Annotated in this window: 43 protein-coding genes (1 of these 43 running past the window's edge); 23 read left to right on the top strand and 20 right to left on the bottom strand. The window is 72.1% G+C overall.

The annotated features are described in order from the left end of the window. From IEY93_RS01410 to IEY93_RS01370, 9 genes are all read left to right on the top strand, one after another. Positions 1-733: the final stretch of a xanthine dehydrogenase family protein molybdopterin-binding subunit gene (locus IEY93_RS01410; RefSeq protein WP_189161063.1), read on the top strand. It extends 1,664 nt beyond the left edge of the window; only the last 733 of its 2,397 coding nucleotides appear in the window; its start codon lies beyond the left edge, outside the window; its stop codon occupies positions 731-733. Next, positions 730-1,572 carry an FAD binding domain-containing protein gene (locus IEY93_RS01405; protein ID WP_189161062.1) on the top strand — a complete coding sequence of 281 codons (843 nt, stop codon included), beginning with the start codon at positions 730-732 and terminating at the stop codon, positions 1,570-1,572. Before IEY93_RS01410 ends, IEY93_RS01405 begins: the two co-directional genes overlap by 4 nt. A 109-nt stretch (positions 1,573-1,681) precedes the next feature. Then, complete coding sequence (locus tag IEY93_RS01400; RefSeq protein ID WP_189161061.1) at positions 1,682-3,817, top strand: alpha-1,4-glucan--maltose-1-phosphate maltosyltransferase; 2,136 nt, start codon at positions 1,682-1,684, stop codon at positions 3,815-3,817. Continuing rightward, the gene (glgB, locus tag IEY93_RS01395; RefSeq protein ID WP_189161060.1) at positions 3,814-5,733 is read left to right on the top strand and encodes a 1,4-alpha-glucan branching protein GlgB; all 1,920 of its coding nucleotides are present in this window, start codon (positions 3,814-3,816) and stop codon (positions 5,731-5,733) included. The genes IEY93_RS01400 and glgB overlap by 4 nt, the downstream gene beginning before the upstream one ends. Then, positions 5,730-7,313: an ATP-binding protein gene (locus tag IEY93_RS01390; protein ID WP_189161059.1), complete on the top strand. Its 1,584-nt coding sequence runs from the start codon at positions 5,730-5,732 to the stop codon at positions 7,311-7,313. Before glgB ends, IEY93_RS01390 begins: the two co-directional genes overlap by 4 nt. A 31-nt stretch (positions 7,314-7,344) precedes the next feature. Beyond that, positions 7,345-7,686, top strand: coding sequence for a nuclear transport factor 2 family protein (locus IEY93_RS01385; RefSeq protein ID WP_189161058.1), 342 nt, complete (start codon positions 7,345-7,347; stop codon positions 7,684-7,686). A 107-nt stretch (positions 7,687-7,793) separates the two neighbouring features. After that, positions 7,794-8,426, top strand: a complete 633-nt coding sequence (locus IEY93_RS01380; protein WP_189161057.1) for a TMEM175 family protein — start codon at positions 7,794-7,796, stop codon at positions 8,424-8,426. A 655-nt stretch (positions 8,427-9,081) separates the two neighbouring features. Next, positions 9,082-10,470 (top strand): IS701 family transposase, encoded by a 1,389-nt coding sequence (locus IEY93_RS01375; protein ID WP_189161056.1) that lies wholly within the window; start codon positions 9,082-9,084, stop codon positions 10,468-10,470. A 4-nt stretch (positions 10,471-10,474) separates the two neighbouring features. Continuing rightward, complete coding sequence (locus tag IEY93_RS01370) at positions 10,475-11,623, top strand: XdhC family protein (RefSeq protein WP_189161055.1); 1,149 nt, start codon at positions 10,475-10,477, stop codon at positions 11,621-11,623. A 61-nt stretch (positions 11,624-11,684) separates the two neighbouring features. Here the strand turns inward: IEY93_RS01370 and IEY93_RS01365 are convergent, their stop codons facing one another. The 9 genes from IEY93_RS01365 to IEY93_RS01325 all read right to left on the bottom strand — a co-directional run bounded on the left by IEY93_RS01365 (position 11,685) and on the right by IEY93_RS01325 (position 21,870). After that, on the bottom strand, positions 11,685-12,893 hold the full coding sequence (locus IEY93_RS01365; protein ID WP_189161054.1) for a cellulose binding domain-containing protein: 1,209 nt from the start codon (positions 12,891-12,893) through the stop codon (positions 11,685-11,687). Positions 12,894-13,336: 443 nt separating this feature from the next. Next, a complete protein-coding gene (locus tag IEY93_RS01360; RefSeq protein WP_189161053.1) occupies positions 13,337-14,434 on the bottom strand; it encodes a HAMP domain-containing sensor histidine kinase in 1,098 nt (365 codons plus the stop codon). After that, complete coding sequence (locus tag IEY93_RS01355; protein ID WP_189161052.1) at positions 14,431-15,147, bottom strand: response regulator transcription factor; 717 nt, start codon at positions 15,145-15,147, stop codon at positions 14,431-14,433. The genes IEY93_RS01360 and IEY93_RS01355 overlap by 4 nt, the downstream gene beginning before the upstream one ends. Before the next feature lie 22 nt (positions 15,148-15,169). Next, a complete protein-coding gene (locus IEY93_RS01350) occupies positions 15,170-17,005 on the bottom strand; it encodes a serine hydrolase domain-containing protein (RefSeq protein ID WP_189161051.1) in 1,836 nt (611 codons plus the stop codon). A gap of 72 nt (positions 17,006-17,077) precedes the next feature. Next, positions 17,078-17,941, bottom strand: coding sequence for a hypothetical protein (locus IEY93_RS01345; protein ID WP_189161050.1), 864 nt, complete (start codon positions 17,939-17,941; stop codon positions 17,078-17,080). Between the two features lie 204 nt (positions 17,942-18,145). Continuing rightward, positions 18,146-20,182, bottom strand: a complete 2,037-nt coding sequence (locus IEY93_RS01340) for a M48 family metalloprotease (protein WP_189161049.1) — start codon at positions 20,180-20,182, stop codon at positions 18,146-18,148. Positions 20,183-20,387: 205 nt separating this feature from the next. Next, the gene (locus tag IEY93_RS01335) at positions 20,388-20,909 is read right to left on the bottom strand and encodes a hypothetical protein (RefSeq protein WP_189161048.1); all 522 of its coding nucleotides are present in this window, start codon (positions 20,907-20,909) and stop codon (positions 20,388-20,390) included. A 284-nt stretch (positions 20,910-21,193) separates the two neighbouring features. Beyond that, positions 21,194-21,550 (bottom strand): DoxX family protein, encoded by a 357-nt coding sequence (locus IEY93_RS01330; RefSeq protein WP_189161047.1) that lies wholly within the window; start codon positions 21,548-21,550, stop codon positions 21,194-21,196. 17 nt (positions 21,551-21,567) lie between these two features. Next, positions 21,568-21,870, bottom strand: a complete 303-nt coding sequence (locus IEY93_RS01325; RefSeq protein WP_189161046.1) for a hypothetical protein — start codon at positions 21,868-21,870, stop codon at positions 21,568-21,570. Between the two features lie 84 nt (positions 21,871-21,954). Here IEY93_RS01325 and IEY93_RS01320 point away from each other — a divergent pair, with 84 nt between their 5' ends. Together IEY93_RS01320 and IEY93_RS01315 are read left to right on the top strand one after the other, a co-directional pair. After that, a complete protein-coding gene (locus tag IEY93_RS01320) occupies positions 21,955-22,854 on the top strand; it encodes a sigma-70 family RNA polymerase sigma factor (protein ID WP_189161045.1) in 900 nt (299 codons plus the stop codon). Between the two features lie 155 nt (positions 22,855-23,009). After that, positions 23,010-24,548, top strand: a complete 1,539-nt coding sequence (locus IEY93_RS01315) for an ABC transporter substrate-binding protein (protein WP_189161044.1) — start codon at positions 23,010-23,012, stop codon at positions 24,546-24,548. A 481-nt stretch (positions 24,549-25,029) separates the two neighbouring features. On the opposite strand, the gene IEY93_RS01310 is transcribed toward IEY93_RS01315, so the two are convergent. Further along, complete coding sequence (locus tag IEY93_RS01310) at positions 25,030-28,167, bottom strand: AfsR/SARP family transcriptional regulator (protein ID WP_189161043.1); 3,138 nt, start codon at positions 28,165-28,167, stop codon at positions 25,030-25,032. A 358-nt stretch (positions 28,168-28,525) separates the two neighbouring features. Here IEY93_RS01310 and IEY93_RS01305 point away from each other — a divergent pair, with 358 nt between their 5' ends. The 3 genes from IEY93_RS01305 to IEY93_RS01295 all read left to right on the top strand — a co-directional run bounded on the left by IEY93_RS01305 (position 28,526) and on the right by IEY93_RS01295 (position 31,825). Further along, a complete protein-coding gene (locus IEY93_RS01305; RefSeq protein WP_189161042.1) occupies positions 28,526-29,818 on the top strand; it encodes a hypothetical protein in 1,293 nt (430 codons plus the stop codon). Positions 29,819-30,152: 334 nt separating this feature from the next. Further along, the gene (locus IEY93_RS01300) at positions 30,153-30,836 is read left to right on the top strand and encodes a hypothetical protein (protein WP_189161041.1); all 684 of its coding nucleotides are present in this window, start codon (positions 30,153-30,155) and stop codon (positions 30,834-30,836) included. Next, the gene (locus tag IEY93_RS01295; RefSeq protein ID WP_189161040.1) at positions 30,836-31,825 is read left to right on the top strand and encodes a carbohydrate kinase family protein; all 990 of its coding nucleotides are present in this window, start codon (positions 30,836-30,838) and stop codon (positions 31,823-31,825) included. The genes IEY93_RS01300 and IEY93_RS01295 overlap by 1 nt, the downstream gene beginning before the upstream one ends. 76 nt (positions 31,826-31,901) lie before the next feature. Here IEY93_RS01295 and IEY93_RS01290 read toward each other — a convergent pair whose 3' ends face one another. The 3 genes from IEY93_RS01290 to IEY93_RS01280 all read right to left on the bottom strand — a co-directional run bounded on the left by IEY93_RS01290 (position 31,902) and on the right by IEY93_RS01280 (position 35,714). Then, positions 31,902-34,007, bottom strand: a complete 2,106-nt coding sequence (locus tag IEY93_RS01290; protein WP_189161039.1) for a tetratricopeptide repeat protein — start codon at positions 34,005-34,007, stop codon at positions 31,902-31,904. A 452-nt stretch (positions 34,008-34,459) separates the two neighbouring features. After that, on the bottom strand, positions 34,460-34,873 hold the full coding sequence (locus IEY93_RS01285) for a VOC family protein (RefSeq protein WP_189161038.1): 414 nt from the start codon (positions 34,871-34,873) through the stop codon (positions 34,460-34,462). 1 nt (position 34,874) lies between these two features. After that, positions 34,875-35,714, bottom strand: coding sequence for an AraC family transcriptional regulator (locus tag IEY93_RS01280; protein ID WP_189161037.1), 840 nt, complete (start codon positions 35,712-35,714; stop codon positions 34,875-34,877). A 1,350-nt stretch (positions 35,715-37,064) separates the two neighbouring features. Here IEY93_RS01280 and IEY93_RS01275 point away from each other — a divergent pair. From IEY93_RS01275 to IEY93_RS01265, 3 genes are all read left to right on the top strand, one after another. Beyond that, positions 37,065-38,798, top strand: a complete 1,734-nt coding sequence (locus tag IEY93_RS01275; protein ID WP_189161036.1) for an ABC transporter ATP-binding protein — start codon at positions 37,065-37,067, stop codon at positions 38,796-38,798. Further along, entirely contained in the window at positions 38,795-40,894 is a 2,100-nt protein-coding gene (locus tag IEY93_RS01270; protein ID WP_307837533.1) for an ABC transporter ATP-binding protein, read from the top strand. The genes IEY93_RS01275 and IEY93_RS01270 overlap by 4 nt, the downstream gene beginning before the upstream one ends. Before the next feature lie 97 nt (positions 40,895-40,991). After that, positions 40,992-43,229 carry an amino acid adenylation domain-containing protein gene (locus IEY93_RS01265; RefSeq protein WP_189161035.1) on the top strand — a complete coding sequence of 746 codons (2,238 nt, stop codon included), beginning with the start codon at positions 40,992-40,994 and terminating at the stop codon, positions 43,227-43,229. 78 nt (positions 43,230-43,307) lie between these two features. Here IEY93_RS01265 and IEY93_RS01260 read toward each other — a convergent pair whose 3' ends face one another. Then, complete coding sequence (locus IEY93_RS01260) at positions 43,308-43,634, bottom strand: hypothetical protein (protein ID WP_189161034.1); 327 nt, start codon at positions 43,632-43,634, stop codon at positions 43,308-43,310. Positions 43,635-44,183: 549 nt separating this feature from the next. Here IEY93_RS01260 and IEY93_RS01255 point away from each other — a divergent pair. Then, positions 44,184-45,272: a glycosyltransferase family 4 protein gene (locus IEY93_RS01255; RefSeq protein WP_229690760.1), complete on the top strand. Its 1,089-nt coding sequence runs from the start codon at positions 44,184-44,186 to the stop codon at positions 45,270-45,272. Positions 45,273-45,277: 5 nt separating this feature from the next. Here the strand turns inward: IEY93_RS01255 and IEY93_RS01250 are convergent, their stop codons facing one another. Beyond that, positions 45,278-46,075, bottom strand: a complete 798-nt coding sequence (locus IEY93_RS01250) for a protein phosphatase 2C domain-containing protein (protein WP_189161032.1) — start codon at positions 46,073-46,075, stop codon at positions 45,278-45,280. A gap of 146 nt (positions 46,076-46,221) precedes the next feature. Between IEY93_RS01250 and ppk2 the strand changes: the two genes are divergently transcribed. Together ppk2 and IEY93_RS01240 are read left to right on the top strand one after the other, a co-directional pair. After that, entirely contained in the window at positions 46,222-47,190 is a 969-nt protein-coding gene (gene ppk2 / locus IEY93_RS01245) for a polyphosphate kinase 2 (protein WP_189161031.1), read from the top strand. A gap of 208 nt (positions 47,191-47,398) precedes the next feature. Next, complete coding sequence (locus IEY93_RS01240; protein ID WP_189161030.1) at positions 47,399-48,190, top strand: SAM-dependent methyltransferase; 792 nt, start codon at positions 47,399-47,401, stop codon at positions 48,188-48,190. A gap of 105 nt (positions 48,191-48,295) precedes the next feature. Here the strand turns inward: IEY93_RS01240 and IEY93_RS01235 are convergent, their stop codons facing one another. After that, positions 48,296-49,141 carry an NAD(P)H-binding protein gene (locus IEY93_RS01235; RefSeq protein WP_189161029.1) on the bottom strand — a complete coding sequence of 282 codons (846 nt, stop codon included), beginning with the start codon at positions 49,139-49,141 and terminating at the stop codon, positions 48,296-48,298. 186 nt (positions 49,142-49,327) lie between these two features. On the opposite strand from IEY93_RS01235, the gene IEY93_RS01230 reads away from it, so the two are divergent. Beyond that, positions 49,328-50,284, top strand: coding sequence for a hypothetical protein (locus IEY93_RS01230; protein WP_189161028.1), 957 nt, complete (start codon positions 49,328-49,330; stop codon positions 50,282-50,284). Positions 50,285-50,451: 167 nt separating this feature from the next. Here IEY93_RS01230 and IEY93_RS01225 read toward each other — a convergent pair whose 3' ends face one another. The 3 genes from IEY93_RS01225 to IEY93_RS37710 form a co-directional block, all read right to left on the bottom strand. Further along, the gene (locus tag IEY93_RS01225; RefSeq protein WP_229690758.1) at positions 50,452-51,765 is read right to left on the bottom strand and encodes a serine hydrolase domain-containing protein; all 1,314 of its coding nucleotides are present in this window, start codon (positions 51,763-51,765) and stop codon (positions 50,452-50,454) included. Positions 51,766-51,863: 98 nt separating this feature from the next. Then, positions 51,864-52,877, bottom strand: a complete 1,014-nt coding sequence (locus tag IEY93_RS01220) for a DUF3152 domain-containing protein (protein ID WP_189161027.1) — start codon at positions 52,875-52,877, stop codon at positions 51,864-51,866. A 127-nt stretch (positions 52,878-53,004) separates the two neighbouring features. Further along, positions 53,005-54,699, bottom strand: coding sequence for a serine/threonine-protein kinase (locus tag IEY93_RS37710; RefSeq protein ID WP_203967896.1), 1,695 nt, complete (start codon positions 54,697-54,699; stop codon positions 53,005-53,007). A gap of 396 nt (positions 54,700-55,095) precedes the next feature. Between IEY93_RS37710 and IEY93_RS01210 the strand changes: the two genes are divergently transcribed. Continuing rightward, a complete protein-coding gene (locus IEY93_RS01210) occupies positions 55,096-55,977 on the top strand; it encodes an SCO6745 family protein (protein WP_189161026.1) in 882 nt (293 codons plus the stop codon). A 188-nt stretch (positions 55,978-56,165) separates the two neighbouring features. Here IEY93_RS01210 and IEY93_RS01205 read toward each other — a convergent pair whose 3' ends face one another. After that, a complete protein-coding gene (locus tag IEY93_RS01205) occupies positions 56,166-57,047 on the bottom strand; it encodes a LysR family transcriptional regulator (protein WP_189161025.1) in 882 nt (293 codons plus the stop codon). Between the two features lie 444 nt (positions 57,048-57,491). Here IEY93_RS01205 and IEY93_RS01200 point away from each other — a divergent pair. Next, positions 57,492-57,671, top strand: a 180-nt coding sequence (locus IEY93_RS01200) for a hypothetical protein (protein WP_229690757.1), incomplete at its 3' end; no start/stop codon positions are given.

Here is a 57,671-nt window from a genome sequence, read left to right as displayed (position 1 = left end):
CAGCCGTTCCTACAGCATGGCCGGCCCGGCGATCGCGCTCACCGCGCAGAAGATCAAGGACAAGATGTGCCGGGCCGGGGCGGCGATGTTCAAGGTCCCGGAGGACAAGGTCGTCTACGCCAACGGCAAGATCTTCGCCGAGGGCGACGAGGAGAACGGCAAGACGTTCGCCGAGATGGCCATGGCCATGTGGTACCACTGGTACCTCCCGCAGGACATCGAGCCGGCCCTGGACGAGACCACCCACTTCGACCCGCCGGACTTCAACTACCCGTTCGGCACGCACGTCGCGGTCGTGGAGATCGACGAGCTCACCGGCGAGACCGAGGTCGTCGCCTACACCGCCGTCGACGACGCCGGCAACATCGGCAACCCGAAGATCGTCGAGGGCCAGATCGAGGGCAGCATCACCCACGGCCTCGGCCAGGTCCTCATGGAGGCGGCCGAGTACGACGACGAGGGCCACCTGATCACCTCCGACCTGCGGACCTACGCCCTGCCCCGGGCCGCCGACGTGCCGTTCTTCCAGCTCGGCAAGACGGTCACGCCGACGCCGCACAACCCGCTCGGCGCCAAGGGCGCCGGTGAGATCGCCACCGTGCCGCCGGCCGCCGCGGTCGCCAACGCCGTCGTCGACGCGCTGTCCGACCTCGGCGTCCAGCACATCGACATGCCGATCACGCCGGAGAAGGTGTGGCGCGCGCTGAACGGGACGTCAGGAGCAGCCCAGTGATCCTCACCGACTTCGACTACGTCAAGCCCGGCACGCTCGGCGAGGCCGTCGCCCTGCTGGCGGCCGAGGGGAGCCGCGTCCTCGCGGGCGGGCAGTCCCTCCTGGTCGACCTGCGCACCGGGGACGGCACCGCGACCCGGCTGGTGGACATCCGCGGCATCGCCGCCCTGCGCGGCGTCCGCCGCGAGGGCGAGGGGCGGCTGCACATCGGCGCCCTCACGACGCTCGCGGAACTGGCCGCCGACCCGCTGGTCCGCGCCGGGGCCCCCGCCCTCGCCGAGGCCGCGCGCGCCAACGGCGACCCGCAGGTGCGCAACCTCGGCACCCTCGGCGGCAACCTCGCCGCCACCGGGCGCGCCACCGACCTGCCCGTCGCCGTGATCGCCGCCGACGCGACGATCAACCTGGCCGGGCGCGGCGGCCAGGAGACCCTGACCGCCGACGCGTACGCCACCCGCGGGCTGCCCGCCGGGGCCGTCATCACCTCCATCGAGGTGCCGGTGCGCGAGCACCGGCACCACAGCGCCTTCGAGAAGACCGCCGACCGGGCCACCCGCTACCCGCTGTGCGCGGTGGCGGTCCGGGCGGCGTACGCCGGCGACGGCACGGCCGCCGACCTGCGGATCGCCGTCACCGGCGCCACGGCCCGCGTGCAGCGTCTGCGCGGCGTTGAGGAGCTGCTGCTCGGCGGCCCGACCGGCACCGGCGAGGTGCTGGCCGCCTTCCGCGCCCAGCCGCGGGACATGTTCGTCCCCGGCCGCGGGGCCTCGGCCGAGTACCTGGGCCATCTGGCCGGTGTGCTCACGGCACGGGCCCTGGCCAGGGCCGCCGCCCGCTAGTTCGGGTCGCGGCTCTCCGGGGGCCGGCGCCGGTCCCGCGCCGGCCCCCGGACATCCACCGCACGACCGTACGACAGCACGGCAAGCGACACAGGGGAGCACAGCAGTGATGAGCCACGCATCCAGCACGTCGCGGAAGTCGCAGGCAAGGCCCGGCATCGGCCGGATCGTGGTCACTGACATCCGCCCCCAGGTGGACGCCGGCGCACGGGCCGCCCGAGCGGTCGCCGGGGAGCCGGTCCAGGTCACGGCCACCGTGTTCAAGGAGGGTCACGACATCCTCGCCGCCGAGGTCGTCCTGTGGGGGCCCGGCCCCCGCCGGCGGGGGCGCGAGGCGACGCGGGTCCCCATGACCGAGACGGTACGCGGCACCGACCGGTTCACCGCGACGATCACCCCGGACACCGAAGGCGGCTGGACCTACCAGGTGGAGGCGTGGACCGACCCCCTCGCGACCTGGTTGCGCGCCGCCCGCGTCAAGGTGGCGGCCGGCGTCGAGCCGGAGGCCACCCTGCTGGAGGGCGCGGCGCTGCTGGAGCGGGCGGTGGAGTCGCTCATGGCCCAGCGGCCCGCGCGGTCCCGCCTGCTGCCGTCCGCCGGCCACTCCGGCGACGTCTACACCAAGCTCGCCGACATCTTCCGCGACCCGGCCCGCTCGCCCGCCGAGCGGCTCGCCGAGGCCGACAGCCCCTGGGCCGCCGCCGCGCTCGCGGCGCACCCGCTGCGCGACCACGTCTCACGCGGCCCCGCCCTGCCGCTCCAGGTGGACCGGGAGCGTGCCCTGTTCGGCTCGTGGTACGAGTTCTTCCCCCGCTCGGAAGGGGCCAGAGTCGTGGACGGGGTGATGCGCTCCGGCACGTTCCGCACGGCCGCCCAGCGGCTGGACGCCGTCGCGGCCATGGGGTTCGACGTGGTGTACCTGCCGCCGATCCACCCCGTCGGCACCACCAACCGCAAGGGCCCGGGCAACACGCTCACCGCCGGGCCGCACGACCCCGGCTCGCCGTGGGCCATCGGCTCGGCCGACGGGGGACACGACGCCGTCCACCCCGACCTCGGCACCCTGGACGACTTCCGGACGTTCGTCGGCAAGGCCCGCGCCCTGGGCATGGAGATCGCGCTGGACTTCGCGCTCCAGTGCTCGCCCGACCACCCCTGGGTGCGGCAGCACCCCGAGTGGTTCCACCACCGGCCCGACGGGTCGATCGCCTACGCCGAGAACCCGCCCAAGCAGTACCAGGACATCTATCCCATCAGCTTCGACACCGACCCCGAGGGCCTGCACCGCGAGTGCCTGCGGGTGCTGCGGCACTGGATGGACCTGGGCGTGCGCATCTTCCGGGTGGACAACCCGCACACCAAGCCGCTGTTCTTCTGGGACCGGCTGCTCGCCGACGTCCGCGCCACCGACCCCGACGTCATCTTCCTCGCCGAGGCCTTCACCCGGCCGGCCATGCTGCAGAGCCTCGCGCGCGTGGGCTTCCACCAGTCCTACACCTACTTCACCTGGCGCACCGGCAAGGCCGAGGTGCAGGAGTACCTCGGCGAGCTGGCCGGGCTGGACGGCAACCCGGCCGCCGACTACCTGCGGCCCAACCTCTTCGTCAACACGCCCGACATCCTGCCCGGTCACCTGGTCACCGGAGGCCGCGCGGCCTTCGAGATCCGCGCGGTGCTCGCCGCGATGGCCGGGCCCACCTGGGGCGTCTACTCCGGCTTCGAGCTGTGCGAGGCCGAGCCCGCCAAGCCGGGCAGCGAGGAGTACAAGGACTCCGAGAAGTACCAGTACCGGCCCCGTGACCACGCCGGGGCCGAGGCCGCGGGGCTCAGCCTGGCGCCGCTGATCACCCGGCTGAACCGGCTGCGCCGCCGCCACCCCGCGCTGCGCCACCTGCGCAACCTGCGCTTCCACACCACCGACAACGATCAGGTCATCTGCTTCTCCAAACGGGTCGTCACCGCGGCCGGCGAGGACACCGTGCTGGTCGTGCTCAACCTCGACCCGCACCACGCCCAGCGGGCCCGCGTCACCCTGGACACCGAGGCCCTCGGCCTGCGGCCCGCGGACACGTTCATGGTGCACGACACCCTCGGCGGCGGCCAGCACCGCTGGGCGCGCACCAACGAGGTGCGGCTCGACCCGCGCCACCGGGTCGCGCGGATCATGACCCTGCGCCGGGTCGCCGCGGGGCCCGGGCAGGGACGGCCCGGCGACGCCTGCGCGGACAGGGCGACGTCCCGATGACCGCGACGGTGCCGGACGCGAGCGCCCAGCCGGCGCCGCTGCTCGGCGAGCTGGACCTGTACCTCCTCGCCGAGGGCCGGCACCGCCGGCTGTGGCGGGTGCTGGGCGCCAATCAGCGGGACGAAGGCGTCGGCTTCGCCGTGTGGGCCCCGGGCGCGCGGGCCGTGCGCGTGGTCGGCGCGTTCAACGGGTGGGACGGCGCCGCGCACGCGATGCGCCGCGCCGGCGACAGCGGCGTGTGGGAGCTGTACGTCCCCGGGGTGCCCGGCGGATGCCCCTACCAGTACGAGATCGACGGCGCCGACGGGATCACCCGGCGCAAGGCCGACCCCTGCGCCCGCGCCGCGCAGCCGGCGCCCGGCACCGCCTCGCTGGTGCACACCTCGGCGCACGAGTGGCACGACGGCGCGTGGTTGGAGCGGCGCGGCGGGGCCGCCCACGAACGGCCGATGGCGATCTACGAGGTGCACGCCGGTTCCTGGCGGCACGGGCTCGGCTACCGGGACCTGGCCCGTGAGCTCCCGGCGTACGTCAAGGAGATGGGCTTCACGCACGTGGAGCTGCTGCCGGTGGCCGAACATCCCTTCGGCGGCTCGTGGGGCTACCAGATCACCTCCTACTTCGCGCCCACCGCCCGGCTCGGCTCGCCCGACGACTTCAAGTACCTCATCGACGCGCTGCACCAGGCCGGCATCGGCGTCATCCTCGACTGGGTGCCCGCGCATTTCCCGAAGGACGACTGGGCGCTGGCCCGCTTCGACGGCGGCCCGCTGTACGAGCACCCCGACCCGCGCCGCGCCGAGCACCCCGACTGGGGCACGCTGGAGTTCGACTACGGCCGGCCCGAGGTCCGCAACTTCCTGATCGCCAACGCGCTCTACTGGCTGGAGGAGTTCCATCTCGACGGGCTGCGCGTGGACGCCGTCGCCTCCATGCTCTACCTGGACTACTCGCGCGGCCCCGGCGGCTGGACGCCCAACGCGCACGGCGGCCGGGAGAACCTCGACGCGGTGGCCTTCCTGCGCGAACTCAACGACACCGTGCACGAGTGCGTCCCCGGCGCCGTCACCATCGCCGAGGAGTCCACCGCCTGGGAGGGCGTCACCCGGCCCGCGGGGTGGGGCGGGCTCGGCTTCGACCTGAAATGGAACATGGGATGGATGCACGACACCCTCGCCTACCTGGCCGAAGACCCGGTGAACCGGCAGCACCACCACGACCGGATGACCTTCGCGATGATGTACACCTACGCCGAGCACCACCTGCTCGCGCTCAGTCATGACGAGGTCGTCCACCTCAAGGGCAGTCTGCTCACCAAGATGCACGGGTCGGACCGGTGGCGGAAGTTCGCCCAGCTGCGCGGCTATTACGCCTTCATGTGGACGCATCCCGGCAAACAACTGCTCTTCATGGGGCAGGAGTTCGCCCAGCCGGGGGAGTGGTGGCACGACGACGGGCTCGACTGGGACGCCCTGACCGGCGACCGGCCGGACGCCGGGCTGCACCGCGGCGTGCAGCGGCTGGTGGGCGACCTGAACCGGGTCTACCGCGCCACTCCCGCGCTGTGGGCGCGCGACAGCGATCCGGGTGGCTTCCGCTGGATCGACCCGGACGACAACACCCGCAACGTGCTCTCCTGCATCCGCTACGACCACGAAGGCACGCCGTTCGTCGGCGTCTTCAACTTCAGCCCGGTCCTGCACGAGGACTTCACGCTGGCCCTGCCGCACGCCGGCGCGTGGACCGAGTCGATCAACACCGACGCCCGCTGTTACGGCGGCGGCGGCGCCGGCAACCTCGGCACCGTGCGTGCCGTGCCCATCCCCCGCCAAGGCCTGCCCGCCCACGCCCGCATCGTCCTGCCGCCCCTGGCGGCACTGCTGCTGGCCCCGCGTACCGAGGAGTTCACCCGGTGACCTCACCCATCCGGTCCATGTCCACGCACCCGGCGCAGGACGCGCCGGGCGCCACCCGCCCCGGCCCCGGACAGGACCGGCCGGGAGGGGACGGCGACGTGCCGGATTTCCGGGACCCCGGACGGCTGCGCGAGGCCCTGCGCTCGCTTGAGATCTTCGCCGGGCTCACCGAGGAGCAGCTCGACTGGCTCGTCTCGGTGTCGCACCCGGTCGACTACCGCGGCGGTGAGGCCCTGTTCCGCGACGGCGAGGAGGCCACGCACTTCTACGTCCTGCTCCAGGGCGGCCTGGTCGTCACCAAGGTGATCGACGGCCGCGAGGAGGTGCTGACCCGGCACTCCACCGACGAGGACCCCGCGGAGCGGCACGACAACAAGCCGACCGCCGCCCATCGCTTCACCGGTGAGCTGCCGCTGCTCACCGACGACGGGTACGTGGCGACGGTCTCGGCGAGCGGCCCCACCACCGTCGTGGCGTACGCCAAACCGGTGTTCTTCGAGATGCTGGTCCGCTGCCAGGGGGTGGCCGCGGTGCTGCTGCCCGTGCTGGCGTGGCGGATCAAGTCCTCGGAGGTGCAGGCCCGCAGCCGCGCCACCGTCGAGGCGCTGGGCACGCTCGCCGCGGGCCTGGCCCACGAGCTGAACAACCCCGCCGCGGCCGTGGCGCGGGCCGCCCAGGAACTCGGCACCGCCGTCGACCGGCTCATCGTCACCGCGCACGCCTGGGGCGCCGCCGCGTCCCCGCAGGAGCGCGCCGTGTTCGACCGGCTCACCGCCGACCTGGACGACACGCCACCGCCGGCCGACATCGACCCGGTCGTGCAGAGCGACGTCGAGGACGACATCACCGACTGGGCCGACGACATGGGCGCCCAGCGCCCCGAGCTGCTCGCCGCGGGCATCGCCGACCTCGGCCTGGACCTCGACTGGCTGCACGACCGCCTGGACGGGATCGGCGAGGACGCCCTGCCGGCCGCTCTGGACCACCTGGGAGCGGTGCTGGAGACCCGCGCGCTGACCGCCGAACTGCGCGCCGCGGGCCCCCGCATCTCCCAGCTCGTCTCGGCGACCCGCGACTACGCCAACCTCGATCGGGCGCCGCAGCAGCAGTTCTCCGTCACCGAGGGCATCGACAACACGCTCACGATGCTGCGCGCCAAGCTCGGCGAGATCCACATCGTCCGTGAGTACGCTCCCGGACTGCCGCGCCTGATGGGCTACCCCAGCGAGCTGAACCAGGTCTGGACGAACCTCATCGCCAACGCGGTGGACGCCATGGGCGGCGAGGGCGGCACGCTGACGCTGCGCGCGCACGTGGAGGGAAACTGCCTGGTCGTCGAGGTCGGCGACACCGGCCAGGGCATCCCCGAAAAGACGCTTCCCCGAATATTCGAGCCGTTCTACACCACCAAGGACGTTGGCAAGGGCACTGGACTCGGCCTGCACCTCAGCTACCGGATCGTCACCCAGCGTCATCGCGGCTCGATCACCGCCCGCTCCGTGCCCGGCGACACCCGCATGGTCGTCCGGCTCCCACTGGGCGGGAGCGCGGAGGGCGTGGCCTGCGCCCTTCCGGAGTAACCGCAGAGTTCACCCATCACGAGGAGTTGACATGTCCAAGTACGACATCTCCAAGCTGCACCCGGTCTTCCAGCGCCAGATGGAGGCGCTGGACGCCCTCGACCTCGAGGCCGTCATGAAGAACTACACCGACGACGCCGCCCTGCTGCGCTACGAGGGCGTCTCGGAGGGGATCGAGGCGGTGCGTGAGACGTTCGCCGGCTACCTGACGCTCAAGCCGACCCTGGTGGAGCTCCAGGAGTACATCGAGACCGACGACACCATCTTCTACCGCGCGATCATGAACCTGAACGGCGAGCCGGAGCACGCGTTCGGCACCCTCGTCGTCAAGGACGGCCGTATCTGGCGGCAGACGGCGGGATTCGGAAGCTGACCGGATTCGGCGTCTGACCGGACGATCTTCGATACCGTGTGCGGAGTGGCGGAGCCGGCTTCTCCGCACACGGCGATGAATCCGGGACGAACCGAGGGAAAATAGGCATGGAACGGGAACCCAGTCGGCTCGAGTTATTCAGCGACGCCGTCTTCGCGATCATCATCACCATTCTCATTCTGGAGATCAAGGTGCCGGAGGCGGAGGGATCGGAACTCTGGCACGAGCTCGCCCTGCAGTGGCCGCAATACGCCGCCTATGTGGTCAGTTTCCTGGTCATCGGTGTCATGTGGGTCAACCATCACACCATTTTCGGCCACATTAAAAAGGTGGACCGGCCGCTGCTGTTCCTCAACCTCATGGTGCTGATGATCGTGGCGGTGATCCCCTGGACGACCGCCCTGCTCGCCGTCCACCTCGGCAATCCCGAGTCGGCGAGAATCGCGGCGATCATCTACAGCGCCCTCACGGTCGTTTATGCCGTGGCATTCCTGTGCTTCTGGTGGTACGTCACCCGGGTCGGCCACCTGTTCCGCGACAACGTCGACAAGGACGGCGCCCGGGCCACCCGGATGCGTTTCGGGCTCGGTTCCATTGCCTATCCCATCACGCTGGTCATCGCCTTCTTCTCCGCTCCGCTGGCCGTGGCCGCCCACGCCATCATCGCGATTTACTACGCGTTCAACCAGATCCCCATTCCGCTCATCATCGACGACCGGGTCCCCGCCGAGGACGCGTAACGGCCGTACGCGGGCCACTGTGGCCCGCCGGCCCCCGCGCGGCGCCACCGGGTGCCGCCTCGCTCCTCACGGCCGTGTCCAGAAGGGGACGCGCACCACGCCGCCGCGGCACGGACCAGCATTCGCCGCCCGGAGCGGGCCGCCACGGCCCGCCGGTCTCCCTGACCGGCGGGCCGAACGCGTACGACTCCCGAACTCCGCTTCCCCCTCACGGATTATCGGGCACACCGGAAATGTAGCCGCCGCCGACCCGGATCACCTGGACGCGGCCCTGAAGGCGACTTCCGTGGATATCCGCTTCGCCGCGCCGGATGGTACGCTACTCGCTGCACAGGCGCAGGTACCGATCCGCTGTGAGCGGGGGGTGGCGATTGGGGCGACCGGCCGGCTCGCCGGGGGGCATTCATGATCGCGCGTGTCGATGTGAGCTACGGGTAAACCGGCCATGTCATGCATGTTAACGTGATCGTCATCGCCGCGCCATATCGGGCCGATTGATTTAGTCACCGAACACTTACAAACGGATTCGGAACGTGAATGTGCTCGGCACCATGCGCTCCATCCGCGCCTGACCTCATGAAGTAGATGCGACATCCTACCGTCATGGCCATTGGTCAAGTACGTTATGGATCTAGCTACTGGCGGGGGAGGTTGTATGGCTTTCGACACGCTGTGGACGGATCAGATCTACGCGCAGCTGGACGCGATGATTACCCTCCTATTCGACACCTTATCCAGAAAAGACCAGCGGAATTGGGCGCGGGTCTATCTGCGAGGCCTGGTCTCGACGGCGGGTAAGAAGACAATTCGAAATATGGCGAGGGGGGGCGAGGGCTCCGCCGAGCAGAGCCTGCAGCAGTTCATCAGCAAGTCACCTTGGGCGTGGGCACCGGTGCGTCGCGCACTCGCGCAGTACCTCGAACGCACCTCGCAACCGCCGCTCGCCTGGGTGGTCCAATCGTTGATCATAGAGAAGGCCGGGGACCAGTCGGTGGGTGTGGGCCGCCAGTTCGTCCCCGAGCTGGGCCGCATGGCCAACTGTCAACGGGCCGTCGGAGTGTGGTTCGCCTACAGCGGCGCCAGCTTCCCCGTCGAGTGGATCCTCACCCTGCCGGCTCCCTGGACGACGGAGCGGGTGCGCCGGCACAGCGCCCGGATCCCGGACACCGCGCGGTCACAGACCCCGACGCAGGAGGCCATCGACGCGGTCGTGCGCATGTCGGGGACCTGGCAGCTCGAACAGCGCCCTGTGATCATGGCGGTCTCCAACGCCGACCTGCACCACACGATGGAGGCGTTCTCGCTGTACGCCATCCCCTTCGTGCTCAAGGTCGACGGATCGCTGCCCGTCGCGCTCGCCACCGCGGGGCGCCACAGGGCACTTCCGTACCAGGCGTCCGCCCGGGAGCTGATCGAGTCGCTGCGGTCGCAGCGTCGGCTGGCCGACTGGCGCGGGCAGGGCGCGTCCGACGGTGCCGGCACCCCACTGGCCGCGGCGGCCGTGCACGCGGCGCCGGGGGAGGACCGGACGGCCGTCGAACTGCAACCCTTACTGCTCTTCGGGGCATGGACCGAGCCGTCCAACCCCCTGCCGTCCGGCTTCTGGATCACCAACCTCCGGGACATGCCACTGTCCCAGCTCTTCACGCTGGCCAAGTTGCTGGACCAGACCGCGCTCGATTTCGCGGAAGTGAGCGAGGCGGTGGGCATACGGGACTTCGAGGGCCGGTCCTACCGGGGCTGGCATCACCACGCGACGCTCGCCAGCGTGGCCCATGCGGCCACGCTTTTCGCGTTACGCGGGCAGCGGGTGTCGGATCCCGCGGCCCGTACCGAACACAACGGGCGAATGGCCCGATCCCACCAAGGCGTGCAGAACGGCGCGGTGCACGGCCCCGGTCATGCCGTCAGAGCCGGCCGGATCGACGGAGCGGGCCGGCTGGACGGAACCGAACGAGGCGACGTCCCCAGCCCGCCGCCCCCGCTGCCGACCCCGCCGGTCCGGCAGGCCAGAACAGCCGGAACTTACTCGAAAGCCAGGTAGCACCATGCTGGACATGGCATCGGAGCTTCGCGAATGGTGTCTGAGCGGGCGGGACTTCGCGCTCGCGACCGTCGTGTCGGTGACCGGCAGCGCCCCCCGGCTTCCCGGAGCGGCCCTGGCCGTGGACGAGACCGGCTCGGCCATCGGCAGCGTCTCGGGCGGCTGCGTCGAGAGCGCCGTGTACGAACTGTGCCTGGAGGTCCTGGAGACCGGCACGCCGGTGTCACACCGGTTCGGGTACAGCGACGACGACGCCTTCGCCGTCGGTCTCACCTGCGGCGGCGTCCTGGACATCCTGGTCACACCGATGCGGCGCACCGACGCCGCCCGCCCCGCCCTGAAGGCCGCGCTGGACGCGGCCCTGGACGGGCGCGCCACCGCGTTCGCGCGCGTCGCGGACGGGCCCGGCGAACTCCTCGGCCGCGGCGCCCTCACCGTACGCCCCGACGGGACCTACGAGGGAACCCTGTACGGCGGCACCGAACTCGACGCCACCGCGGCGGCCGAGGCGGCGGCGCTGCTCGCGCAGGGCCGCACGGCCACCGTGCGCGTCGGCGCCGACGGCGGGCTGTGCGGCGAGCCGGTGACCCTGCTGGTGGAGTCCGCGGCCACGCCGCCGCGCATGCTCGTGTTCGGCGCCATTGACTTCGCCGCCGCACTGGTACGCGCCGGGCGGTTCCTGGGCTTCCACGTCACCGTGTGCGACGCCCGTCCGGTCTTCACCACGGCGGGGCGCTTCCCCGACGCCGACGAGATCGTGGTGGACTGGCCGCACCGCTACCTGGACGCCGAGGCACGGGCGGGCCGCCTCGACCGGCGTACGGCGCTGTGCGTGCTGACCCACGACCCGAAGTTCGACGTGCCGCTGCTCGAACTGGCCTTGCGCCTTCCGGTCGGCTACGTCGGCGCCATGGGGTCCCGGCGCACCCACCGCGAGCGCATCGCACGGCTGCGCGAGGAGGGCATCTCCGACACGGCCCTCGCCCACCTGCGCTCCCCGATCGGGCTCGACCTCGGCGCCCGGACCCCCGAGGAGACCGCGCTCTCCATCGCCGCCGAGATCGTGGCGGCCCGCCACGGCGGCACCGGCATTCCGCTGGCCGACACCGGCGTCCCGATCCACCGTCCGGCGGCTCCGGCCCCGGCGGCCTGACCGGCCCACGGGCCGGGGCGATGAGACCCCGGTCCGTGGGTCCGCCATCAGCGCGTCCCGGTCAGCCCGCCGTGCAGGCGGCCCCGTTCAGGGTGAAGGCCGTGGGCGCGGGGTTGGTGCCGGAGTGCTTGCCGTTGAAGCCGATCGTGATCGACTTGCCGGGCTTGATGGTCTTGTTCCAGCCGGCGTCGGCCGCGGTCACGTTCGTCCCCGACTGCGCCCAGGTGGCCGACCAGCCGAAGGCCAGGCGCTGGGTGGCGAGGGGGAAGGCGAACCCCAGCCGCCATCCGCTCACCGCCGTGGTCCCGGTGTTCTTGATGGTGACGTCGGCGGTGAAGCCGGTCGTCCAGCTCTTCGCCCGGTAGCCGACCGCGCAGGTCGCGGGCGCCGGAGTCTCCGAAGGTGTCGCGGAAGGGCTCGGCGAGGGGTAGGGGTTGACGTAGGTGGCGGGATCGGACGGCGCGCTCAGGTTGGCCTCGTCGCGTTGCACCACCTGGAAGGTGTAGGTCGCCTCGCCGCCGATCGGGACGGACAGGGTACGCGGGAGCGGGCTGTCGTCCACGACGTTCCACACGGTGGAGGATCGGCGGAGCACCGGCCAGTGGGTCGTGTTGGTGGCGCCGATGGGCGTCCACTGCAGTGCCACCCAGCCGGGTTCCGCTCCGTCGAAGACGCGCAGGTTGGTGGGAGTCTGTGGCGTCCAGGGCCCCGGAGAGCTCGGGATCGGCGGCTCGGCCATGGCCCGGTTCATGGCGAGCAGGCTGGGCACGCTGCGGTTGCCGGCGGCGTCGGTGGCCACGACGTAGAACAGGTAGGCACGGTCCGGCGTGAGGTCCGTCACCTGCGCGCTCACCTGGGTCGCCGTGGTGGTGATCTGCGCCTGGGCGCGGGCGAAGGGAGAGCCGAACGACCAGGCGTAGATCTCGTATCCGGTGACCGCCACGTCATCGGTCGACGGCGTCCAGGACAGGCCCGCCACGCCGTTGCGGTAGATGGTCCGCGGGGTCAGCCCCGTGGGCTCGCTCGGCGGGGTGGTGTCCGCGGCGGCCGGCGCCATGCCGGACAGGACGGCCGCGGCCGGCTGCGGGCCGGAGGCGGCGACCGGGACGGGGACCGTGCCGGACGCGGCTGCCGGGACGGGGACCGGGCCGGACGCGGCGCCCGAGGCGGGCGTCAGGCCGGCGGCGAGCACGGCCGCCGCCGCGGTGGCGGCACAGGCTCCGAGCAGCAGGCCACGTGCCGTGGCCCGGCGGGGACGGGAAAGAAGCATGGGACACCTTCCTGGTCGGGCGGACGGGACCTCGGACGGCCCGCCCGCGGCATGCAGGTCAGGAGCAAGTCCGTCGGCCGGTACCCGACGAGATGGAGCAGGTGCCGTACGCCGCGTTGGCGGCGTGCCGGTCGTCTTCCCGGGCGGTGCCGGTACGCCATCGGCCATCAGGCCACAGAAGCGGGCTCCCCGTACAGGGCCTGTGCCTCTCGCGTCGACTCCCCCGAGCGGGACGGCCTGAGCGCCGTCCGTCAGTGAGCATGCGCCGCGCGGGGGCCCCGATCCAACGGCCGCTCTGGCGGCAGCCGCGTCCGGGCAGGTCAGCGACGAGGGGCGGTGAGGAGAACCTGAAACTTTCACACAAAATGGACACAAAGAGCGGCCGGTCCTGCCCGCGGTGGCCCCTGGTGCGCCGACCGGGCCGTCCGCCTCCGCCGTCCCGGTCAGGGATGGAGGGTCAGCCGGAAGGCGGACCCGTCCCCTGCGGGGCCGGGGGAGCGGACGGTGAGCGCGCCGCCGTGCGCCCTGGCGATCTGCAGGGCGATGGGCAACCCGAGGCCGGTGCCCGGGGTGTCGGGGCGGCCGCGCCAGAAACGCTGGAAGATCCGCTCCTGCTGGGCGGCGGGGATGCCGGGTCCGTGGTCGGTGACCGTGACCACGGCCGCCGACTCGGTACGGCCCACGTCCACCTCGACCACCGTGCCGGCGGGCGCGTACCGGATCGCGTTGTCCACCAGGTTCGCCACCGCCCGGCGCACCGTGGGCCGGTCCACCGCGCATGCGACGGACGGCGGCCCGGTGACCTGGAGGCGGATGTCCTTCGCCGCCGCCGGCACCCGCGCCTCGTCCAGCACGTCCCGCACGATGGCCGCCAGGTCCGCCGGGTGCCGCTCGATGACCCGGGCCCGTGCGCGGGCCTCGACGAGCAGCTCGTCGATCGTCGCCTCCAGCCGGGCGATCGCCCTCCTGGACCGGTCGAGCCCTTGCCGGTACACCTCGACGGTGGGAGACGGGTGGGCGAGCAGCACCTCGGTGTTGGTGACCAGCACCGACAGCGGTGTGCGCAGCTCGTGGCTGGTCTCCTCGACGAGCCGCCGCTGCGTCTCGGCGGCGTGCTGCAGCCGGTCGAGCATGGCGTCGAAACTCGCCGCGAGCGACACGATCTCGGCCGGGCCACGGTCGAGACCGATGCGCAGGCCGAGGTCGGTCGCCTCGATGTCCTCGGCGACCTCGCGCACGCGCTCGATCGGGCGCACCGCCCGGCCCGCCCACCACCAGGCCAGGGCGGCGGCGGCCGGGGCGAGCGCGAGGATCGTCCAGGTGATCCACGGGGACCGGTGCGCGGACGTGCTCATGACCGTCTCGGCCCCGTTGATCGCGTTCGCGGAGGTGTCGTGGTCGGTCAGTAGGAGCACCCCGAACAGCAGCAGGGCCGGGACGTAGATCGCGAGGAACCCGAGCGCGGCGAGCCGCACCCGCAGCGACCGCCACGGACTCCGCGTACGGGCGTCCGGCGCCCTGGCCGGGCGGGCCTCGCTCAACGCGGTCCCTCCGCAGGTCGCGACATAGCGGGCGTCGATCGTCCGGTCGCGTCGGTCAGGCGGTAGCCGGCGCCGGTGATGGTCACGATGGGTGCCGGCTCGCCGAGCTTCCTGCGCAGCCGGCTCAGGATCACCCGTACCGAGGAGGTGAACGGGTCGGCGTTGGCGTCCCACACGTGTTCGAGCAGGTCCTCCGCCGACAGCACCCGCCCCGGGTGGTGCATGAAGTAGCGCAGCAGGGAGAACTCCCGCGCGGTGAGGAACAGCTCGGCGCCGGACCGCCACGCCCGGTGCGCGGTGAGATCGAGCGTCAGCTCGCCCACTCGCACGATCGACCCGTGCTGGTCGCCGCGCCGCGCCAGGGCGCGCAGCCGCGCGAGCAGCTCGTCGAAGTGGAAGGGCTTGGTCAGGTAGTCGTCCGCCCCGGCGTCGAGCCCGGCGACCCGGTCGGCCACGGCGTCGCGGGCGGTCAGGACGAGCAGGCGCCCCGGCCGGCGCAGGCCGGCGTCGCCGGCCAGGCGGCGCAGCAGGTCCAGCCCGTCACCGTCGGGCAGGCCGAGATCCAGGCAGGCCACGTCGTACTCCGTCGTGCGGAGCGCCTCCTCGGCGCCGTCGCAGGTGCGGGCGACATCGACGGCGTACGACTCGTTGCGCAGGCCGAGCGCGACGACCTCGGCCAGGTCGGCGTCGTCTTCCAGCAGCAGGATGCGCATTCGCGGTTCCGTCCCAGAGAGGTCATCCGGCCGGCCGGGACGCGTCCCCGGCCGCGGCGGCCCTCGCCGCATCGGCGGGCCGGGCCCCCGTGCCGGTGCCCGTGGCGCCCGACCGCGGGGTGGCCGGGCGAAGGGTCGTGACCACGGCGCGGGTGGCGGTCGTGACACCGGCCGGACCGGAGATGGTCAGGTCGTCCCGGCCGAAGTCCACCGTCACCTCCGGCCCGGTGCCGGTCGGATCGTCCGGCCGGTAGCGGCGGTCGCCGGACGCGACGAGCGGCAGCGACGGAGGCCCGGCCGGGAGCTGGGCCGCCCGGATGCCCCCCTCCTCGTTCACCGAGTACCAGCCGGCGAGCACACCCTTGCGCGCGGTGATGGCGACGTAGGTGCGCACGTCACCGCCGATGACGGCCGTCCCCGTGAGCGTGTACCCGCTGATCGGGCCGAACGCCCGCTCGACGCCCGCCCGTTCCCGCCGCCCTTCGCCGGTCTGCCCGCCGAGCAGCGCCAGCACCCGCTGCTCGTTCGCCCGCAGCTCATCGGCGGGCACGCCGCGCGGGGGGAACAGCGCCGCGACGGCGTCCGCGCCGTTCGCCGAGATCGCGAGCCGGCCGCCGGTCGTGCTCACCTCGAACCCGCCCCCCGTGTCCAGCCCGTACGTTCCGACGATATCCGCCGCGCGGGACCGGTCGCCGCCCGCCGCCGCAGCGGAGGGCACCGGCAGCGGGGCGCCGGAGACCAGGGCCGGGCCGACGGCCTGCAGCAGCCGCTCGGCGCTGACCTTCGGCGTGTTCGACGCCATCGCGATCACCTGCCGCCGCTCGGGGAGCCAGGCGACGATCGCGTTGTGCCCGGCGTCACCGCCGCCACCCGCCGTGGCGAGGACCGGGGTGCCGAACCTCGACCTGTCGTAGAACACCCATCCGGGCGTCTCCGCCGTCCCGTCGTCTCGCTCGTACCCCGGTGTGCCGATGGCCTTCGCCGAGGCGGGCGACACGACGCGGCCGGTGAACAGGGCGTACGTCCAGGTCGCGAGATCACGGGTCGTCATGGCCAGGCCGCCGTTGCCGTCGAGCGCCCAGTGCGGGCCGGCGAAGCCGCCCCGCTCGCCGGTCTCGCCGCCGTCGAGGTAGCCGATGGCGCGCGGGCCGGGCGCCGCCGGTTCGCCGTTCCAGAATCCGCCCGCGACCGCGCCCCCGGGCAGTCGCAGGGTCTTCGCCATGGTGTACTTCCGGTATCCGGTGCCCGAGACCTTGTCGACGATGAGCGCCAGTAGGGTGTATCCGGCGTTGGAGTACACATATCCCGTGCCCGGCCGGAAGGCGGGTTTCAGCCGGTCGATCGCCGCCAGCGCGGCGGCCCGGCCGAGCGGCCGGTAGTCCGCGCCGTGCGAGCCGTTGAGCCCGCTGGTGTGCAGCAGGAGCTGCCGGACGGTCACCCCGGCGGACGGTCCCCGCAACCCCGGGAGGATCTCGCCGGCCCGGTCGTCCAGCGACAGCTTCCCGGCGTCGACCAGGCCGAACACCGAGGCGGCGGTGAACGCCTTGGTGACCGACCCGATGCCGAACACCGTGCCCGGCGTGTTGCGCCGCCCGGCCTCCTGGTCGGCCCACCCATAGGCGGCCAGGCAGCCGAACCTCCCGCCGGTCGAGATGGCGACCGAACCGCTGAATCCGGCCTTCGCCCACGCGTCGAAGCCCGCGCCGAGCCTGCGGTCACACGCGGCAGCGTCCACGGCCACCGCCGTGCGCGACGCGGGAGCCCGATCAGGCGTGGCGCTCGGCGGGGCCTGGCACGCGGACTGCACCACCACCGCCACCAACGTGACGGCCGGCAGTCCTGCACATCGCTTGTTCATGGGAGCGACCGTACGAAGCCCCCTGCGAACCTGATGTGAACGAGCCTCCGGGGCCGACCGGCACCCTCCGCGCTACTGGCGGCGGGCCGCGGCGGCGTCCAGCAACTCGGCCACCGTGCGCGGGGCGGCGTCACCCGTCCCGCCCGCCTCCGCGCCGGCCCCGGTCTCGGTACGGAACCGGCGCAGCAGCTCCAGGTGCACCTGGCCCGCCTCCCCTTGTGCGACGCGCACCAGCAGGGCGTCGCGCTCCTGCTCGCCGAGCTCCGCCACCCAGCGGGCCAGCCGCTCCGGATCGGTGCTGACGGTGGGCCGGTCAGGGCTGTTCGCCGCCGCCGTCGCCAGCAGGTCGGCGTCGAGCCGGAGGAAGCCGGCGAGCGCCCGCTGGGCGGCGGTCAGCGAACCCAGGCCGGCGGGGACGGGCGGCTCGGCCTCGTCCTCGAAGTCCTCGTCGAAGGCGTCCTCGTCCCGCTCCCAGGTGCCGATCGCGGCCAGCCAGGCGAGGTACAGCGGCCGCAGGTCGCCCGAGGCCAGCTCGGCGCGGACACCCACCAGTGCCGGCAGCACCTCCTCGGGGGCGGGGCCGGCGTCGCCGGGCTCCTCGTCGTCGAAGAGGTCGAGGACGAGGTGGTCCTTCGCCTCCCACGCCTCGACCTTGTCGGCGCACAGGTAGGGGTCGACGGTGGACGCGTCGAGCAGCGAGGTGGGCAGCCGCAGCATCAACCGGTCGATCCCCGAGCCGGTGAGGTGCACGTGGGCGTCGTAGAAGCGCTCCATCATCCACGCAGGGTCCCCGCGGAAGTCACCGTCTTCGTAGGTGCCGGTGAAGGCGGTCGCGGTGATCTCGGCCCGGGAGGACAGCGAGCGGACCTCGGCCTGCTCGGCCTGGCTCAGCGGACGGTCGAGCGCCACGAATTCGTAGTGCTGGTACTCACTCACGGTTCATCCCATCGCCCATTGCCGGTCATCGCCCGCCCTCGGGGCGCGGGATCCGGCAGCGGAAGGGTCGAGGAGGCGAAACGGCCACCTCGACCGGCGCTCCGGCGGGCCCCGGCCCGTCAGGCTCACGCTGGAAGATCGTAGTGACAAACGGCACCGGACTCGCCCCGATCCGCCCAGGTTCGGCCGTGCGCCCCCGATCGTTCACCGGTAATGCCCTTGGCGGCGCCACGAACGGGCCGGTCGAGGCGCGGGTCGGTCGCCGCCCGGTCTTCGCCACCGGGGTACGGCGACGATGAGCAGGGCGGCGACCAGCAAGGACAGGGCCAGGCCCGGAAGGTAGAAGAGCCGGGAGACGGTGATGCGCATCTGGGCCAGAGGCGACTGACAGGTGGTCGCGCACGACGCGAGGCTCAGGGCGAGGGTCGCCGCGACCGTCGCCGGCAGGTAGGCGAGGGTCGCGGCCAGCATGGCGTGCGGCAGGCGCAGGGATCGGGTGAGGGTGAGCGCCAGCACCACGGCGAGGATCTGCGCCCCGATCCCGGCGAACCCCCCGGACAGCGCGAGGAACCCGGCGAAGGCCCGGGGAGGCTGCAGGAGCACGGCTCCCAGGAGGATGAGCGGATAGGCGATCAGGGATCTGACGGCCACGTAGGAGACGGCGATGAGCGCGGCGGACACCGCCCGGGCGGGCGCGGCCGGCGGGGCGGAGAGCCGGGTGCCGTCCGGCGGAGGAGGCAGGGACACCCACGCGCGGGCGGGGCCGGCACGTACCCACTTCATCGTGGCCGCGAGCGGTGCGGCCCACAGCAGGACCACCAGAGTCATCGTGCTGAGTGGCTCCAGGACGGGAGCGATGATCAGCACCCCGAGGAAGACCAGCTCCTGAGGAGCGTCCGGGAAGATCATGTGCGCCGCCATGTTCGCCAGTGACGGCAGGCCGACGCCGAACGCCAGCCAGATGGTGAGCACCGCGGTGGTCACCACCGTGCAGCCGAGCACCATGCGCAGGGGCGAGCGGCGGCTCGCGGCGTAGGGCAGCCACGTGGCCAGCAGCTCCGTGATCCACCGCACCGACAGCACGCCACCGGCCACCATCAGGCCGGCCCACGCCAGCCATAGGTACGCCGGCATGGACGGCATCCCCTCCGCGCCCGAGATCGGGACGTCACTCGGCAGCAACCCGAAGCGGGGAGTGATGAAGGTGCCGAGCACGAAGCCCGTTCCCAGGCCGATCCCGAGCCGGTCCAGGTTCACGCGCCGGCCGGTGAGCCGCGCCGCCAGAACGACCCGGAAGATTCCGAAGGTCAGCGCGCAGGAGAGCAGTGCCGTGAAGGGCAGCAGGTGCACCGCCGTGCCGGGCGGGTCGGCGAGGAGCCAGCCGGCGATGAGCGTGAGCGAGCTCAGTGAGTAGACGGTGGTGGTGCCCAGCGCCAGCCCGTCGCCGAAACCGATGGAGGTCACCCAGCCGGGATCGGCCAGCGCCGACCGGCGGCTCGCCGACTCCGGATGGGTGCCCCAGCCCCACCCCCAGCGCCGGGCGAACCGCCGGGGCAGCGGGCGGCCGCCGTCGCCGAGCGCTCGGTGCAACAGCTCGGTCGTGCTCCACTGCGCGGCACGGGCGTCGGCATAGTGCTCGCGTGAGCGCAACGTCGCGTCGCGCACCATGCGGACGAGCAGCGCGGTGACCACCAGGCGCCAGAACACCCCGCCCATCTGGTTGATGATCACGTTGAGGAACGCGGGTGCGAGGACGAGGATCAGCCAGGCCCGCCATACCGCGATCGTCAGGTAGGTCGGGTCGATGTCCCCGTTGCGGATGTGCGCGAGCTCGTGCAGCATCACCGCGCGGAACCGTTCCGGGTCGGTCGTCGCGGTGCGGACCAACCCATGAGAGAGCACGACGCGGCGGCGTCCCACGCGGCCGAAGGCGAGGCCGGTCACGCGGCGGTCGAGGGGATCGAGCAGGAACCCGACGTCGCCGACACCGGTCAGGCGTTGTAACTCCTGGATCTCCCGGTGCACGTCGGGGAGCGTCTGCGGGGGAGGCAGGGCGGTCAGGCGCCTGCGACGGACCAGCCGGCGTGGCAGCCACCAGTAGATCGCCAGCGCGAGGACGAGCACCGCCGCGATCATGGCGATCGTGTAGACGCCCATGCCGATCGAGACGTGCGGCGCGCAGGTTTCCAGTACGTGCCGGCTCATGGTGTCGAACCGGTCCTCCGGCGACCTGCCCGTCATATCCGGCATCTCGCGCAGGAGTCGCTGGAGGCATGCCTGCTCGTCGTTTCTGCTCTCCAGCGCCCCTGGGACGTATAGGTATCCGCGCGGCGCGGTCAGCAGAGGTGATACCCCGATGACGGCCGCGACGAGCAATCCGAACCGATACCAGGTGTCGGCCCCCAGGACGAAGGGATTCGGCCTGAGGGACTCTCGTCCGCCCGCCTCACTCATCCGGGCTGCTCGGGCCGGAGCTCGTCAGCCGGCCGACGATCGTGTCGGCGATCAACGCCGCCTTCTCCGGCGGCATGTCGAGAGCGGCCGCCGTGCGTGCGGCGACCTCACGAACCTCGGCGAGCTGCTGGGAAGAGAAGGACGGTGGCACGGGGAGGCTCCGCATGGCGGGACGGCGGCGCGATCGGCGGAAGAAGCCGAGAACCCGGCGCACCACGCGGCGGATCCAGGCGTCCCCGCCGCTCTCCTCGAAGGCGGTCTCGTAGAAGCGCGACGCCAGGAAATCGGCCACCGCGATGGTCGCACCGAGCGCGGCGGTGGTGACGAGCGGGATGATCTCCTGGCCGTCGAATTCGAGTTCCGTCAATCGGCGCCGACCCGATCTCGCTTTCCGGCCGGAGGAGAAGTAGGCCTGGCAGGTGGGCTCGAAAAGGGGGAGCTCCTCCGGCGCGACCAGGCCGACGACCTGCCGGGCCAGTTCGGGGATCTGCAGTGTCTCGTCCGTACGCCGCATGCCGGTTCCCCTCGCGTCGGCGCGATGGTGAGTGCTGACGCCCACTTTAACGACCTTGGTCCGCGCGATCAGGGTCGATTTCCGGATCGGGCTTTTAGAGTTACGCATCGGTATGTGTTCGTGGCCGGCCGGAAACGCGTTACTCCCGGGAAGGGGCGCCGAACGCCGCCACCGGCACAGGAGGGGGCGCGGATGACGACACGCCCCCCTTACAGCCACGAATCGCGCCGCCCGCCGGCACGATTCGTCTCGCGTTCCCGGCCCGGCGCGTGGTGATCCGGGTGCTACGCCGGCGCGGTGAGGCTCAGGGTCAGGGAGGCGGTGGCCAGGAGGAGATAGGCGGCGGGGAAGGCGAGGTTATGGAACACGCGGGCCCGGACGTGGACGGCGACCGCGCCGGCGAAGAACAGGACGAGGCCGGCCGCGGCGGCGTCGCCGATGAGCGGAACGCCGAGCAGGCCGAGCAGCAGCCCGGCGGCCCCGGCCGCCTTGAGCGCGCCCAGCAGCGGCAGCAGGCCGGGCGGGACGCCCACCTCGGCCGAGTTCGCGAGGACGAACCGCGCCCGCGCGAAGTCGGCCACGGCGATCCCCGCGTTGACCACGATCGTCAGGACGGTCACCAGCAGATGAGCGGCGCGCATGTGTCGCGTCCCTCCGCTCAGCCGAGCATCCGGTAGTCGCCGAGCACGGTCAGCGGGCGCGGCGCGGGATCGGCGTCCGCCCATCCGGCCATCCGCGCCCGGAATGCGGTGGTCTGCGGGATCTCCGGCAAGGGGGTGGGCGTGCCGTCGGGCAGGCCGAGCAGCAGCAGGAACTCCGGCCGGTCGGTCAGCCGCGCGGCCAGGTAGCGCAGTCCGGCCGGCCGGGCGGCGTGGACGGCGCCGAACAGCTCCGCGATGCCGTGTTCGACATCGCCTGCCAGGTCAGGGGGGGTGGTGAAGCGGACGATCTGCAGGGGCACGGCGTCGGCTCCTCGTTCCTCGGTAGGATCTCTGCGGGTCGGTCGGTCACCCCCCTGACGTTCCGCACGCGGGAAAGGTGACCTGTGCACGCCCACGAACTCCTCGCCGAACGATTCGAGGCCGACCGGCCGCATCTCCGCGACGTCGCCTACCGCCTGCTCGGTTCACTCGCGGACGCCGAGGACGCCGTCCAGCAGGCGTGGCTCAAGGCCGCCCGTGCCGATCTTCGAGACGTGCGCAACCTCAGCGGATGGCTCACCACCGTCACCGCCCGCGAGTGCCTGGACGTGCTGCGCGCGCGGCGGCGACGCGGTGAGGTCGCCTGGCCGGGCGGCGAAGCCGGGGACCACCTGGCCACGACGGGTGCGGAGCCCGGCCGGACGGCCGAGGAGGAACTCCTGCTCGCCGAGTCCGTCGGCTTGGCGCTGCTCGTGGTGCTCTCCCGGCTGTCACCGGCGCAGCGCGTCGCCTTCGTACTGCACGACCTGTTCACGGTGCCGTTCGCGGACATCGGCCAGGTGCTCGACCGCTCGCCGGCCGCGGCCAAGAAGCTGGCCAGCCGAGCCCGGGAACTCGTCCGTGGATCCGGCTCCGGCGGTGAACGTCTGGGCGCCGAGCATGTTCCGCTCGTGGCGGCGTTCCTCGCCGCGTCCCGCGGCGGGGACCTGCCCGCCCTGCTCGACCTGCTGGCCCCCGGCGTCGTACGGCGGGTCGACCCGATCCTGGTCCCTGCCGACGTGGCGACCGAGATCAGGGGGAGCCGGGCGGTGGCCGAGGAGACCAGGCGGTTCGCCGCCCGTGCCCGCGCGGGCGCGGTCGCCTGGGTGGACGGCGCCCCCGGCATCGTGATCGCCCCGCGCGGCCGGCTCCAGGCCGTCCTGAGGTTGACCATCGACGCCGGGCTCATCCAGGCCATCGACATCATCGGCACCCCGCAACGCCTCCACGCCACCACCATCGCCCTTCCGGAAACCGCCTGGTAAGACAGCCGGAGTCCCGCCGCCGCGCGATGGCCGAGTGGTGCTTTCACCGTCCGCGCGAGGCGCGGCTCCCCTATGGTTATTTTTCTGATTTCTTGGAGGTCATCATGTTCGCCCGGAGAAAAGCCCGCTTAGCCGGGGTGCTGGGGCTTGTGTCCGTGTCCTGCACCACCGGCTTGATCGGGGACGCGTCGGCCGAGGTCACGGCCCAGCGCACGTCCGTGACGGCCGCGGCCGGCGAGATCGCCGTCGCCATCTGTCCTCCCGGCCGCCTTCTGGAGCCGGCCGAGCAAGGCGCCGAGTGCGGGTCCGAGGCCGTCTCCGCCATGTTCACCGGGCTCGTGGAGTACATCCCGGGCACGGCCGCCACCCGGCTCGCCGTCGCGTCGTCCATCACCACCAAGGACAACAAAGTCTTCACCGTACGGCTGAAGAAGGGCTGGCGCTTCCACGACGGCAGCGAGGTAAAGGCCCGCAATTTCGTCCGCGCCTGGAACCACGCCGTCAGCGGCGACCAGGACGGCTCTGGATACTTCACACGTATCGCGGGCTATGACAAGGTCACCGCGTCACGCGGGCTGGCCGGGCTGAAGGTGCTCGGCGACCACGCCTTCACCATCACGCTGGCCCGGCCGTACGGCGGATTCGTGAGCCTGCTCACCAACTCGGCCTTCGCGCCGCTGCCCGACATGTTCTTCAAGGACCGTGCCGCCTACCGGCGCAAGCCCGTGGGCGATGGGCCGTTCCGATTCGTCTCGCGCTCAGGCGATCAGATCACGGTGGAGCGGTTCGACGGGTACGGCGGCGCGGCGAAGCCCCAGGTCGCCAAGATCGTCTATCGTTCCTTCGACGTCTGGGACGACGCCTACAAGGCGCTTGTCCGCGGCGAGATCGACTTTCTGCCCGACCTGCCACGGACCACCGGCCTCAACGGCCGGGTGTTGGAGCGGCCGTACCCGGGCGTCCACATGCTCAGCATGCCCATGGCCCACCGCAAGGTCGCGGGGAACGCCGACTTCCGCAGGGCGATCTCCATGGCGATCCCCCGGGACGAGGTCGTGAAGCCGTTCCAAGGGGCACGCGTACCGGCGGACTCCTTCATCCCGCCGCCGACGCCCGGTCGTGCCGCGGGCGCCTGCGGCAAGGCCTGCCGCTACGACCCGGCCGCCGCCCGCGCCGCGCTGGCCAAGGCCCAGGCCGCCGGCTTCACCCCGCCCAAGGAGTTCGCGCTCTACTACAACGAGGACGGCGGGCACGGAGACTGGGTCAAGCTGGTGGCGAAGGCCGTGACCAAGACGTTCCGCGGCAAGCTGAAGGTGGTCCCCAAGGGGAAGGCGACCTTCGGCGCGCTCCTCGAACTCATGGCCGACGGCTCACCCAAGGGGATGTCCCGCTGGGCCTGGGTCGAGGACGGCCTGCACCTGGCCGACGTACTGTCCACCTATCGCACCGGCAGCGAGTACAACTACGGCGAGTACAGCAACCGGAGGTTCGACGCGCTGCTGGACGCGGCCGATCGCACCACCTCGAAGACGAAGGCGGCCTCGCTCTACCGGCGCGCCGAGAAGGTGCTGGCCGCCGACATGCCGGCCATCCCCCTGTTCTTCTACCGCAGTAAGGTCGGGTACTCCGAGAACGTGTCCAACGTCCAACTGACCCCATACGGCCTGCTCGACATCCGCACAGTCAAGGCCTGACCCGCCTCGCCACCCCCCACAGGGTGCTCGCCTCTGGAGGCTGGGGGCATGGTCTCGCACTGAGAAAGATATGGGCCGTCACTTACCGAGATGGCGGCTGACATGCGGAAAGGGCGGGATGATCCCGCCCTTTCCGTCTTATTCATGCCGATATGCTGACGCTGCTCATCGCGGTCGACTGCGTCTTCGGTGGCTCGTGGAAGAGCCAGATGCTCGACGTCAGCAGCACTCCTGCCGTTCCGAGGGCGGCGGCCACGCGTACGATCTTCCCAACCGACTGTGGCGCCAATTTGGTCCGGCTTCTTTGTCGAAAAGACATGGACCGGATCTTAGTCAAAGATCACTGCATCCACCACTGTTTCAGTACCTGGTGGCATCTGTCCGGAAATGTACCTTGTCTGCGACGATGTCCCTTTTCTCGGTCGGAGGCTTCGTCAAGGTGTCTCGACTGTGCCACAGGGGCACAGCGCGTGCCCTCCGGCTAAGACTCTTCTGACAGGTCGCGCAGCCGCGTCCGCAGAGGCTGAGCCTCGGGCATCTCGAGATGATCATAAAGGGCAAGCGCTCGCTGCCACAGGCGCCGGGCATGTTGGAGATCACCGGTTCGTTCCGCCGCGGATCCCATCCGATCGAGGCAGTTGGCTTCCTGGTGGACATCGCCGATGGCCTGCGCGACCTGCAGTCCTTCGCTGAAGAAGCACAGTGCGGTTTCGTGCCGGTCGGTACGGTCGTGAGCGTCTCCGATGCCCAGGAGAGCACGGATCTCTTCCTGGCGGGCGTTCAGCTCTCTGGTGATGCTGAGGGCCTTCTGGTGGTGGATGATCGCCTGGCCGGCGCGTCCCATGTCGGTGTAGCAAGAGCCGATGCTGTTAAGGGTCTGTGCCTCCCGGCGGCCGTCGCCGATGCCGACATAGGTGCGGAGGGCTTCCTGATATCGCTCCAGCGCCTCTTCATGCCGCCCCAACTGCTGGAGCACGCTGGCCGTGTTGTGCAACAGGCCCGCCTTGTCCTTGGGGGTCATCTCAGAGGTCAGTGTCGCGGCCCGCTCGTAGTTGCGCAGGGCGGCGCTGAGGTTGCCCAGCCGTGCCTCCGTCTCACCGAGATTGTTCAGCACCACCAGACGGCCGCGCAGATCGCTGTCCGCCTCATGTAGTGCGAGGACTTCTCGCAGCCGGTCGGACGCCGTTCGATAGTCCCCTTTGTCATGCGCGAGCCCGGCGATGTGGTTCAGGCTCTTGGCCACACCTGAGCGATCCTGGATCTTTCTTCTGATGTCCAGCCCTTGCTGCAGGAATCGCAGCGCCACATCCAGCTCGGAGCGGTCCCAATGGACCCGGCCGCTCAGGTCCAGAAGTTCGGCGATACCGTGCTGGTCGTCCAGCGCGATCTGCATGGACAAAGCCCGTGTCGCCAGGCCGAGACTTTCGTCCAGCCTCCCGGCCTCCCATAGCGTCTCGCCGAGGTCGGTCATGGCCCGAGCCGTACCACGCTGGTCGTCAAGCCGCAGCCAGGCGTCGATCGCGATCTGGTGGAGGGTGACGGCTTCGGTCCAATGACCCCAGGAGCTGAGATGGCGGCCCAGCACGTGGGGGAAGAGCGCGGAGTGGCGGATCCAGCCGTGGTCGGCGGCGTAACGCGTTAGGCGCAAGAGGTCGTCCAGTTCCGTGGCCAACCATGTCCCGGCTTGGTCGGTGGTCTCGATGTCGGGATGTGTCCGCGGGGGAAGATCGAGATTCACGGGGATGCGGGTGCGGTGCTGATAGAGAAGCCGGTCCGCACGGTCGGCGAGAAAAAGGTGATAGTCGAGGACGCGGCGCACCGCCCCGGTACGTTCGCTCTCCGACTTGCGGCTCGCGAGTGAGACGGCATAGTCGCGGATCAGGTCGTGCAGGCGGTATCGCCCGTGGCGCGGTTCGGTGATCAGGTGGTAATCGACGAGGTCTTCGAGAAACCGTTCGGCGTCGGCGAGCGGACGGTCGAGCAGTACCGCCACGCAGTGCGGAGTGAATTCGGTGCCTGGGTGGAAACCGAGGCGAGTGAACGCCCACTGCTGGAACGGGGTCAACGCGTCAAAGGACAGTTCGAAGGCGGCGCTGATCTCCCGGTTCTCGGTTCTGATCTCGGCGAGGCGCTGGCTGTCCAGGCTCAGGCGCGCGGCCAGGTCGGCGACGGTCCATGTAGGGCGGTGCCGTAGCCGGCTGCCGACCAGTTGGATCGCGAGAGGGAGGTGCCCGCAGAGCCGGATCACTTTGGTGACGTGCTCGGGTTCCCGTTCGCGGTGAGTACCGGCGGCACGATGGAAGAGTTCGGCGGCGTCCTCAGGCTGCAGGACTTCCAAGGGGAAGGGCTCGGCACCCTCCAGCCCCGACAGTCGGCGTCGGCTGGTGACGATGACCAGGCAACCTGGCTCGCCTGGGAGCAGGTGGCGGATCTGCTGATGGCCGCTCGCATCGTCCAGGACGACGAGGACCCTGCGCCCGGCGAGTTCTCTGCGCCATCTCGCAGCCCGTGTGTCCAGCTCATCCGGGATTTCCGTTCCGGGTATCCCGAGTTGGCGCAACAGCCGATCCAGGGCGGCGGCGGGTTCGACTGCTTTGTGTGTGGCGTTGTGCCCCTGCAAGTCGAGATACAGCAGGCCGTCCGAATAGCGGGGGGCGAGATGGTGAGCGAGATGGACGGCGAGTGTGGTTTTACCGACACCCGCCATGCCGTCGATGGCCAGGACGGGCACCGCTGTCCCGCCGAGCACACGGTCGGAGGTCAGGGTGGCAAGCTCCCCCCTCCTACCGGTGAACGTGAGCGGATCGACCGGCAGGTAGTTGGGTGCGGTCGGCCCCGAAGTAGACCGGGGGTGGGGCGCGGCAAGTGAGGGATCATGGAGAAGGATGCGTTGATGCAGGTCACACAGTTCGGCGCTCGGCTCGATGGCGAACTCGCCGACGAGGCGTTCGCGAGCCCGCCGGTAGGCCGAGAGCGCGTCGGCCTGCCGGCCGCTCGCGTACAACGCTCGCATGAGAAGTTCGACAAGTGTCTCGTCCAGGGGAAAGCGGGCCACCAGGTCGTGCAGTTCCGGGACGAGTTGGTTATGGAGTCCGCGCCCGAGCTCTAGAGCGATTCGCTCGGTGACGGCGCGAAGCTTGTCTTCCTGGAGGGTTTGGCGGGTCGTCTCGGCCCACGTTCCCGGCAGGCCGTTCAGCGGCTCTCCGCGCCACAGGCTCTCCGCGTCGTGATACAGCCGGAGGGCGTGCTCGATATCACCGCTTTCCGCCGATGCCTGTGCGTCCTTGCACAGTCGGAGGAACCGATGGTAATCGATGTTTTCGGCGTCCGTTTCCAATATGTACGCCCCGGAAATGCGGCGGAGGAGCTCACCGTTGGATCCACCCGTCGCGCCGATTTCCCGTAGGCGCCTTCTCAGGCGGGACACGACGGGCCGTAAAACGGATGCGGCGTCCAGTGGCTCGCCGTCCCACAGCTTCGCGACGAGCGACCTGTCTGACACCGGGTGCCCCGGTGTCAGCAGGAGAACGGCCATGACCTGGCGTGCTTTGGTCCAGCCGAAATCGTGATTCTGATCCTGGAAGCGCAACTCCAGCTTGCCGAGAATGCGAAATTCCATTCGAAGTCCCTTCTCGGGACGCCGCCCCTTTGTCCGGATTAATATCATCTCCGCGCCGCTCGATCCAGGGTCCCCGCGGAAGTGGGTAAATGCGGATCTTGCTGGAAGTGGCACCGCTGGTAAACCGCAAGGCCGCCGCAAGGGTTTCCGCAAGTCCCGCCGTGCAGGCTTGTGCACGAGGGCGAGGAGGCCTCGCCCCGGTGCCGGTGACCGGCGAGGGGGAGACGGAAGCCAAATGTCTGGTGGTCAGGAATGGCGTTCGGTTCCGATCGGGATCGACGCGCACAGGTGGGTGACCCGCCCGGACTGCAAATCGGTTCTCGCGGTGGTCCACACGGTGACCTCGGGGCAGCGACTGATGGACGCTCTGCGACTGGTGGAGAACGACCTGCGGATCCAGGTCGTGTTCACGGCCGCACCCGATGTCTTCGGCAACGGCGTTGCCGAGTTCTTGCACGGTCTGCGCGGACCTTGCATCACCTGGGAACAGGCGACGCGCCAGTGGTTCGACCTCGCGCTCGCCGCGAGCCTGGGGGCGATCCACGAGGTGCACGCGCCGCTGGTCGTCATGCCACACGGCGCCGGGTTCAGCAAGCGGGCGCGGGGGCGGGCCGGCTTGCGCGTCGTGGACGGCGGGGCCGTCGGGGTCGGATCGGCGGGCAGGAGGCCGGTCGGTGGCAAGCCTGGCGTTTACGGGCTCGACGCGCAACGGCTGATGCACGACGGCGAGGTCGTCCCGGCCGCGATCGCGCTGCCGCACGCGGCCGAGCTCGGGACGCTCGGCCGGTCCTGCCCGGAGGCCGTTCCGGTGGCCGACGTGGTCGGTGACCCGTCGTTCGACCGGCTGATGGCGAGCCTGGCGCACCGGGACGCCTACCGCAGGGCGCTCGCGGTGCGGCCGGACGAGACCCTCGTGGTGGTCAGTTCGACCTGGGGGCCGCGATCGCTGTTCGCGCGTTCGTCTGAGCTGCTGTCCCGGCTGCTCGCCGAGTTGCCGGGCCGCGAGTTCCGCGTCGTGGTGCTGTTGCACCCGAACATTTGGTTCGCCCACGGTGTCTGGCAGGTGCGGACCTGGCTTGCCGACGGCCTGCGACACGGCCTTGGGCTGGTGCCGCCGGGCGCGGACTGGCGCGGGGTGCTGGCCGCCGCCGACCTGGTGATCGGGGACCACGGGTCGGTGACGGCGTACGCGACGGCGGCGGGGGTTCCGGTGCTGCTCGCGGAGTTCGCCGACTCCGACGTCGATCCTGCGTCCCCGGCCGGCGAGCTGGCCGCCGTCGCGCCGCGCCTGTCGGCAGACGGGCCGCTGCGGGAGCAGTTCGCCGTGGCGCGTGACCGGGCGAGCGCCGGCCGGTACGAGGGCGTGGCCGCGCGCATCACCTCGGAGCCGGGTCACTTCGACCGCAACATGCGGCGGTTGATGTACCGGCTGCTGGAGCTGCCCCAGCCCGCGACCATCACCGTCACTCCGCCCGCCGCGGTGCCGTACCTGCTGGGCCGCCGGCCGTGGGACGTCGCCGCGCCCGGTCCGGCGGAGGAACGCGGCCCCGGCAGCGTGAACTGCGCGACCTGTTCCGGTGGCGGAGGGGTGACGGCGGCGGAGAACGATGTGCCGGCACGCTGGTGGCCCCCGATCCGACGCCGCGCCTGACGCCTGGCCGGCCGGGGCTCGCCGGCTTCCCGCCGTACGGTGGCGCCGGCCTTCGCCGTACCCCATCCCGCCGCCGCGGCGCCGCTGGAGGGCCCGTCGGGTGGCCGGGAGGGAGGTGTGCGGCGGTTGTTCTGGGCGGGGTGCTGGGCCGGGCCCTGCGCGGTCGGCGGAGGGGAGGGGAGTCGGTCGCTGTGCGGCGTGCGGCGAGGGGACCGGCACGGGCGGGCGGGAGGAAGAAGCGGGCGGGAGGAAGAAGGTGGCGGACGCTTTGGGCGGCGGGTGGTCGGGGCGGGGCTTGGCTGGTCGGCCGGGGTGGTCGGTCGTTGAGGGGCGAATGGAGGCGGTTGTGCTGGAGAAGCTGGTCGGGGTTCATCTGTTCCGGTTGCGGGAGGCGTTCCGGATGAGCCGGGAGTGCCCGGATCCGGAGGCGGATGCGGCGGTGGGCGAGCCGGCGCCCGCGATGCTGGTGCTGCCGCGCGAAGGCCCGTTGCGCGAGCCGCATCTGATGCTCTTCACCGGCTCGCGGAGCTTCTGCGCGATGCCGGCGGGCACCCTCCTCTCCGAAGGACTGCACGTCGTCGTCCACCTGGACGACGGGCTGGGGGAGGCCTGGCACAACGTCGCGGACGTGGTCGTGGGCGCGGTGCGCCGCGCCTACCCGTTCCCGGCGCACCGGGTGACCCGCATCCTCGACCGCTATCCGGGGTGCGAGGTCGCGACCGGCCGGCGGCGGCACGGCTGCCTGGCCGGGCTGCGGGGCGGCCGGTTGGCCAGGATCACCGAGGTGACCGGCCGCCAGGCCGCGGGCGCGGCCCCGGGACCCGCGCTCTACGGGTCCTTCCTGTACGGGTGGCTGGTGGCCGGCCTGCCGCTGGACTGCCTGACCACGGCGTCGGTGGTCCACGGCAGGTACGCCGCCCGGCCGGACGGCGCTGAGCCCGGGTCGCTGGAGGTCGGCGGACGGGCACGGATCAGCCTCACCGGTTCTTTGTCGTCGCAGGTCTGGAGGAGGATGTGATGGGCGCCGACTGCCGGGGCGAGTTCGCGAACGAGGACTTCTCGCCTGCCCGGAAGATCGTGGTGGCGGGGGTGGCCAGCCTCTATCTGTCGGCCGGGGTGCCGGAGTTCCCCCTGGCCTACGCGTCCAAGGGCAGACAGCGCTGGATGGCCGCCGGGGTGTTGGGGGCGGCCGGGCACATCGCACGCATCCTGGGCGCGCTCGGGGAGGACGTCCGCCTGTGCACGGTCGTGGGCCGGGACACCGCCGGGACGGCGATACGGGCGGAGTTGGACCAGTGCGGGCTTCTCGGTACGGGCGTGGTGGAGGGTGAGGAGTCGTCGCTCGGAGTCGTGCTCGTCGCCCCGGACGGGAGCCGGATGGGGCTGCCCCATCTGGAGCCGGTCGACCACGTTCCCTACCCGTTCGCAACGCTGCGGGCGGCGGCGCGCGACGCCGATCTGCTGGTCCTGACGAACGCGAAGTTCGTCCGCCCGCTGGTCGGTCCGGCCGCGCGGCTCGGCGTGCCCATCGCGGTGGACGTCCACCTGATCGCCGACCTCGACGACGAGTACAACCGGCCCTGGCTGGAGGCCGCAGACGTCGTCTTCTGCAGCCATGAGCGCCTGCCCTGGCCGCCGGAGACGTGGGTGGCGCGCCTGCTGGACCGCTATCCGCGCTGCCGGCTCGCCGGTGTGGGGCTCGGCGCGCGAGGAGCCTTACTAGGGACCCGAGACGGACGACTGCTGGAGGTGGCGGCGGTCGCGCCGGGCGGGGTCGTCAACACCTCGGGGGCGGGCGACGCGCTGTTCGCCACCTTCCTGCGCACATGGCTGCGCACCCAGGACCCCGCCCGCGCCCTGCGATCCGCCGTCACCCACGCGGGCTGGAAGATCGGCCATCGGCTCCCGGTCGAGGCCTCCCTGACCGGCGAGCAACTGGCGGAACTGCAGCGAGCCCACTCACCACGGCTCACGTGCCGGCGCTTGACCTGCGACGAGACCTCCTAGCGCGCCCGCTGAGCCCTGCCGCCATCATCACACCTGTGCACCTGGAGCCGCAAAGATCCATCGACGCTGGACGAGCTCATCTGAGTGGGGTGCTGGTGATGCCGGAGCGCTCGGCGAGGCGGCGTGCCTGGTCGTGATAGTGGCGTGCCTCGTCGGTAAGGCCTTCGGCGGCGGCGAGGTCGCCGAGGGCGCGTAGGGCCAGCAGTTCTCCGGTGGCCGAGCCGATGTCGCGCATCAGGGTCAGCCCTTGCGTCAGCAGCCGGGTGGCGGTGGCGCCGTCCGCGGTGTGGGCCCGGCCGAGGAGGATGAGCGCGCGCGCCTGGTTGTGCGGGTCGTCGGCCCGCGTGGCGAGCAGCTCACGCGCCTCGGTCAGTGGCGCGAGGGCCTCGTCCTCGCAGCCCTTCGTTATCAGCAGTTCGCCGAGGTCGCAGAGGGTGAGCGCGACTTTGCGGGACTCGCCCTGTGCTCGGTAACGTTCCAGCGCCTCACCGAACAGCTCGATCGCCACGTCGGTGCGGCCCAGGTCCCGCTCGACCAGGCCGAGTCGTCGCAGCGTGCTCGCGACGCGCTGGACGTCGCCGAGCCGCCGCCACAGCTCCAGCGCCGCGCGGAAGTCCTCGGCGGCCTCCGCCGGCCGGCCGAGGTCGCGCAGTGCCAGTCCGGTGCGGTTCAGCATCTTCGCCTCGGCCCGGGTGTCGGAGCAGGCACGTGCCGCCTCGAGCCCGAGCCGGTCCACCGCCAGCCGTTCGGCGTGGTGACCGCGGTAGAGGAACAGCGGCCAGATCGCGTCGACCAGCCGCCAAGCCGTCTGGAACGCTCCCACCTCGAACGCGGTTCGGGCGGCGGCGCGCACGCCGGCGAACTCGTGCTCCAGCCAGTCCAGGGCCTGCTCCCGGCCGGAGAAGGCGATGGGCTCGGCGGGCGGGTGGTCCGTTTCCGGCTCCGGCAGGCGGCGGTACGGCAGGACGGCGGCGCTCGCGGCGAGGGTGGCGTGCAGGAACCAGTCCAGGGCCCGCCGCACGGTCTCGTCCCGGACCGCCGGGCTCTCGGTCTGCTCGGCCATGTCGCGCGCGTGGAGCAGGGTGAGGTCGTGGTACCGGTGGTAGCCGCCGGGGACGTCGTCCAGCAGGTTGGCGTCCACCAGCACGCCGAGCAGGTGGCGGACGCGTGCCCGGGGCAGGCCGGCCGTGGCGGCGGCGCCCTGGTCGTCGAAGGCGGGGCCCGGGAAGAGCGCGAGCAGCCGGTAGACCCGGGCGGCGTCCGGAGGCAGGCCCCGGTAGGAGAGCGTCAGGGTGGCCTGGATGGTGATCTCCTCCTCGACCGCGAGGGCGTGCAGGCGCCGGCGTTCATGGCGCAGGGCGTCCACCATCTCGGTCAGTTCCCAGCTCGGCCTGGTGGCGAGCCGCGCCGCGGCCACGCACAGCGCCAGCGGGAAACCCGAGCACAGCTCGACCAGCTCGCGGGCGGCCCGCGGCTCGCGTTCGGCCCGGTCGTCGCCGAGGGTGCGGCAGAGCAGGTCCAGCGCTCCCTCGGTGGTGAGCCGGTCGAGCCGGACGCCGCGGGCGCCGCGCATGAGCAGCCCGGCGAGCCGCCACCGGCTGGTGACGACGGCCATGCCGAGCGCGCTCGCGGGCAGCAGCGGCGCAACCTGGGCGGCGGAGAGGACGTCGTCCAGCACGACGACGACACGGCGCGCGCTGACGAGCGACTGGTAGAGCGCCGCACGCTCGGCGAGACCGGCCGGGATGCGTTCGGGGGCGATGCCGAACGCGCGGATGAACCGGCCCAGGACCTCCGCCGGCTCGACCGGCTCGTCGGCGGCGTGCCCGCGCAGGTCGGCGTACAGCTGGCCGTCCGGGAACGACGGGCGTTCGCGGTGCGCCCAGTGCAGCGCGACCGCGGTCTTGCCGATGCCGGCCGGGCCGCTGACCAGGGCGACCTTGGGCACCCCCGCCCCCTGTTCGTCGGTGCGGACCGCGTCCAGCGCGGCCAGCGCCTCGTCCCGGCCGACCAGGATGCCGGCCGCCGGGAGCTGGAACGGCGGGGGGAGGGGTTCGAACCCGTGGTGGACCTGGATGCCGCCATGGATCTCGCGTGCCTGCACCAGCGGCCCGTGCAGCGTCCCGCTGACGTCGTTCACGTGACCGTCACGGACGTCGTCGCCGCCGGAACCGCCGTTCATCGCCCTGCGCGCGGCCGGGGAACGGGAAAGCCGCCGGAGGACCGGAACCCCGCCGGTGCGGCGGAGCGTGGTGACGAGCGGCGTGCGATCCCGGGACGGCGGATGACGATCCCCCTGTCACTGCGAAACGGACTCTCATGCTTGCTCGCCCCGAACACCCCGTCAAGGCAGATCTCGGTATCCGGCTTGACAAGGGCTCTACGGACCGTCGGCGATTCCCCTGCTCAGCGGGGACGCAGGCCGGAGGGCGGCGCGCTCGTCCGGCTCGGCGGGCGTGCGAGGTCGACGACGTGCCAAGCCGGACGCGACCGCGTCGTCGCGGCGACGGCGCCCTCCGGGCGGGCGCGCGACGGATGGGTCTCCGTACAGCTCGATGAGCTTGGAGGGACGGTCTCGTGCCACGCGGATCGGCGACGCGGTCGCGTGGCGGGTGAGGCGGAACGGCACGGAGGCTACCGGGTCTTGCGTGCTTCGCCGCGGTAGGTGCCGAAGGACCACAGGTTGCCCTCCGGGTCGCGCACGGCGAACTCGCGGGCGCCGTAATCGGTGTCGCGTGGCGGGTACAGCGGTTCGGCCCCGGCCGCCGTGGCCCGGGCGAACAGCGCGTCCGGCTCGTCGGTGACGACGTAGGCGCCGAAGGTGCCCGGCGGCAGCCACCAGGGGTTGTCCGCGCCGCGCTCGCGGTCGGAGCCGAGCATGACGCCGCCGCCCAGCGGCCAGTCGAGTTGCGCGTGGTCGACGCGGTCGCCCTCGCCGTACACGACGGTCTCCTCGAAGCCGAACGCCTCGACGAGGAAGGCGATGAGCCCGCGGGCGTCACGGGCCCGCAGCGTCGGCCAGACCTGGGGAGGTGGTGTCTGTGTCATGTCATCGAGTCTCGCCGGAGGGCGTCGCGGCGGCTTGGACGTTTCGGAACTCCTCGGCCAGCCACCGGGACGGCGGGCAGCCCGCCAGGTCGCGGAACTCGCGGGCCAGATGTGCCTGGTCGTAGTACCCGAACTCGGCGGCGAGGTCGGCCAGCACGGGGCGGCCGGTGCCCGCCCGGCGTTGCAGCTCGCGGCGGGCCCGGTCGAACCGGATGACCCGGGCGGCGGCCTTGGGGGTGAGACCCGTCTCGGTGGCGAACCGCGCGCTGAGGTGGCGGGTGCTCCAGCCGGTCTCGCGGGCGAGGTCGGCGACCGGGACGCCGCCGCCGGTGGACAGCAGCGACCGCCAGGCCCGGGTGACCTCACGGGGAACGGCGCGCCCGAGATCGGCGTGGCGCAGCAGCAGCTCGTCCAGGACGCGGAAGCGTGCCGCCCAGCCCGGCGCGGAGTTCAGCCGGTCGTGCAGTTCGTGGGCGGTCCGGCCGAGGAGGGCGCTCGCGTCCACATCGAGGTTGCCCAGGGCGCCCGCGGGCAGGCCGAACAGGGCGCGCGCGCCGAGCGGGCTCAGCGCGATCTGCACCCCCGCCTGCCGGCCCTCGTGGGTGATCAGGGCAGGTGAGGTGTGCAGGCCGCCGACCAGGGTGTCGTACCGCCCCGGTGTCTGCGCCGGGTCGGGATGGGCCGCGACGGTGAGCGGGTCGTCCAGGGTGACGATGACCGTCAGGTACGGCGACGGCAGCCCCCGGTGGCGGCCCGGCGCGGCGTCCCGCTCGTGGTAGCCGTGGTAATGCCTGATGAGCGGGCGGAGCGCGGGGGCCGGCGTCCCGGGCACCATCTGCATGACGTCGTCCTCCCGTGCGTGTACGCCGCCACGTCGCTGCGGCCCGCCGTCATCTGGAACCTACCTCGCGTCCGCTCCTTCGCCGGGACGGGCTCCGAGAGGGCGGGACCGCGGGAGACCGGCCGGAACGCGCCAGGTGCGCCGTTCCGGCCGGTCTCCCGTGCGTCAAGCGGCGACGCCGGCCGCGGACGGGCTAGCGGCGGCCTGGGTGACCCGGCCCTCCTGGGCCGCCCGGGCCGGGGCCGGGGTGACCCATGCCGCCCGGGCCGCCCGGAATGGGAAGGGGATGGCCTGGACCGCCGGGAAGGCCCGGGCCGTGTGGGCCGCCCGGGATCGGCAAGGGATGGGCAGGCCCGCCGGGACCGGGGAGGGGACGGCCGGGAATGGGACGGCCGGGAATGGGACGACCGGGAATGGGATGGCCGGGGTAGCCGGGCCAGTGCGGGGGACGGTAGCCGGGCCACCAGTGACCGGGCAGGTAGCCCGGGTACCAATAGGGCCGGCCGTACGGGTAATTCGTGTACCACTGGTAGAAATAGGGGCCGCCGGCGAAGCAGTTGCCGATGTATCGCCCGTCGGGCAGCAGGTAGCAGGAATGGCGGGTGGAAAGGGAATCGGTCCTCGCGTTCGCCGCCTGAGCCTCGGCGGCCTGCGCCGGAACGGCCGACATCGCTGCGGGAACGATGAGGCCGAACGCCGCGAGTGCGCCGGCGGCGAGAGCGTTCTTGAGCATAGGAGATCTCCGTATCGCTGATCGAGCCCGGCATGCTGCCTGGACTCACGGCGCGCCGGAACGGCTCACAAAGGGATGCGCCGAATCGACGGCCATGTCGAAAGACGCTAGCCGAGGCGCCGCGTGCGGTCATGCCGCGCGGGCAAAAGTCGGGAGCGTTATTGTCAAGCCTTTCGACTGGTGGATTAAGCGGTATTCAGCTGATTTCTCGGGCCATTTCACAACAACTCCGGCAGACCGCACACCGGCCGAAACCGTTCCCCAGCCGATGTGCACTCCGCGGGCGAGCCGGGCGGTGTCCGCCGCCTCGGCGAGGCCGCGGGCCGGCACGGCCGCGTACAGATGTCCGCCGCCCACGCCGATGACCGGCTCGCCGGTTCGCGGCGCAGCCGATGGAGGGCGGCGACCCGGTCGTGCATGGCGTCCCGGTCCGGCTCGGACGCGCGGTGGCCTGTCGCACGGGGTGGCGCCGTCAAGGTCGCGCCTGACCGGGGCGAGCAGCCGATCTCCACGGATTTCGCTGGGTGAAAAATGTCCGCCACCGGGTCACGTCCTCCTATAGCGTGACCCCCGGTGATTTTCAGGCTGTACGGGGCCGGGGGTTAAGGGATGCGGACATGTTGAGCCGGTTGCTGCGCGACTACCTGCGGCCGTACGGCACGGAGCTGGCGGCCGTGGTGTTCTTTCAGCTCGTCGGGACGATCGCCTCGCTGTACCTGCCCAGCCTGAACGCCGACATCATCGACCGTGGCGTGGCCACCGGCGACACCGGATACATCCTGGGCGCCGGAGGCTGGATGCTCACCGTGTCCCTGGTGCAGATCGCCTGCTCGATCGCGGCGGTGTACTTCGGGGCCAAGGTCGCCGCGGCGTACGGACGCGACGTGCGGGCGGCGGTGTTCCACCGGGTGGTCGGCTTCTCGACCCGCGAGGTCGCCGAGTTCGGCGCGCCATCGCTGATCACCCGCAGCACCAACGACGTCCAGCAGGTGCAGATGCTGGTCGTGATGACCTGCACGATGCTGGTCGCCGCGCCGATCATGGGCATCGGCGGCATCATCATGGCGCTGCGGCAGGACATCGGCCTGTCCTGGCTCATGCTGGTGTGCGTCCCGGTGCTGCTGGTCTCGATCGGTCTCATCGTCGTGCGCATGGTGCCGCAGTTCCGCGCGATGCAGACTCGCATCGACGAGGTCAACCGGGTGCTGCGCGAGCAGCTCACCGGCATCCGGGTGGTGCGGGCCTTCGTCCGCGAGCGCGAGGAGACCCGCCGCTTCGGCGAGGCGAACAGCGCGCTGACCGCGACCGCGCTCAGCGTCGGGCGGCTCACCGCGCTGATCTTCCCGACCGTGATGATCATCCTGAACGCCTCCAGCGTCGCGGTGCTCTGGTTCGGCGCGGCGCGGGTGGACGGCGGCGACATCCAGGTCGGCGCCCTGACGGCCTTCCTCATGTACCTGATGCAGATCCTCATGTCGATGATGATGGCCACCTTCATCTCGATCATGATCCCCCGGGCGGCCGTCTGCGCCGAGCGCATCGGCGAGGTGCTGGGCACCGACTCCTCCGTCCGCCCGGCGGAACGCCCGGTGCGCGAGGTGGCGACCCATGGGCGGCTGGAGCTGCGCGACGTGGAGTTCCGCTATCCGGGTGCGGCGGCGCCGGTGCTGTGCGGCATCTCCTTCCAGGTGAGCGCCGGGCAGACCACGGCCATCATCGGCAGCACGGGGTCGGGCAAGACCACGCTGGTCAACCTGGTGCCCCGGCTGTTCGACGCCAGTGAGGGCGCCGTCCTGGTCGACGGCGTCGACGTGCGCGAGCTGGACCCGCAGATGCTCTGGACCCGCATCGGCCTGGTGCCGCAGAAGCCGTACCTGTTCAGCGGCACCATCGCCAGCAACCTGCGCTACGGCAACCCGGACGCGACCGACGAGGAGCTGTGGGAGGCCCTGGAGGTCGCCCAGGCCCGTGACTTCGTCGAGGCGATGCCCGAGGGGCTGCAGGCGCCGATCGCGCAGGGCGGCACCAACGTCTCCGGCGGTCAGCGCCAGCGACTCTCCATCGCCCGGGCCCTGGTCAGCAGACCCGAGATCTACCTGTTCGACGACGCGTTCTCGGCGCTGGACCTCGCCACCGACGCGCGGCTGCGCGCCGCGCTGCGCCCGTACACGGCGCAGGCCGCGGTCGTCATCGTCGGCCAGCGCGTCTCCACCATCGCCGACGCCGACCAGATCATCGTCCTGGACGACGGGATGATCGTCGGCATCGGCACCCATGACCACCTGCTGGAGACCTGCCCGACCTACGTCGAGATCGTGGAGTCCCAGCTGACCGCGGGGAGTGCGGCATGAGCCGGGTGCAGGAAGGCCAGGGGGAACGCGGCGTGAGCGACCGGCCGGACGCGACCGCCGGCGCGCAGGACAAGCCGCCCGCCACCGCGCCGGGCGCAGGTCCCGGGGGACGGCCGGGCACGATGGTCGCGCCGCCCCGCCCGCCGGCCGGCGGCGGACCGTTCGGACGGGGCCCGTTCGGCGGTGGCGGCATGCCGGCGGAGAAGTCGCTGAACTTCGGCCCGTCCGCCCGGCGGCTCATCCACCGGCTGGACCCCGAGCGCCCGCGCATCATCGCCGTCATCGCCCTGGCCGTGGTCAGCGTGGTGTTCTCCGTCATCGGGCCGAAGATCCTCGGCCGGGCGACCGACATCATCTTCAACGGCATCATCGGACGCCAGTTCCCCGCCGGGACGACCAAGGAGCAGGCCGTCGAGGCGGCCCGCGCCTCCGGCCACGGCGACTTCGCCGAGATGCTCGCCCGCATGGACCTCATCCCCGGGCACGGCATCGACTTCCAGGCGCTGGCCACCGTCCTGACCTGGGCCCTCGGCCTCTTCGTCGCGGCGTCGGTGTTCGGCTGGCTGCAGGGCTACCTGCTCAACGACGCCACCCAGCGCACGGTGTTCCGGCTGCGCGCCGACGTCGAGGCCAAGCTGCACCGGCTCCCGCTGAAGTTCTTCGACGGACAGCCGCGCGGCGAGCTGCTCAGCCGGGTCACCAACGACATCGACAACGTGTCCCAGACCCTGCAGCAGACACTGAGCCAGCTCCTCACCTCGCTGCTCACCGTGATCGGCGTGCTCGCGATGATGTTCGTGATCTCGCCGCTGCTCGCGGTGATCGCGCTGGTCACCATCCCGCTGTCGATGGTGGTGACCGGCCTGGTCGCCAAGCGCTCGCAGAAGCTGTTCGTCGCCCAGTGGGCGCACACCGGCGGCCTGAACGCCCACATCGAGGAGGCGTTCACCGGCCACGAGCTGGTGAAGGTGTTCGGCCGCGGCCCGGAGGTCGAGGAGGTCTTCAAGGAGCGCAACGAGCAGCTGTACAAGGCGAGCTTCGGCGCGCAGTTCATCTCCGGCATCATCATGCCGCTGATGATGTTCATCGGGAACCTCAACTACGTCGCCGTCGCCGTCGTCGGAGCCGTCCGGGTCGCCACCGGCGCGATGAGCCTGGGCGACGTCCAGGCCTTCATCCAGTACTCCCGGCAGTTCACCCAGCCGCTCACCCAGGTCGCCTCCATGGCCAACCTGCTGCAGTCGGGGGTGGCGTCGGCCGAGCGCGTCTTCGAGCTGCTGGACGCCGAGGAGCAGGAGCCCGACCCGGCCGAGCCGGTGCGCCCCACCGCCCGGCGCGGGCGCGTCGAGTTCGAGCAGGTGTCCTTCAGCTACGACCCGGACAAGCCGCTCATCGAGGACCTGTCGCTGGTGGCCGAGCCCGGGCACACCGTCGCGATCGTCGGCCCGACCGGCGCCGGCAAGACCACGCTGGTCAACCTGGTCATGCGCTTCTACGAGCTGGACGGCGGCCGCATCACCCTGGACGGGGTGGACATCACGGCGATGAGCCGTGACGACCTGCGCTCGCAGATCGGCATGGTGCTCCAGGACACCTGGCTGTTCGGCGGCACCATCCGCGACAACATCGCCTACGGCAGCCCGCAGGCCACCGCGGAGCAGATCGAGGCCGCCGCGCGGGCCACGTTCGTCGACCGGTTCGTCCGCACGCTGCCCGACGGGTACGACACGGTCATCGACGACGAGGGCGGAAACGTCAGCGCAGGCGAGAAGCAGCTCATCACCATCGCGCGCGCCTTCCTGGCCGACCCGTCCCTGCTCATCCTGGACGAGGCGACCAGCTCGGTCGACACCCGCACCGAGGTGCTGGTGCAGCACGCGATGGCCGCGCTGCGCACCGACCGCACCAGCTTCGTCATCGCCCACCGGCTGTCGACCATCCGCGACGCCGACCTCATCCTGGTCATGGAGGCCGGCCGCATCGTCGAGCACGGCACCCACGACGAGCTCCTCGCCGCGGGCGGCGCCTACCACCGCCTGTACTCCGCCCAGTTCAGCGGCGCCCTCGTCCCGGCCGACGAGGGAACCGGAACGTAGCCCGCAGGCAGGCACCGTCCGGTCCCGCACATCGGCGCCGCAGGAGGAGACGAACTTCCTCCTGCGGCGCCGATGTGGTTGTTGTTACGGTTTGCCGGTGATGGTCGCCGGTGACGACGGGTCCCGGTCCCGGCTGCTGGAGGCGCTGGCGCGCGCCGAACGCTCCGGTGATCCGGTCGCCGTCGTCAACCTCTGCGGGCCGCTCGGCATGGGCAAGAGCCGGCTGCTCGCCACACTCTCCGCTCGCGTCGTGGACCTGTCCGCCACGCCACCGCCCGGCTCGGTACGCTCCCCATCCCCGCCGCCCGAATCCGGGCTGCCGGCGTTCGCGCCGTCCGCAGCCGTGCCGCTCCCGTTGGGGACGGGCGCGGCGGACGGGCTCGGGACGGCCGCCGCGGCGACCGGGGACGCCCGGCCGGGGGCCGGTGGGCTGCTGGTCTTCGACGGGGTCGACCGCGACGTGACGGCCTCGGCCGTCCGCCGCCTGACCGGCACCCTGCCACCCGGGACGGGTGTCCTGGTCGCCGGGCGCAGGCCCCTGGCCTCCCGGCCCGGCTGGGCGGAGCGTCCCGTCGAGACCGTGCGGCTCGGGCCGTGGAGCCGCGACGCCGTGCGCGATCTCGCGTGGGTTCAGGGCGTCCGCGACCCCGCCGAGCTGGATCTCATCACCGACCTGTCCGGCGGCGTCCCGCTCGTCGCCGACCGCCTGCGCCGCGCGCTCGCCGCAGGGGTGACGGCCGACGCGGTGGGCGCCCTCGCCGACGCCGTGGCCGGGGAACTGATCCGGCGGCTCGCCACCGAGACCACCGGCGACGGCGGGGCCGGCGCGCTCCCGGTCGTCGCGGCGGTCGGCGGCGCCGACGCCGACCTGCTCGCCGCTCTCGTCGGCGAGCGGCCGTGGGAGAAGACCCCGTATCGAAGGGGACGTCCCTCAGGCGAACGCGACCGGCCGGATCAAGACGCCCGGCCGGACGATTCCGGTCTCCCGGACGATTCCGATCGGCCGGGCGGTTCCGTTCCCCGGAAAGGGTTCGATCGGCCGGAGGTCTCCGGCGGCGCGGCGGAGTTCGACCGGCTCGCCGGGCTGAGCGTGGTCCTGGCCGAGGCGCACGGGCTGGTGGTGGCCGAGCCGTACCGCACGATCTTCGAGCTGGCGTACCGGTGGCGGCATCCGGTGACCGCCCGGCGCGTGCTGGTCGCGGGCGCCGCGCACCGCCGGCGGCAGATCGGCGGCACCGAGGACCCGCACCTGCGCGCGAAGCTCGCCGACCAGGTGCTTCGCCTGTCCGCGCCACCGCACATCCGCCAGGCGTTCTACCCCCGGATGCCGAGCCCGCTGCGCGTCCGGCTCGCCACCGCGGCGGACGAGGACGCCATCGTCCGGCTGACCCACCGCTGGCGGGAGATGGAGACGCTGGACCGGCGGCGCACCGACCGGATGCTCGAACTGTGGATGACCTCGCCCGGCAGCCGCTTTCACCTCGTCGTCGACGCCGACGACCGGCCGCTGTGCATGGCCAATCTCACGCGCGCCGGCGCGGGCGGCGCGTCCGTGCTGGAACCTCTGCTCCAGCAGCACGCGGCGGCACTCGCCGGTGACGTCCGGGACGCACGCCATCGCGGCCTCACGGTCCCGGAGCCCGGTCAGGACGATGACGGCCGCGGCTGGGACGACGGGACGGCGGAGGGGGTGCTCGTGGGCATGATGGTCACGGCGGAACGTCATCCGGCGGCCCGAGCGGCCATGCTCCGGCACATCCTGACCACCGCCATGGCGAGCGGGGGCGTCATCGTCTCCACGCCGTGGCCGCCCTACCAGCGATTATCCGCCCACCTGGGTTTGCGCCGCATCGGTGACACCCACGAGGACTTCTTCCGCTGCGGGCGCAGGAGCGAGGTGTACGCCCGGACGTTCGGCCGGTCCGAGATCCCCGCGTGGCTGCGGCGACTGGAACGGGACCCGGCGGCGCGGGCCGGCGCCGGCCTCGGCGGTGGCGAGGTGTCGCCGGGAATGGTCCGCGACGCGCTGAGTCACCTGACCGACCCGCGCGAACTGTCGGCCGGCCCGCTGTCCGCGATCCCCGGGCTGCGGTCTCCGTCCGCGCTCGTGGCGTTCCTGCGGCGGGAGATCGAGGCGCTGGCCTCGTCCCGGTCGCCGGTGGACGTGGAGGCCGCGCAGATCCTGACGCTGTACTACCTGCGGCGCGCCGGGGGGCACGACCTGATCGCCCACCGGCTGCACCTGAGCCGGGCGACCTACTTCCGGCGCCTGGAGCACGGCCTGCGCCGCCTGACGGAGATCGTCCGCTGGCGCGCCGACATTCCGTCGCCCTGACGCAGCCCTGCCCGGCGGAAGCCGCGGCCCCCTCCTGCCCTGCCGCGGCTTCCGCCGGCAATCGAGGCCGGGTGCGCGTCAGACGTTGATGAGGAAGCTCTGGCCGAGTTCGGTGTTGCTGGGGCAGCGCGCCAGAGAGGTGCCCCGGCCGGGGCCGTACACCAAGGTGCCGTTCACGCGGACGATGGTGCCGCGAGGGGTTTCGCACTCGACCCGCAGATACCAGCCGGTCGGGGTCGGGTTGGTGCAGGTCGCGGAGATCTGCGGGATGGAGAGGTTGTAGCCGTACACGCAACTCGCGGGATCGACGGCGGCGTCGGCCCGCTGCGTCGCCAGAGCGACGAGGCTCGCGGCGCCGATCAGGGTGGCGACGGCGCTGTTGCGGATTCCTCGGACGATGGACACGTTGACCTCCTTTGTGGCCTGGTGCCCCGAACGTAACAACGGCCGCCGCCCGCGAAGTCTCACATCCGTCTCACTTCGCCACCGGCCACGCTCCCGATGGCCGGTGGACCGATGCTGGCATGTCGAACAAGCTTCGTGTTCGCGTCATGTCCGGTTATCTCGGTGGGTGGTCCGCTGCCACACGATTCCTGTGGCGGGCATCGTGAGGTTTCACCCAGACCGCGTGCCGTTCCCGGCCCGCGCGTGCCGGGGACGGCCTGCCGGACTTCTGCCGGCTCGTCCTGCGCAAAGTCAGCGCACGAAGTACGCGGCCGGACGCAGGCGCTCGACAACGTGCTCCGAGCGGAGCTGGACGTGATCACGCGATGCGCCGGCGCGGACGCGGCGCGGGATCAGCCCGAACCGGCGCCGGCGCCGGTTACGGCCGGGGCCGCGATTTCCAGCGCGACGGCCGCGGCCGTGTGACCGGCCGAGGCCACGACAGGGAGGGCAGGTGAGGGCATGAGGGTCGCCGTCGTTTCGGAGTCCTTCCTTCCACAGGTGAACGGGGTGACGAACTCGCTGTGTCATCTGCTCGCCTACCTCGCCGGGCACGGCCACGAGGCGATGGTGGTGGCGCCCGACCCGGGCCCGCCCTCCTACGCCGGGTTCCCGGTCCACCGCACTCCCGCCTTCCGGCTGCCCTTCTACCGCTCCTTCCGGGTGGGCGTGCCGAGCGGCGCGATCCGCCGGTCGATCGGGAAGTTCCGTCCCGACGTCGTCCACCTGGCCTCTCCCACGGTGCTCGGCGCGGCCGGGCTGACCGCCGCGCTCCGGTTGGGGGTGCCGGCGGTCGCGGTGTTCCAGACCGATCTCGCCGGCTTCGCCCGGCAGTACGGCCTGCGCGGCACGGACCGGCTCATCTGGTCCTGGCTGCGGCACATCCACGGGCGGGCTGCGCTCACCCTGGCGCCCTCCACCGCGACGATCGAGCAACTGCGCGGGCACGGCATCCCGCGGCTGTCGCTGTGGGGCCGTGGTGTGGACCTCGACCGGTTCCATCCGCGGCACCGGTCGGAGGCGCTGCGGAGCGAACTGGCTCCCGCGGGCGAGGTCGTCGTCGGGTACGTGGGCCGGCTGGCCGCCGACAAGCGCGTCCACCTGCTCGCCAAGCTGGACGGCCTGCCCGGGACCCGCCTGGTGATCGTGGGCGACGGGCCCGCCGAGCCCCGCCTGCGGCGGCTCCTGCCACGCGCCGTCTTCTGTGGCCTGCGCACCGGGGCAGATCTGTCGCGCATCCTGGCGTCGTTCGACGTCTTCGTGCACACGGGCCGCGATGAGACGTACTGCCAGGCCGTGCAGGAGGCGCTGGCCACCGGGGTGCCGGTCGTGGCCGCGGCCGCGGGCGGCCCGCTGGACCTCGTCCGGCCGGGCGGCAACGGGCTGCTCTACCCGCCGGACGATCCCACGGAGATGCGGCGCGCCGTGGCGGCCCTGGTGGACGACCCGGCGGCCCGTCGCCGCATGGGGGCGCAGGCGCGCGCGTCCGTCCTCGGCCGGAGCTGGCCTGCCCTCTGTGGCGAACTGCTCGCCCTCTACCGATCGGTGACCGGCTCCACCACCCCCGCCCAAGCCAGGCCCACGGGTTCCCCGGCCTGATCAGCTCACATCTCGCCGAGGCCGGTGCAGTAGGCGATCGTCGCGTCGTCGGGCGCCACCGCGTGGCGTGCCTCCGCTCGCCGGACCCGGCGGATCACCTCGGCGGGTCCGCTCGACGCCAGGACGGCCATGGCCCCGGGCCAGTCCGTGAGGCGGAATCGGTCCACGATGCGGCTCGCTCCGTTGCTGAGCAGGGCGGCATCGGTCAGCTCGGAGACCGGGAGACCACCGGTGAGCGCCTCGTCCGCCGCCCGCGGGTCGTCCTTGGCAACCCAGAAGCCGCCCGGCCGGTTCCGGTTGGCGCGCAGGTCCTCAAGGAGCCGGCGGTACTCCTGGCTCCCCTCGGGGGTGGCCGCGAGCGCGGACCGGTACGGCCGGCTGACGGCCGCCTCCCGGGGGTCGGTGACCACGAGCGGCGCGGCGCCGTCCCGGCCGAGCACCATGACCGCGTCACCGAGCACCAGGTACTCGGCGAAGCCGCGGGACACGCGCAGGATGGCCACGGTCGCCGACGGGCTGATGGGGGCGGCCACGTCACAGGTGTCCCGGTGATCGCCCGTCACCCGTTCGATGGCCTCGGCGAGCACCGCGGGCAGACCGCGGTCCGGCACCTGTGACAGCAGGCCGAGGAGGCCGCAGCCAAGGCGGCCGGCATACCAGGCCACACCGTGCCGGCAGACCGATTCGGCGCCGGGGATGCCGGCGCCGTCGATCAGCACGGCCGCCGTGGGCACGGCGCCGGTGAAGTCCTCGTTCACCCGGCCGGCCCGTGCCGCGGCGGCGCTCGTCATCGTCACGCGCATGCCGGCCGCCGACCTCTCATCCCGTCAAGATAGCGATCGGGCCGCCGCCGTTCGCCATCCCGGCCGAGGGCACGATCGCTGATCAGCGGTGACCGGCTCAACGTGCCACCTTTCCGGACGCCGACCGCTGAAGTAGGTCAGAGGTCATGATCTACTCGAAAGTGGAGGAGGTGGTCGCGGTGGGCGGCAGGAAGGGCGGGCGGTTGCGCCGTGCGGTGTACGAGGCCGAGCTGTACCGCTTGCAGGCCGAGCTGGTGAAGCTGCAGGAGTGGGTGCGCGCCGAGGGGGCCCGTCTGGTGGTCCTCTTCGAGGGCAGGGACGCCGCGGGCAAGGGAAGCACGATCAAGCGGGTCACCGAGTACCTCAACCCGCGGGTCGCCCGCATCGCGGCGCTGCCCGCGCCCAGCGAGCGCGAGCGCACCCAGTGGTACTTCCAGCGGTACGTCGAGCAGCTCCCCGCCGCCGGCGAGATCGTGCTGTTCGACCGCAGTTGGTACAACAGGGCCGGCGTCGAGCGGGTGATGGGGTTCTGCACCCCCGAGGAGTACACGCGGTTCCTGCGCCAGTGCCCGGTCTTCGAGCGGCTGCTGGTCGAGGACGGCATCCTGCTGCGCAAGTACTGGTTCTCGGTCAGCGACGCCGAGCAGGAGCGCCGGTTCCGATCGCGCCTGGAGGACCCGATGCGGCGCTGGAAGCTCTCCCCGATGGACATGGAGTCGATCACCCGGTGGGAGGACTACTCGCGGGCCAAGGACGAGATGCTCGTGCAGACCGACACTCCCGAAGCGCCGTGGTACGAGGTGGAGAGCGAGGACAAGCGCAGCGCGCGGATCAACATGATCGCCCACCTGCTGTCCACCGTCCCCTACTACGAGGTCCAGCGGCCGCCGCTGCGGCTGCCGCCGCGCCCGCCGTCCACCGGGTACCGGCGGCTGCCGCGCAACGAGCGGGGCCGGGTGCCCGACCACGCCGCGACACTGGGCGATCATGACGCGGACCAGGACGAGCGCGACCGGGGCCACGGCGGCATCGAGGGCAAGCGGGACCGGGACCGTGCGTCCGGCACCGGGAAGCGCGGCGGCAAGCACACCGCCACCGGCGGAAAGCACGGCTGACCGCCGTCCGGGGCCGTTGGACCCCATTTCCGGGCCGGCGCCTTCGCCGATATCCGGTCGGCCCTTGTGCGGATATCCGGGAATCGGTCACGAGACCGTTGAGGCGGCGCGGGGACGGCTGTTAACGTCGGGCGGCGAATCGATCTGAACGGGCACGATCGGGAAAGCCGTCCGCACCGGGTTCACCCCGCCGAACCGACGGAGAGGCATGAAAGTCCAACCGGCTGATTCCAGGGTCGCCGCGGCGACTCCCAACGTGGGCCGCATGTACGACTACTTTCTCGGCGGGAAGGACAATTACGCCTCCGATCGCGAGGCCGCCGAGAAGATCATCGCCATCTTCCCGCGCACACGCGAGCTGGCCCTCGCCAACCGCAGGTTCCTGCGGCGCGCCGTGGCGTACGCCGCCGAGGTGGCGGGCATCGACCAGTTCCTCGACATCGGCTCCGGGCTCCCCACCCAGGAGAACGTGCACGAGGTGGCGCAGCGGGTCGCCCCGCGGGCGCGGGTCGCCTACGTCGACCAGGAGCCGATCGTGCTGTCCCACGGCCAGGCGCTGCTGGCCACCGACGAGCAGACCATCATGGTCGCCGGTGACCTGCGCGATCCCGGGGCGATCCTGGCCGGCGAAGAGGTGCGGGGGCATCTGGACTTCGACCGTCCGATCGCCGTCCTGCTCGTCTTCGTCCTGCACTTCCTCCGCGACGAGGAGGATCCGCGTGGCGTCGTGCGCACCCTGATGGATTCGATGGCACCCGGATCCTGCCTGGTCCTCTCGCACGCCGAGAGCGACCGGCGGCTGCTGCCCGGCACATCGGTGTACGACAGGGCCAGTTCACCCGCGGTGCTGCGCTCCGAGGAGGAGATCACCGCGTTCTTCGACGGCCTGGACCTCGTGGCGCCGGGGGTGTCCCGCCTCGGCCGGTGGCGGCCGCAGGACGGCCTGCACCCCGGGGACGACGACCTGCCGGCCTGGTGCGGAGTCGCCCACAAGCGCTGAACCCCGGGTCATCCGCGACGCGGAGACCATCCCTTCCCGGCCGGCGGTACGGCGCGCGGCCGGCCAGGCGCACGCCGCGTCCACCGGTGGCACGGCGGGGGAGTGTCAGCGGAAGTCGGCGGCGTGGTCGGCCGCCCACTGACGGAACGGGGTGGCCGGAGCGCCGGTGATCCGCTCGACCGTGCCGGTGACCGGCTCGGGCGCCGTCACCAGCGCGGCGTGCGCGTCCAGGATGCCGCGGGCCGCCGAGGCCGGCAGGCCCTGCTCCACCATCGCCTGGAGGGCGGCCTCCGGCGCCATCTCCTCCCAGCGCACCGGGCGGCCGACGGCCTCGCCGATGAGGCTCACCTGCTCGATCTGCGTGAGGGTCTGCGGTCCGGTCAGTTCGTACCGCGCGCCCGCGTGCCCGGGACCGGTCAGCGCGCGCACTCCTACGGCGGCGATGTCGCGTTCGTGGATCAACGGCCTGCTCGCCGCGCCGTGCACCCAGCGGACGACGCCGCTCTGCCTGATCTGCGGGGCCCACATCAGGGTGTTGGCGGCGAAGCCTCCCGGCCGCAGGAACGTCCACTCCACGCCCGACTCCTCGATCAGGCGCTCCAGGAGGGCGTGCGAGCCGAGGATGCCGCCCTGTGCCTCGGCCTGCGGTGACACGCCGCGGGCGGACAGGTAGACGATGTGCCGAGCACGCTCGGCGATGGCCCCTGCGACGGCCGGTGCGGCGTGGTCGGCCGAGAGGGTCGGCCAGACCAGGAAGACCGCCTCGACCCCGGCCAGTGCGGCGTCCAGGGTTTCCGGCCTCGACAGGTCGCCCCGGACGACCTCGGCGCCGTCGGGGAGCGTCGCCGCTTCGGGGTCGCGGGCGAGGGCGCGCACCTCGGCGCCCGCCTCCAGCAGGCCGGCCACGGCATGCCGTCCGACCCGCCCGGTCGCCCCGGTCACCAGGATCATGCAACTGTCCCTTCGCTCGTCATCGCGATCACGGCGACCATCGTCGAACCTCAACCAAGGTTGAGGTCAACCCGCCGGGTGGTCGTCGGCGCACCGATTACGGAATGGGACGAAAATCAGGCAATGCATGACACTAATTCGGCTCATCCGGAAAAGCCGAATGAATTGCGTAATGCACCGCAGGAAATGGCTAGGCTGCTGAAGGACGGGGATGTCATCGAGTACGGTGCCAACGCGTCCCGCGCAGGGCCCGGCACCGCGATTCCGACGGGGGTCGGCATGGCGACGAGCGCGTGGTGGGTCGGACGATGGCCGGTCGTGGATCCGGACATTCCCGAGGTCGACAAGCGTCGCATCGTGGGAAACAACGCGCTCGCCGATCGCCGTCTCGCCGCCGACGCGAGCGTGGCCGGCACCCTGGGCGGCTTCTTCGTCTGTCTGGCCCTCCTGGTGGTCCTGCTCCTGGCCGTCGCCGGGTTCACCGGCAGGTGGGACGTGCTCGACGCCCTGCGGAACGGGGTGTTCCTCCTCTCCATTCCCCTGATCTTCGTGGCCGGGCTGGGGGGCGTGCTCGCGAGGGGCAGGTCTCCCCGCCGGCTGGCGGAGGTCTATGGAGACAGGTACGTCGTGCCCGCCGACCTGGACGGTGAGGCCGAGGTGCTCCTCGGGCGTGCCGGTCACGCCGTGCGGACCGTGTTCGACTCGCGGGTCGGCCAGATGGGCCTGCTGGACTCCGTCGCCAACGACATCGTTCTGCCCCGGCGGCTGTGGGAGATCGCCCGCCTGCTCCGCACCCAGTCGTCACTGCGCGCCGAGCAGGCGCGGGCCACGCGGGGAGTGCTGACACCCGAGCTCCGCGCGGTGCTGGAGCCCCAGCGTGCCGCCCTGCGGCGCTCGGTGGACCAGGTGGTCAGGCAGGTCGCCGACCTGGAGGCCTACGCCGCCCGGGCCCAGACGGCGGACGCGGCGCTGCACGCCCAGGAACTGCTCCAGAGCAACGGCAAGTACCGCGACCTGCTGGCCCAGACCGACGACCTGCGCGGGCTGCACGACCTCGCCGGGCACGCCGACGCGGTCGAGGCGACGCTGGCGCGCAGCATCCAGGACGTCATCGCCGCCGGCCGGACCCTTGCCCTTCCCTGATCGGCCGGGGTCGTTCCGCCCTGTTCGGAGTGCGGGTTCGGCACCGATCGCAGGGTGCCCATTGCGCTCTTACGTTCCGTATCGCTCGGCCCCTGATCGGCCGCGCCGTCGTCCGGCTCGGCCGATCAAGGGCCTGGTTCTGACCGCTTCGCGTGTGCCGGGCGGGATCAGCGCAGAGCGGGGGTGAGGTTCGCCGTCGGGAACAGGGTGACGGCCGGAGCCCCCTTCAGGGCGTCTGCCGGCGCCCCGCAGAGCGCGGCCAGCAGGTGCCGGCCCATCGCGAAGTCGATGGCGTGCGGCTGGACCTTCCCGTTCTCGTCGAGGCTCTGGTACTTCATCAGGTTGATCGCGATGGACGACTGGCGGCGCGCGTCCGGGCTGGACAGGGTGACGGTGCCCGCGCCGAGCACCGAGCCGTCGTGGCCCCAGAACCGGCCGCACGGCAGGTCCTGCGCGTAGATGCCGAGACCGTAGTGCATCAGGAGGTTGCCCTGCCCGTCGGTGACCGGCACCGTGCGCTGCATCTCGGCGAGCTGGGCGGCGCCGACCAGCCTGCCGCCGAGCAGCGCGCGGTAGAAGGCGTTCAGGTCGTCCATCGTCGAGACGATCGCGCCCGCGGTGTACGCCCAGGACATGTTGTAGACGCTGTAGTCGCGCGGCGGGTCGATCAGCCCGTACATCGCCTCGTACATCTTGGCGTGCGGGCCGGTGATGAACGGGGTGCGGGGGAAGTAGGTGTGCCGCAGGCCCGCCCGGTCGATGACCTCGCGGGTGATGTAGTCCTCCGCGCCGGTGCCGGTGAGCTTCTCCAGCAGCAGCCCGGCGATGACGTAGTTGGTGTTGGAGTAGGACCAGAGCTCGCCGGGCGCGCCGGTGGGCGGCTGGGCGAGGCCGAGCCGCACCAGTTGCTCCGGCCGGAAGGTCGTGAAGCGGTTGTCGTCCAGGCTCGCCGTGGAGCCCTCCAGGAAGGAGGGGAAAGCGGCGATGAAGTACTCGCCGATGCCGCTGGTGTGGTTGAGCAGCATCCGTGTGGTCACCGTACGGCCTCGCTCGCCCGGCACCAGGGCCGGCAGGTAGCGCCCGATCGGCGCGTCCAGGTCGAGCCGGCCGCGCTGCACCTGCTGCATGAGCGCGACGGAGGTGAAGGCCTTGCTGACGCTGCCGATGCGGTGCTGCATGCCCGGCGTCACCGGCCTGCCGGTGCGCACGTCGGCGACGCCCGACGCCCCCGCCCACCGCTCGGCGCCGTCCCGCACGCTGGACAGGATGCCGTACATGCCCGCGTCGTGTACGCCGTCGAGTGTCGTGCGCAGCAGCGCGGGGTCGAGCGCGGAGGCCACCGCCGGCGGAGAGGCGGTGACGGCGGACGAGGCCTGGGCGGTGGCCGGGAGGGGAGCGGCCGTCCAGGTCGCGAGCAGGGCTCCGGACACGAGCGCGGCCGCCACCGGCCGGCGAAGGGACCTGCGAGATCGGGCTAACACCACATTCGGCTCCTCTGTCAGCTTCGTTGTCGTCTGCTAACGATTCTGGTGAGGGCCGCTGCCGATCTCATCGTCATCGCGGATGATATCGGCCGGGTTCAGGCGTTGCTTCCGCGCAGGGTCGCCGGTGCGCGCCCGTGGTCGTCGCCGGCGTCGGAGCTCTTCTGGCGCCTGGTCCGCCGATCCGATCCGTCCCGCTTCGCGGCCCTGTCCCCGGAGTCCTTCCGGCCCTTGGCCCGGGGGTACGGCCACGGGTTGGGCCGGCATCCCTGCAGGGACTTGGTCTGCTGGGTCATCACGGGGGCGACCCTGCCGCGACCGGGGCACGGCTCGTGCCCGTGGCCGAGCGCGTGCCCGACCTCATGGTTGACCACGTACTGCCGGTAGGCGACGAGGTCACCCCGGTAGTCGGGGATGGCGGCGGCCCACCGCTTGGCGTTGATGACCGAGCGCCTGCCGTTCCAGCACGAGAGCTCGCCGAAGGTCTGCAGGGGACGGCACCGCCGGTCGGTCATCGCCGGGCTGGACAGTGCCACGCGGAACCGCGCCGGGCCGTGGTCGACCCGCTTGAAGCGCGTCCGCCCCCGGCCCCAGCTCCGCGGGTCGTTGAGCGTCCGATGCACCGTGGCGGCGAACTCCTCCGGGTCGAACGGCAGCCCTCGCTCGACCTCGACGATGTAGCGCACGACCTTGCCCCGGCCGCCGGCCGGCGGCCGGGCGGTCCCCCGTACGACCTTGTAGCGTCCCTTGCCCGAGTGCGGCACCCGGATCACCTTCGCCCGGTCGCCCGATGCGGAGCCGGTGTCCCGGGTGCCGGACAGGTCGGCGTCCGGGCCGCTTCCGGGACCGTCGTCCGATGCCGAGGCGGCGCCGCCGGGCGTGGCCGTGACGCCGCCGGATGCCGGCAGGCTCACCGCGGGGCTGTGCGCGGCGCCCGGAGCCCCCGGAGACGAGGAGGCCGCCCCGTTCGACGGTGTGGCACCGGGCGCGTCCGCCACCGCCGCCTGGGTCCCGCCGGGGACGCGCGCGGCCGATCCGACCTCGGCGTCCTGCCCGCCGAGCAGGACGGCGCATCCGCCGATGAGCAGGGCTGCTCCGGTCGTCAGCGCCATGAGCAGAGCTCCGGGCTTGCGGTTTCGGCTGACTCGAAGTCTGAGATTTCCGGACATCGTCGGCGAAGCCTAGTACCGATCGTCTCATTGATCACATCAGGGCCGCATGACCGCTCGACGGCCGTCATCACCGTGGGCCGCGGCGGCGATGGTGGTCATCGAGCAGGCCGGAAAGGTGCGTGAGGAGCCGGGTCAGCGCGGGGCCCGGGTCGAACCGCCCGCCGCGCTGAGCCTCGTCCAGATCGCGCAGCACCTTGCGGACCCGTTCGGCCGCCTCCCGCCACTCCCGGGGCCCGCCGCGCCGGGCGAACCTGCCCTGGGCCTCGGCGAGGTCGTGCCGCGCCCTCTCGGCCACGCGCGGATCGAGCCGCCCTTGCTCCGCCGCCCACGCCAGCCCCTGGCCGAGCTGGGCCAGCAGGACGCGCGGGTCGTCCGACAGCCGCTTCGGCCCGACGGCCACGACGGAGGACGGGGACGGAACGGGCGAGGGAGGAGCCGTGGTGGCCGGCGGCGACACCGATGGCGTCGGCGCCGCGGAGATCGGGGGCGAGGCCGGCTCCGCGGTGGACGCGGAGCCGGCCGTGGCCGGTGAGAGCGGCGCGGCCGTCGCGCCGGAGCCGCCGCCTGCCCCCGAGGGCTGGAATGTGACGGCCAGTACGGCGACCAGTGCCACGGCGGCGACACCGGCGACGGCCAGGACGGGTCTCCGCTCGCCGCGCCGCAGTGATCGCCAGGCGGTGACCGCGAACGAAGGGCGGACGTCGCTTCCGTCGCCGGGCAGTGGGGCCAGGAAGCGGGTCGCGGGCGTGCCGCCGCGTCCCGGGGGTGCCTGTGGTGCCGTGGCCGGGACCGGGGGCGGGACAGAGTGCACCGAAGCCGGGTCAAGGTGCGGCGCGGCGGCCGGATGCCCGGCCGGGTGGCGTGCGGGAAGCGGCGACGTGGGCGCCGGGGGAGCGGGGACGTGGTGCGGGGCGGGCGGAGGCGGAGGAGGGAGGTGGTGCGGCGTGGCCGGGTGGGGGGCGCTGTGCGCGGTGAGGTGGTGGGCGACCTGGTCGGCGGGCGGGCGGGCCTCGGGTTCCTTGGCCAGCAGGCGCATCAGCAGGTCGTCCAGAGCGGGCGGCACGTCCGCACGCTGGAGGCGCACGGGGGCGGGCGCCACCTGGACATGCTGGAAGAGCAGGGCCGTGGGCGTGTCCGCGCGGAAGGGCGGCCGCCCGGCCAGCAGTTCGTACAGGACACACCCGAGGGCGTACACGTCGGACGCGGGGAGCGCTTCGCGGCCGAGCGCACGTTCGGGGGCGAGGTAGGCCCCGGTACCGACGATCATGCCGGTACCGGTGAGCGCGGCCCCGGCCTGGTCGGCGAGCCGGGCGATGCCGAAGTCCACGACCTTCACGGTGCCGTCCGCGGCGAGCAACAGGTTCGCGGGCTTGACGTCACGGTGGACGACGCCCAGCCGGTGCGCGGCGGCCAGGCCGGCGGCCGTTTGGGTGCCGATGCGGACGACCTCCTCGATGCCGAGCGCGCCCGCTGCGGCGAGACGGTCGGCGAGATTGCCTCCCTCGATCAACTCCATGACGAGGAAGAGGCGTCCGTCGGCCTCACCGAAGTCGTGGATCGCGACGACGTTGGGGTGGTTGAGCCGGGCGGTCGCCTGCGCCTCCTGCCGGAAGCGCGCGGCGGCGGAGCGCCCCATGGTCTCGGCCGGCAACAGCTTCACCGCGACGCGGCGGGCGAGTACCTCGTCGGTGGCCCGCCACACCTCGCCCATGCCGCCGCGCCCGAGAGGCTCGTCCAACCGGTATCGAGCCGCCAGCAGCACGCGAACGCCTTCCTTCCCAGCACTCCAGCGCCTTCTCGGCACTCCGGCCACGCCCGCGACCTGGGCGTCCCGCCGCCGCGCCCGCCCGTCCGGGTGCGTCGGGCGTCCGTCGCCGGGAACGGCGCCCGGGGACGGCCTCATGGCGATCTTGAAGCGCCACGGCGTCCCAGAATACCGATCAGGCCGCCTTCCCCGCGGCACCGTCCCGTCCGGCGTCGCCGGCCGCCCCGCGCCACGGGCTCGCGTCCCCGCCACGTGCCGCCGCACCGGGGAGGAACGGCCGGACAAGATGGGATTGACGTTGGATAGTCCAACTATCTAGTGTGGAGGCGGCGCCAGGACGGTGATCGTCACCGGTCTCCCTGGTTCTCCGATGTGCTGCTGAGGGAGTGGACGATGACGAACGACCCGGGCTTCGCGCGGCGGATGTGGCACCAGCTGGAGCCGGTGCACGCGCCCTTCTGGTACGCGGACGAGGTGACCGAGGAGGCCGCGGCGCTCGGCTACCCGGTCGCCGGCCGCTGGCCGAGCTACTTCGCCTGGCGGTCCGCCCCCCTGGGCGAGGCGTCGCCCGAGCTGGTGGCCGCGACCTTCTACAGCTTCAGCCCGCGCACCGTGAGCGAGCACGTCCCCGCCGCCTGGGCCGTCGCCGCCCCGGGCAAGGTGCTCGACGCCCGATTGCGCGCCGTCGACCGGATGTACCGGTCGCTGCTCGGCGACCGCCTCGGCGACCCGGCGATCGCCGAGGCCGCGGCGCTGGCCAGGGAGGCGGCGGAGGCCGCGGACACGGCGGGCCGGCCGCTCGCCGCCGCCAACGCCGCGCTGCCCTGGCCGGACGAGCCGCACCTCGTGCTGTGGCAGGCCATCGGCGTCCTGCGCGAGCACCGCGGGGACGGGCATGTCGCCGCGCTGGTCACCGCGCGGCTCGACCCGTGCGAGGCGCTGGTGTCGATGGCCGCGATCGGCGGGGCGCCTCGGGAGGCCTTCGCCGGCCGGGGGTGGACGGGCGGGGAATGGGACGCCGCCCGCGACCGGCTCGCGGCCCGGGGGCTGGTCGGCCCGGACGGGACGGCGACCGAGCGGGGCCGCCTGCTACGAGAGGACATCGAGCGGCTGACCGACGACCTGGCGATCGGTCCGTGGCAGGCGCTCGGCGCCGGCCGGGCCGAGCGCCTCGCCGAGTTGACCACGCCGCTGCTGGTCGCCGCCCTGGAGTCCGGCCTGCTCCCCGCGACCAACACTCTCGGCATCGGCAGGGTCCAGGCCCCCGCCCGCTGACGGCCGCACGGTGCCGTTCAGGCCTGCCGCGGTGGCGAAGCGGAATGCAGGTCAAGGCCATGTACATGGGTGCCCGCAGGGCGCCTCCCAGTCGCGGTGGTAGGCCGCCCAACTGCACTGACAATCTGAGGTGAGCGCCTGCGAGTCGTGATGGCCTGTGTCGCGTCCTGCGCCGGTGGGGCATAAGGTCAGGACGCTGTGGGGCCAAGGGCGAGGAGGGCTTGCAACGGCCGGGTGGGCTGCGGCGTGCCCCTCCAGATCAGTGCCTTGCGGTAAGCGAGGGAGGGACTGACCGGGACGGCGCTGACTCGGGGGTTACCGGCGAGAGCCCGGTCGGTACCCACCGTCAGGGAGACGCCGACACCCGCCTCCACCAGGGCGACGTGGAGGGCCCCGTCGTTGATCGCGTACCGGGTGCTGAAGTCGATGCCGGCGGCGTCGAACGCGGACTGTAGCCATGGCCGCAGTCCGCTGTCCTGGCCGTAACTGATCAGGGTCTTTCCGGACAGCAGCTCAATGGGGATGCTCTTGCGGCCTGCCAGCGGGGAGTGCGCTGGGACCACGGCCATGATCTCGTCCTCGAGCATGACCACACTGCGCATGCCCTGGGGCAGGGAATGCGCCGGCAGGGCCACCACGGCGGCGTCCAGCTCGCCGTTCTCGACGCGCGCGATGAGCCCGGCGCTGCGCCCCTCGACGAGCTGTACGGCGACGCCCGGGTACCGGCGGTGGAAGGCGCCCAGGAGCGCGGGCAGACGGGTGTGCTCGACCCCGTCCACGGCGCCCAGGAGGAGCGTGCCGGTGACCAGAGCGGTGCGGGAGGCGAACTCCGCGATCACCCTGTCCGCGTCGGCGAGAGTCCGGCCGGCCATGGGCAGCAGCACCCGGCCGGCCTCGGTCAGCCGGACGCTGCGGGGATTGCGTTCGAAGAGCGCTTCGCCGAGTTCCTTCTCCAGGGAGCGGATCTGGTGACTGACGGCGGGCTGTGCGACCGACAGCCGCTCGGCGGCGCGGGTGAAGCTCTGTTCCTCGGCCACGGCGACGAAGAACCGCAGGGTTCTCAATTCCACGATCATGCACCTTATTTATTACTGGGATCAAAAGTTGCTCTTTGACTTCTGTGCAACTTATCTTCAATGTAGAGGCATGGCAGTCGATATAGGCGTCTTGACGGGGCTGGTCCGAAGACTGTGGACACCTCTGAACGGGCCGGACTCGGCAGCAGGCATGTACCACGAATGTCGATCGCGGCCGGAGTGAGCGTCGCCACGGTCCTCACCGTGGACGCCCGCCGACGACTGGCGCGAGCACCCCGTCCACCCTGCACAGCAGACTCGTGACCTGCAACTTCGGATGCACGGTGCGCAATGCACTGTGGGCACGCCCTGCCCCGCCGAAGGTCACAAGGCGGTCGACGGATAACCGAGAGCGGTCGAACCGGCAGTGTCCGGTGGGCCTTCCCCTGCACAAGCCGGCCCGGCTCCAGCCGTGGCCCTCGCTGAAGGAAGCAAGCAATGAGTGATTCGAAGAAGGTCCTGTCCGATCTGGTCCTGTCCACCTCGACGGAACACGCCCCGCTCGACGCGCCCTGGGACGCGATCGACATCGCCGACTGGCTGCTGAACCTCCCGGACCAGGAATACCAGCGCTGCGCTCCGCCCGACCACAAGGCGGCCGGCTACACCACGACCGAC

It is taken from the genome of Sphaerisporangium melleum (genome assembly GCF_014646695.1).
Taxonomy (GTDB): domain Bacteria; phylum Actinomycetota; class Actinomycetes; order Streptosporangiales; family Streptosporangiaceae; genus Sphaerisporangium; species Sphaerisporangium melleum.
This window is presented reverse-complemented; position numbering and strand designations above follow the sequence as displayed.

What these genes read in the sequence shown, in the direction of transcription:
- IEY93_RS01400 (WP_189161061.1), top strand. Translation starts at nt 1,682, where the DNA reads ATGAGCCACGCATCCAGCACGTCGCGGAAGTCGCAGGCAAGGCCCGGC.
- glgB (WP_189161060.1), top strand. Translation starts at nt 3,814, where the DNA reads ATGACCGCGACGGTGCCGGACGCGAGCGCCCAGCCGGCGCCGCTGCTC.
- IEY93_RS01385 (WP_189161058.1), top strand. Translation starts at nt 7,345, where the DNA reads ATGTCCAAGTACGACATCTCCAAGCTGCACCCGGTCTTCCAGCGCCAG.
- IEY93_RS01380 (WP_189161057.1), top strand. Translation starts at nt 7,794, where the DNA reads ATGGAACGGGAACCCAGTCGGCTCGAGTTATTCAGCGACGCCGTCTTC.
- IEY93_RS01375 (WP_189161056.1), top strand. Translation starts at nt 9,082, where the DNA reads ATGGCTTTCGACACGCTGTGGACGGATCAGATCTACGCGCAGCTGGAC.
- IEY93_RS01370 (WP_189161055.1), top strand. Translation starts at nt 10,475, where the DNA reads ATGCTGGACATGGCATCGGAGCTTCGCGAATGGTGTCTGAGCGGGCGG.
- IEY93_RS01365 (WP_189161054.1), bottom strand. Translation starts at nt 12,893, where the DNA reads ATGCTTCTTTCCCGTCCCCGCCGGGCCACGGCACGTGGCCTGCTGCTC.
- IEY93_RS01355 (WP_189161052.1), bottom strand. Translation starts at nt 15,147, where the DNA reads ATGCGCATCCTGCTGCTGGAAGACGACGCCGACCTGGCCGAGGTCGTC.
- IEY93_RS01350 (WP_189161051.1), bottom strand. Translation starts at nt 17,005, where the DNA reads ATGAACAAGCGATGTGCAGGACTGCCGGCCGTCACGTTGGTGGCGGTG.
- IEY93_RS01340 (WP_189161049.1), bottom strand. Translation starts at nt 20,182, where the DNA reads ATGACGGGCAGGTCGCCGGAGGACCGGTTCGACACCATGAGCCGGCAC.
- IEY93_RS01335 (WP_189161048.1), bottom strand. Translation starts at nt 20,909, where the DNA reads ATGCGGCGTACGGACGAGACACTGCAGATCCCCGAACTGGCCCGGCAG.
- IEY93_RS01330 (WP_189161047.1), bottom strand. Translation starts at nt 21,550, where the DNA reads ATGCGCGCCGCTCATCTGCTGGTGACCGTCCTGACGATCGTGGTCAAC.
- IEY93_RS01310 (WP_189161043.1), bottom strand. Translation starts at nt 28,167, where the DNA reads ATGGAATTTCGCATTCTCGGCAAGCTGGAGTTGCGCTTCCAGGATCAG.
- IEY93_RS01305 (WP_189161042.1), top strand. Translation starts at nt 28,526, where the DNA reads ATGGACGCTCTGCGACTGGTGGAGAACGACCTGCGGATCCAGGTCGTG.
- IEY93_RS01300 (WP_189161041.1), top strand. Translation starts at nt 30,153, where the DNA reads ATGGAGGCGGTTGTGCTGGAGAAGCTGGTCGGGGTTCATCTGTTCCGG.
- IEY93_RS01295 (WP_189161040.1), top strand. Translation starts at nt 30,836, where the DNA reads ATGGGCGCCGACTGCCGGGGCGAGTTCGCGAACGAGGACTTCTCGCCT.
- IEY93_RS01290 (WP_189161039.1), bottom strand. Translation starts at nt 34,007, where the DNA reads ATGAACGGCGGTTCCGGCGGCGACGACGTCCGTGACGGTCACGTGAAC.
- IEY93_RS01285 (WP_189161038.1), bottom strand. Translation starts at nt 34,873, where the DNA reads ATGACACAGACACCACCTCCCCAGGTCTGGCCGACGCTGCGGGCCCGT.
- IEY93_RS01280 (WP_189161037.1), bottom strand. Translation starts at nt 35,714, where the DNA reads ATGCAGATGGTGCCCGGGACGCCGGCCCCCGCGCTCCGCCCGCTCATC.
- IEY93_RS01275 (WP_189161036.1), top strand. Translation starts at nt 37,065, where the DNA reads ATGTTGAGCCGGTTGCTGCGCGACTACCTGCGGCCGTACGGCACGGAG.
- IEY93_RS01270 (WP_307837533.1), top strand. Translation starts at nt 38,795, where the DNA reads ATGAGCCGGGTGCAGGAAGGCCAGGGGGAACGCGGCGTGAGCGACCGG.
- IEY93_RS01250 (WP_189161032.1), bottom strand. Translation starts at nt 46,075, where the DNA reads ATGCGCGTGACGATGACGAGCGCCGCCGCGGCACGGGCCGGCCGGGTG.
- ppk2 (WP_189161031.1), top strand. Translation starts at nt 46,222, where the DNA reads ATGATCTACTCGAAAGTGGAGGAGGTGGTCGCGGTGGGCGGCAGGAAG.
- IEY93_RS01240 (WP_189161030.1), top strand. Translation starts at nt 47,399, where the DNA reads ATGAAAGTCCAACCGGCTGATTCCAGGGTCGCCGCGGCGACTCCCAAC.
- IEY93_RS01235 (WP_189161029.1), bottom strand. Translation starts at nt 49,141, where the DNA reads ATGATCCTGGTGACCGGGGCGACCGGGCGGGTCGGACGGCATGCCGTG.
- IEY93_RS01230 (WP_189161028.1), top strand. Translation starts at nt 49,328, where the DNA reads ATGGCTAGGCTGCTGAAGGACGGGGATGTCATCGAGTACGGTGCCAAC.
- IEY93_RS01220 (WP_189161027.1), bottom strand. Translation starts at nt 52,877, where the DNA reads ATGGCGCTGACGACCGGAGCAGCCCTGCTCATCGGCGGATGCGCCGTC.
- IEY93_RS01210 (WP_189161026.1), top strand. Translation starts at nt 55,096, where the DNA reads ATGACGAACGACCCGGGCTTCGCGCGGCGGATGTGGCACCAGCTGGAG.